This window comes from Nocardia amikacinitolerans (assembly GCF_900215415.1).
Lineage (GTDB): Bacteria > Actinomycetota > Actinomycetes > Mycobacteriales > Mycobacteriaceae > Nocardia > Nocardia amikacinitolerans.
On record NZ_OBEG01000001.1, the window covers coordinates 1541431 to 1599101 of the forward strand.

56 protein-coding genes (2 of these 56 only partly in view) are annotated in these 57671 nt (G+C 69.4%); 33 read left to right on the top strand and 23 right to left on the bottom strand.

Annotated features, from left to right (window positions below):
• On the bottom strand, positions 1-276 hold the 5' portion of the coding sequence (locus tag CRP45_RS07075) for a hypothetical protein (RefSeq protein ID WP_097244268.1). 72 nt of this gene lie to the left of the window's left edge; the window shows 276 of its 348 coding nt (coding positions 1-276); it begins with the start codon at positions 274-276; its stop codon lies off the left edge, out of view.
• A 324-nt stretch (positions 277-600) separates the two neighbouring features.
• Here CRP45_RS07075 and CRP45_RS07080 point away from each other — a divergent pair, with 324 nt between their 5' ends.
• The 6 genes from CRP45_RS07080 to CRP45_RS07105 all read left to right on the top strand — a co-directional run bounded on the left by CRP45_RS07080 (position 601) and on the right by CRP45_RS07105 (position 11019).
• Positions 601-1740, top strand: coding sequence for an NsdA family TPR-like regulatory protein (locus CRP45_RS07080; protein WP_097244637.1), 1140 nt, complete (start codon positions 601-603; stop codon positions 1738-1740).
• A gap of 358 nt (positions 1741-2098) precedes the next feature.
• Entirely contained in the window at positions 2099-3718 is a 1620-nt protein-coding gene (locus CRP45_RS07085) for a TIGR02677 family protein (protein WP_097244638.1), read from the top strand.
• Entirely contained in the window at positions 3718-5121 is a 1404-nt protein-coding gene (locus CRP45_RS07090) for a TIGR02678 family protein (RefSeq protein WP_097244639.1), read from the top strand. Before CRP45_RS07085 ends, CRP45_RS07090 begins: the two co-directional genes overlap by 1 nt.
• A 2-nt stretch (positions 5122-5123) precedes the next feature.
• Positions 5124-9332, top strand: coding sequence for a TIGR02680 family protein (locus tag CRP45_RS07095; protein ID WP_097244269.1), 4209 nt, complete (start codon positions 5124-5126; stop codon positions 9330-9332).
• Positions 9333-9343: 11 nt separating this feature from the next.
• Positions 9344-10696, top strand: a complete 1353-nt coding sequence (locus tag CRP45_RS07100) for an MFS transporter (protein WP_097244270.1) — start codon at positions 9344-9346, stop codon at positions 10694-10696.
• A 50-nt stretch (positions 10697-10746) separates the two neighbouring features.
• Positions 10747-11019: a DUF2283 domain-containing protein gene (locus CRP45_RS07105; RefSeq protein WP_218018348.1), complete on the top strand. Its 273-nt coding sequence runs from the start codon at positions 10747-10749 to the stop codon at positions 11017-11019.
• 79 nt (positions 11020-11098) lie between these two features.
• Here CRP45_RS07105 and CRP45_RS07110 read toward each other — a convergent pair whose 3' ends face one another.
• The 4 genes from CRP45_RS07110 to CRP45_RS07125 form a co-directional block, all read right to left on the bottom strand.
• Positions 11099-11608, bottom strand: a complete 510-nt coding sequence (locus CRP45_RS07110) for a M15 family metallopeptidase (RefSeq protein ID WP_245909956.1) — start codon at positions 11606-11608, stop codon at positions 11099-11101.
• Between the two features lie 677 nt (positions 11609-12285).
• Positions 12286-12474 carry a hypothetical protein gene (locus CRP45_RS07115; RefSeq protein WP_067781115.1) on the bottom strand — a complete coding sequence of 63 codons (189 nt, stop codon included), beginning with the start codon at positions 12472-12474 and terminating at the stop codon, positions 12286-12288.
• A 142-nt stretch (positions 12475-12616) separates the two neighbouring features.
• Positions 12617-13012, bottom strand: coding sequence for a hypothetical protein (locus CRP45_RS07120; RefSeq protein ID WP_067781112.1), 396 nt, complete (start codon positions 13010-13012; stop codon positions 12617-12619).
• Between the two features lie 163 nt (positions 13013-13175).
• Positions 13176-14852, bottom strand: coding sequence for a fumarate hydratase (locus CRP45_RS07125; RefSeq protein ID WP_067781295.1), 1677 nt, complete (start codon positions 14850-14852; stop codon positions 13176-13178).
• 328 nt (positions 14853-15180) lie between these two features.
• On the opposite strand from CRP45_RS07125, the gene CRP45_RS07130 reads away from it, so the two are divergent.
• Entirely contained in the window at positions 15181-15648 is a 468-nt protein-coding gene (locus CRP45_RS07130; protein WP_084482587.1) for a MarR family winged helix-turn-helix transcriptional regulator, read from the top strand.
• Between the two features lie 62 nt (positions 15649-15710).
• Here CRP45_RS07130 and mftD read toward each other — a convergent pair whose 3' ends face one another.
• Positions 15711-16919 carry a pre-mycofactocin synthase MftD gene (gene mftD, locus CRP45_RS07135; RefSeq protein WP_097244272.1) on the bottom strand — a complete coding sequence of 403 codons (1209 nt, stop codon included), beginning with the start codon at positions 16917-16919 and terminating at the stop codon, positions 15711-15713.
• Positions 16916-17623 carry a mycofactocin biosynthesis peptidyl-dipeptidase MftE gene (gene mftE, locus CRP45_RS07140; protein WP_097244273.1) on the bottom strand — a complete coding sequence of 236 codons (708 nt, stop codon included), beginning with the start codon at positions 17621-17623 and terminating at the stop codon, positions 16916-16918. The genes mftD and mftE overlap by 4 nt, the downstream gene beginning before the upstream one ends.
• An 85-nt stretch (positions 17624-17708) precedes the next feature.
• On the opposite strand from mftE, the gene mftR reads away from it, so the two are divergent.
• From mftR to CRP45_RS07170, 6 genes are all read left to right on the top strand, one after another.
• A complete protein-coding gene (gene mftR, locus CRP45_RS07145; protein ID WP_067781100.1) occupies positions 17709-18302 on the top strand; it encodes a mycofactocin system transcriptional regulator in 594 nt (197 codons plus the stop codon).
• A gap of 124 nt (positions 18303-18426) precedes the next feature.
• The gene (locus CRP45_RS07150) at positions 18427-19332 is read left to right on the top strand and encodes an STAS domain-containing protein (protein ID WP_067781098.1); all 906 of its coding nucleotides are present in this window, start codon (positions 18427-18429) and stop codon (positions 19330-19332) included.
• 13 nt (positions 19333-19345) lie between these two features.
• Positions 19346-19735 (top strand): STAS domain-containing protein, encoded by a 390-nt coding sequence (locus CRP45_RS07155; protein ID WP_067781095.1) that lies wholly within the window; start codon positions 19346-19348, stop codon positions 19733-19735.
• Positions 19725-20138 carry an anti-sigma regulatory factor gene (locus CRP45_RS07160; protein ID WP_067781092.1) on the top strand — a complete coding sequence of 138 codons (414 nt, stop codon included), beginning with the start codon at positions 19725-19727 and terminating at the stop codon, positions 20136-20138. The genes CRP45_RS07155 and CRP45_RS07160 overlap by 11 nt, the downstream gene beginning before the upstream one ends.
• Complete coding sequence (locus CRP45_RS07165) at positions 20131-20766, top strand: SpoIIE family protein phosphatase (RefSeq protein ID WP_067781089.1); 636 nt, start codon at positions 20131-20133, stop codon at positions 20764-20766. The genes CRP45_RS07160 and CRP45_RS07165 overlap by 8 nt, the downstream gene beginning before the upstream one ends.
• 49 nt (positions 20767-20815) lie before the next feature.
• On the top strand, positions 20816-23110 hold the full coding sequence (locus tag CRP45_RS07170; RefSeq protein WP_097244274.1) for a SpoIIE family protein phosphatase: 2295 nt from the start codon (positions 20816-20818) through the stop codon (positions 23108-23110).
• Positions 23111-23135: 25 nt separating this feature from the next.
• On the opposite strand, the gene CRP45_RS07175 is transcribed toward CRP45_RS07170, so the two are convergent.
• On the bottom strand, positions 23136-24461 hold the full coding sequence (locus CRP45_RS07175) for a PucR family transcriptional regulator (RefSeq protein ID WP_097244275.1): 1326 nt from the start codon (positions 24459-24461) through the stop codon (positions 23136-23138).
• 175 nt (positions 24462-24636) lie between these two features.
• On the opposite strand from CRP45_RS07175, the gene CRP45_RS07180 reads away from it, so the two are divergent.
• From CRP45_RS07180 to CRP45_RS07195, 4 genes are all read left to right on the top strand, one after another.
• Complete coding sequence (locus tag CRP45_RS07180; RefSeq protein WP_097244276.1) at positions 24637-26109, top strand: class I adenylate-forming enzyme family protein; 1473 nt, start codon at positions 24637-24639, stop codon at positions 26107-26109.
• Between the two features lie 102 nt (positions 26110-26211).
• Positions 26212-28032 carry a DUF3556 domain-containing protein gene (locus CRP45_RS07185; RefSeq protein WP_097244277.1) on the top strand — a complete coding sequence of 607 codons (1821 nt, stop codon included), beginning with the start codon at positions 26212-26214 and terminating at the stop codon, positions 28030-28032.
• Between the two features lie 26 nt (positions 28033-28058).
• Positions 28059-29471 (top strand): phytoene desaturase family protein, encoded by a 1413-nt coding sequence (locus CRP45_RS07190; RefSeq protein ID WP_097244278.1) that lies wholly within the window; start codon positions 28059-28061, stop codon positions 29469-29471.
• 153 nt (positions 29472-29624) lie between these two features.
• Positions 29625-30458 (top strand): RNA polymerase sigma factor SigF, encoded by an 834-nt coding sequence (locus tag CRP45_RS07195; RefSeq protein WP_097244279.1) that lies wholly within the window; start codon positions 29625-29627, stop codon positions 30456-30458.
• Positions 30459-30531: 73 nt separating this feature from the next.
• On the opposite strand, the gene CRP45_RS07200 is transcribed toward CRP45_RS07195, so the two are convergent.
• Positions 30532-31011 carry a GNAT family N-acetyltransferase gene (locus CRP45_RS07200; RefSeq protein ID WP_097244280.1) on the bottom strand — a complete coding sequence of 160 codons (480 nt, stop codon included), beginning with the start codon at positions 31009-31011 and terminating at the stop codon, positions 30532-30534.
• Positions 31012-31187: 176 nt separating this feature from the next.
• Here CRP45_RS07200 and CRP45_RS07205 point away from each other — a divergent pair, with 176 nt between their 5' ends.
• From CRP45_RS07205 to CRP45_RS07225, 5 genes are all read left to right on the top strand, one after another.
• Complete coding sequence (locus tag CRP45_RS07205; protein ID WP_097244281.1) at positions 31188-31574, top strand: hypothetical protein; 387 nt, start codon at positions 31188-31190, stop codon at positions 31572-31574.
• Positions 31575-31599: 25 nt separating this feature from the next.
• Positions 31600-32541 (top strand): LysR family transcriptional regulator, encoded by a 942-nt coding sequence (locus tag CRP45_RS07210; RefSeq protein WP_218841092.1) that lies wholly within the window; start codon positions 31600-31602, stop codon positions 32539-32541.
• 33 nt (positions 32542-32574) lie between these two features.
• Positions 32575-32871 carry a DUF6506 family protein gene (locus tag CRP45_RS07215; RefSeq protein WP_097244282.1) on the top strand — a complete coding sequence of 99 codons (297 nt, stop codon included), beginning with the start codon at positions 32575-32577 and terminating at the stop codon, positions 32869-32871.
• A 33-nt stretch (positions 32872-32904) separates the two neighbouring features.
• Positions 32905-33414 carry a metallophosphoesterase family protein gene (locus CRP45_RS07220; protein WP_097244283.1) on the top strand — a complete coding sequence of 170 codons (510 nt, stop codon included), beginning with the start codon at positions 32905-32907 and terminating at the stop codon, positions 33412-33414.
• Between the two features lie 192 nt (positions 33415-33606).
• Entirely contained in the window at positions 33607-34401 is a 795-nt protein-coding gene (locus tag CRP45_RS07225) for an aminoglycoside adenylyltransferase domain-containing protein (protein ID WP_097244284.1), read from the top strand.
• A 23-nt stretch (positions 34402-34424) separates the two neighbouring features.
• On the opposite strand, the gene CRP45_RS07230 is transcribed toward CRP45_RS07225, so the two are convergent.
• Both CRP45_RS07230 and CRP45_RS07235 read right to left on the bottom strand, forming a co-directional pair.
• Complete coding sequence (locus CRP45_RS07230) at positions 34425-35444, bottom strand: cytochrome d ubiquinol oxidase subunit II (RefSeq protein WP_097244285.1); 1020 nt, start codon at positions 35442-35444, stop codon at positions 34425-34427.
• A gap of 3 nt (positions 35445-35447) precedes the next feature.
• The gene (locus CRP45_RS07235) at positions 35448-36866 is read right to left on the bottom strand and encodes a cytochrome ubiquinol oxidase subunit I (protein ID WP_097244286.1); all 1419 of its coding nucleotides are present in this window, start codon (positions 36864-36866) and stop codon (positions 35448-35450) included.
• A gap of 327 nt (positions 36867-37193) precedes the next feature.
• Between CRP45_RS07235 and CRP45_RS07240 the strand changes: the two genes are divergently transcribed.
• Both CRP45_RS07240 and CRP45_RS07245 read left to right on the top strand, forming a co-directional pair.
• Entirely contained in the window at positions 37194-38423 is a 1230-nt protein-coding gene (locus CRP45_RS07240) for an NAD(P)/FAD-dependent oxidoreductase (protein ID WP_097244287.1), read from the top strand.
• Between the two features lie 30 nt (positions 38424-38453).
• On the top strand, positions 38454-39455 hold the full coding sequence (locus CRP45_RS07245) for a dipeptidase (RefSeq protein WP_097244288.1): 1002 nt from the start codon (positions 38454-38456) through the stop codon (positions 39453-39455).
• A gap of 18 nt (positions 39456-39473) precedes the next feature.
• On the opposite strand, the gene helR is transcribed toward CRP45_RS07245, so the two are convergent.
• The 3 genes from helR to CRP45_RS07260 all read right to left on the bottom strand — a co-directional run bounded on the left by helR (position 39474) and on the right by CRP45_RS07260 (position 43784).
• Complete coding sequence (gene helR / locus CRP45_RS07250; protein ID WP_179830779.1) at positions 39474-41669, bottom strand: RNA polymerase recycling motor ATPase HelR; 2196 nt, start codon at positions 41667-41669, stop codon at positions 39474-39476.
• Between the two features lie 38 nt (positions 41670-41707).
• A complete protein-coding gene (locus CRP45_RS07255; protein ID WP_179830780.1) occupies positions 41708-42940 on the bottom strand; it encodes a glycosyltransferase in 1233 nt (410 codons plus the stop codon).
• Between the two features lie 199 nt (positions 42941-43139).
• Entirely contained in the window at positions 43140-43784 is a 645-nt protein-coding gene (locus CRP45_RS07260; protein ID WP_097244290.1) for a dihydrofolate reductase family protein, read from the bottom strand.
• A 59-nt stretch (positions 43785-43843) separates the two neighbouring features.
• On the opposite strand from CRP45_RS07260, the gene CRP45_RS07265 reads away from it, so the two are divergent.
• A complete protein-coding gene (locus CRP45_RS07265) occupies positions 43844-44368 on the top strand; it encodes a winged helix-turn-helix transcriptional regulator (protein WP_245909957.1) in 525 nt (174 codons plus the stop codon).
• Positions 44369-44515: 147 nt separating this feature from the next.
• On the opposite strand, the gene CRP45_RS07270 is transcribed toward CRP45_RS07265, so the two are convergent.
• The 5 genes from CRP45_RS07270 to CRP45_RS33705 all read right to left on the bottom strand — a co-directional run bounded on the left by CRP45_RS07270 (position 44516) and on the right by CRP45_RS33705 (position 48303).
• Entirely contained in the window at positions 44516-45121 is a 606-nt protein-coding gene (locus CRP45_RS07270; protein ID WP_143861363.1) for a hypothetical protein, read from the bottom strand.
• A 285-nt stretch (positions 45122-45406) separates the two neighbouring features.
• Entirely contained in the window at positions 45407-46318 is a 912-nt protein-coding gene (locus CRP45_RS07275; RefSeq protein WP_097244292.1) for a WXG100-like domain-containing protein, read from the bottom strand.
• A 12-nt stretch (positions 46319-46330) separates the two neighbouring features.
• Positions 46331-46657 carry a type VII secretion target gene (locus CRP45_RS07280; RefSeq protein WP_097244293.1) on the bottom strand — a complete coding sequence of 109 codons (327 nt, stop codon included), beginning with the start codon at positions 46655-46657 and terminating at the stop codon, positions 46331-46333.
• Between the two features lie 169 nt (positions 46658-46826).
• Positions 46827-48122, bottom strand: a complete 1296-nt coding sequence (locus CRP45_RS07285) for an ABC1 kinase family protein (RefSeq protein WP_179830781.1) — start codon at positions 48120-48122, stop codon at positions 46827-46829.
• 19 nt (positions 48123-48141) lie between these two features.
• Positions 48142-48303 carry a hypothetical protein gene (locus CRP45_RS33705; RefSeq protein ID WP_179830782.1) on the bottom strand — a complete coding sequence of 54 codons (162 nt, stop codon included), beginning with the start codon at positions 48301-48303 and terminating at the stop codon, positions 48142-48144.
• Positions 48304-48762: 459 nt separating this feature from the next.
• Here CRP45_RS33705 and CRP45_RS07295 point away from each other — a divergent pair, with 459 nt between their 5' ends.
• A complete protein-coding gene (locus CRP45_RS07295) occupies positions 48763-49437 on the top strand; it encodes a hypothetical protein (RefSeq protein ID WP_097244296.1) in 675 nt (224 codons plus the stop codon).
• 25 nt (positions 49438-49462) lie between these two features.
• Here CRP45_RS07295 and CRP45_RS07300 read toward each other — a convergent pair whose 3' ends face one another.
• Together CRP45_RS07300 and CRP45_RS07305 are read right to left on the bottom strand one after the other, a co-directional pair.
• On the bottom strand, positions 49463-49786 hold the full coding sequence (locus tag CRP45_RS07300; protein WP_067781022.1) for a GYD domain-containing protein: 324 nt from the start codon (positions 49784-49786) through the stop codon (positions 49463-49465).
• Positions 49787-49927: 141 nt separating this feature from the next.
• On the bottom strand, positions 49928-50434 hold the full coding sequence (locus CRP45_RS07305) for a DUF2231 domain-containing protein (RefSeq protein ID WP_245909958.1): 507 nt from the start codon (positions 50432-50434) through the stop codon (positions 49928-49930).
• Positions 50435-50931: 497 nt separating this feature from the next.
• Here CRP45_RS07305 and CRP45_RS07310 point away from each other — a divergent pair, with 497 nt between their 5' ends.
• Positions 50932-51297 (top strand): cupin domain-containing protein, encoded by a 366-nt coding sequence (locus CRP45_RS07310; protein ID WP_097244298.1) that lies wholly within the window; start codon positions 50932-50934, stop codon positions 51295-51297.
• A 15-nt stretch (positions 51298-51312) separates the two neighbouring features.
• Here the strand turns inward: CRP45_RS07310 and CRP45_RS35075 are convergent, their stop codons facing one another.
• Entirely contained in the window at positions 51313-51963 is a 651-nt protein-coding gene (locus CRP45_RS35075; RefSeq protein ID WP_308209517.1) for a VldE C-terminal domain-containing protein, read from the bottom strand.
• A 361-nt stretch (positions 51964-52324) separates the two neighbouring features.
• Here CRP45_RS35075 and CRP45_RS07320 point away from each other — a divergent pair, with 361 nt between their 5' ends.
• A complete protein-coding gene (locus CRP45_RS07320) occupies positions 52325-52663 on the top strand; it encodes an STAS domain-containing protein (protein ID WP_067781278.1) in 339 nt (112 codons plus the stop codon).
• 103 nt (positions 52664-52766) lie between these two features.
• Here CRP45_RS07320 and CRP45_RS07325 read toward each other — a convergent pair whose 3' ends face one another.
• On the bottom strand, positions 52767-53804 hold the full coding sequence (locus CRP45_RS07325; RefSeq protein ID WP_067781275.1) for an LLM class F420-dependent oxidoreductase: 1038 nt from the start codon (positions 53802-53804) through the stop codon (positions 52767-52769).
• A 132-nt stretch (positions 53805-53936) separates the two neighbouring features.
• Here CRP45_RS07325 and CRP45_RS07330 point away from each other — a divergent pair, with 132 nt between their 5' ends.
• From CRP45_RS07330 to CRP45_RS07350, 5 genes are all read left to right on the top strand, one after another.
• On the top strand, positions 53937-54596 hold the full coding sequence (locus CRP45_RS07330; RefSeq protein WP_097244299.1) for a cyclodeaminase/cyclohydrolase family protein: 660 nt from the start codon (positions 53937-53939) through the stop codon (positions 54594-54596).
• A gap of 145 nt (positions 54597-54741) precedes the next feature.
• Positions 54742-55650, top strand: a complete 909-nt coding sequence (locus CRP45_RS07335) for an N-acetyltransferase (RefSeq protein ID WP_143861364.1) — start codon at positions 54742-54744, stop codon at positions 55648-55650.
• A 100-nt stretch (positions 55651-55750) separates the two neighbouring features.
• A complete protein-coding gene (locus CRP45_RS07340) occupies positions 55751-56167 on the top strand; it encodes a PPOX class F420-dependent oxidoreductase (RefSeq protein WP_097244645.1) in 417 nt (138 codons plus the stop codon).
• A 161-nt stretch (positions 56168-56328) separates the two neighbouring features.
• Positions 56329-57081, top strand: coding sequence for a L,D-transpeptidase (locus CRP45_RS07345; protein WP_067781009.1), 753 nt, complete (start codon positions 56329-56331; stop codon positions 57079-57081).
• Positions 57082-57233: 152 nt separating this feature from the next.
• Positions 57234-57671, top strand: partial view of a DUF8176 domain-containing protein gene (locus CRP45_RS07350; RefSeq protein WP_143861365.1) — the 5' portion only. It continues 339 nt past the right edge of the window; 438 of the gene's 777 nt are visible here — the first part of the coding sequence; its start codon is at positions 57234-57236; its stop codon lies off the right edge, out of view.

Genomic DNA, 57671 nt, shown 5'->3' on the forward strand with positions numbered 1-57671 from the left:
CGCGTCCTGGGCCAGCTTCGCGATCAGAATGTCGCGCGGAATCGTCTGGCCGGCAAAGTGATCGAGTGACGGCACCACCACGTGGTGCGCGTCGGCGCGCTTGAGTTCCTGCGTCAGCTCCGCGAACGCCGTGCCGTCACCCGCTGTCGATTCATGGAATGTTGCGGCGAAGCAAAGCCCTTCGGCTTGGGCGAGCGTGCTCATCGCCTGCTCGAGCTCTTCGCTGTGGCCGTCGGCCAGATCGTCACGCAAGTATCCATAGATCAACGCTTCCACCCGAACCTCCGTTGGATTGGGCCGCTGTTCTCTTGTTTGGATCTTCCCGTGCAGGGTACTGCCGGTGGGGCGGTCCCGGCCTTGCATCTGTACTTACAGACGCAAATCCGGCAATCCGACCGCTCCCTCCTCAGGATCGCTGACGCCAAACTGCGAATGCAGGTGTCAACCCAGTGACATCTAGATGCCCTATCCGGGCCACCGCGCGTTAACTGGTGCGATACTACAACCGTGGCCGCTGGAGACGATCGACCCGTCTGGGCTGTCCGGATGCGTTCCGAGCGCGATGCGAGGGGGTGGTCACAGGCCGACGCAGTCCGCGTGATGCGTGCGAAGTCTTCGCACAATCTGCCGACCGACAGCACGCTGCTACGCAATTGGCGGCGTTGGGAGTCGGGCGAGTCGCGACCCGACGACTTCTACGCGCCCATCATCGCCGCCGCCTTCGACACCGTCACGGCGGCGTTCTTTCCCAAGGCCAGACCGAACCGGGACGACGAACTGCTCTCGGCCACCGGGATGGACACGCTCGAGTTCATCGGCAGGCTGCGCATGTCCGACGTCTCCGCCGCGACGCTGGACGCCGTTCGGATCACCGCCGAGCGCCTGTGCTGCGAGTATTCCTACGCCGATCCGCACGAACTGCACGCCGAGGGCACGTCCTGGCTGCGCCGCATCACCTCGCTGCTGGACGGGCGGCTGACGCTGGCCCAGCACCGGGAGATCCTGGTGCTCGCCGGTTGGGTCGCGCTGCTGGTCGGCTGCGTGGACTACGACCTCGGCCGCCGCACCTCGGCGGAGGCGACCCGGCGCGCGGCGTGGTCGCTCGGCAACGAGGCCGGACATCGCGAGATCACCGGCTGGGCCGCGGAAATGGCGGCTTGGTTCGCGCTCACCCAAGGTAACTACCGGGGCGCTGTGGAAGCGGTGGACGGCGCGTTGGAGGACAGTCGAGAGTTCGGTGTCGGCGTGCAACTCGCCGCGCAACGCGCCAAAGCGTGGGCGCGGCTTGGCGATCGGGGCGAGGTGGAGCGGGCGCTCGGCATCGGCCGGGCGATCCTGGAGCGACTCGACCATCCGGCGAATCTGGACAACCACTTCGTGGTCGATCCGCAGAAGTTCGACTTCTACGCGATGGACTGCTGCCGCGTCGCCGGCGAGGATCGGCTCGCGGAATCCTTTGCCCGCGAGGTCATCCGGAACTCCACCCGCGCCGACGGCACCCTGCGCAATCCGATGCGCGTCGCCGAGGCGCACCTGACGCTGGCCGTCGTCGCCGTGCGCAACCGCGACCTGGAACTCGCCGTGGCCGAGGGCATGCGCGCCTTCTCGGGCAAACGCCGCTCGCTGCCCTCGCTGATGTGGATCGCGGGCGAGGTGGCGCGCGAGATCATCGAACGCTTCCCGGGCGACCCGCGCACCCGCTGCTACCTCGAGCAACTGCGCGCCCTGTCCACCGAGTGAGCGGTTCCCGGCGGACGGCGGGCGAACGGCGGCGCGGCGGACCCAGCCACGCCGAACGGGGGTCGGTCTTGCCGGCGGCGACCGGCCCGCTACTACCCTGTTCCCGGTGACCGACTCCGACGACGGCCCGCCCCACGGCGATCAGCCCGGCTCAGCCCCCCTGGGTGACCAGCCCGGCTCCGCCGTGCTCGGTGACCGGCCTGGCGCAGCCGCACCGGGTAGCCTGCCGGATTCCGCCGCGCTCGGTGCTGAGCCCGGCGCGGCCAAGCTCGGTAACCAGCCCGGCTCAGCCGAACTGGCTGACCAGCCTGGCTCAGCGGGCGACCAGCTGGGCTCCGCTGTGCTGTGGGACGAGCGGCTGCGGCTGTTCTCTTTCGCGACCGCGGAGAAGCGGGCCGAATATCTCTGGGTGCTGCGGGCGTTCGACAGCGCACGCGCGGCGTACGTGGTGCTGCTGCACGCCGACGACGTGGCGGACTGGATTCGCCGCAACGGCGGGCGGGCGCGGGTCGCGGAGAGCGGACCGTCGCCGGACGCGGACGAAAGCGGTTCGGGCGAACCGCAGCCCGGCCTTTTCCGGCGCGCCGACGCCGCGCCGCTGAGCGCCGCGGAGATCGGACCGCTACTCGACCAGTTGCACCAGTGGGGCGTGCTGGAGCGCAGCTACGACGGCACCAGGGCGGCGACGCTGGCCGAATACCGCAACCGGCATTACGTCTACCAGTTCTCCCAGGCCGGGTTCCAGGCCTATCGCGCGGTGGCGGGCGTGCTGGAGGCGCGACTGGACGAGGCGTCGCTGTCCCGGCTTGTGCTGCCCGAACTGCTCGCCGACCTGCACACCCTCGCCGAGGCGAACCGGGCGGGCGACGCCGAGCGCGTCTACCGCACGCTGCGCAGGCTGGACGCGGCGCTGTCCGACATGGCCGCGCGCGCCGCCCACTTCTACCTGTCGCTCGGCGATCTGGTGCGCACCACCGAGATCACCCCGGAATCGTTTCTCGCGCACAAGGACGCACTGCTCGCGCACATGCGCGAGTTCAGCATGGATCTGGCGCGTTTCGTGCCGCGGCTGTCTGCCGCCATCGGCGAGATCGAGGAGACCGGCGTCGACGAGCTCATCGTCCGCGCCGCGCGCTGCGACGAGCGGGTACTGCTGAGCGCCGCCGAACGCGAGGCGGACTGGCGCGCACGCTGGCACGGTCTGCGCACCTGGTTCGTCACCTCGGGCGGCGAAGGCGAGTCCACCGAGGCGGACCGGCTGCGCGAGGCAACCATGAGCGCGATCGCGGCCGTGCTGTCGCTGCTGCGGCGGGTCACCGAGACGCGCCGCGGCGGGGTGAGCCGGGAATCGGCGCTGCGTCACCTGGCGGGCTGGTTCACCGCGGCGCCGACCGCGGACAGCGCGCACGCGCTCTTCGACGCGGTGTTCGGGCTCGGCAGGCCGCGCCACTTGGCCATGGAGCATCCCGACGCCGACATCGTGCCCGCGACGCGGTCTTGGTGGGAGGCGCCGCCGCTGGAGATCTCGCGCACACTGGCCGAGACCGGACGGCCGCCCTCGGCGGGCGCGCCGGGCCGAATCCAGCGCAACGACGCGGGGATTCGCCGTTTGCGCGAGGCGCAGCTCGCCGCGCAGCGGGCCAGGGCGGAGGCGGCGCAGTCGTTGGCGGCCGCGGACGTCCACGAGCGGGTGCTCGACGAGCGCGAGACCGAGGTGCTGCTGCGGCTGCTCGACGCCGCCTCGACCGCCTGGGTGCCGGTCAGCGGCCGGGTCGCGGGAACCACCGGCTCGGACAGCGGCGTGACGCTCACGGTCTCCGAACACCCGGAACCGACCGTGGTGCGGACCTCGCGCGGTCTGCTGCACCTGAACAACCGCAAGCTCGACGTCCGCGCGACCAAGTCCCGCGGCGGGCATCCGGGGCGCGGCAAGGACACCGCCGTATCGGACGCCGAAACCACAGGGGGCGCGGCATGATTCACGCGCGCCGCATCGACGCGTTGGCACTGGACAACTATCAGCGCGCCGCCAGGGTGATCCTCGCCAACCACCTGGTGACCCGCACCTATCCCGATCGGATCGCGCTGCCGCTGATCCGCCGGTGGGCCACCGAACTGCGCGAGGACCTAGCCGAACTCTTCGGCTACCGGCTCGAGGTCACCGAGACCACCGCGCGCGTCTACCCGGTCATCGACCGGCTGGACGGCGGCAAACCCGCGCGCACGGTCAACGACCGCGTCTTCGACCGCCGCCGCTACGCCTACCTCGCGCTGGCGCTCGCGGCGCTCGGCCGCGCGGGCGATCAGATCACGCTCTCCGAACTGGCCGATCAGGTCGCGGCGTACACGGCGCGGATCGAGGGGCTCGAGCTCGCCCCGGATCGCGCGGCGGACCGCGACGCCTTCGTCGACGCGGTCGGCTGGCTTGCCGCGCGCGGCGCGCTGGCCCTCGCCGACGGTGACGCGGGCGGCTGGGCGGCCGATCCCGAGGCGGGCGAGGCGCTCTACGACATCGACCGGCCGGTGGTGTTCGCGCTGTTTCGTCCGCCGCGGGCGCTCCAGCATCTGCACAGCGTGCGCGGCCTGCTCGCCGAGGATCCCGCCGTCACCGCGGGTCAGCCCGCCGCGCAGTCCGGCGAGCTCGCCCGGCGGGTGCGCCGTGCGCTGGTAGAGCGACCGGTGGTGTACGCCGAGGATCTGGCTCCCGAGGAGCGTCCGGTGCTTGCGCAGGAGCGCACGGTCGCCGATGTCGAGTTGTTCACCGGTCTGCGCGCCGAACGCCGGGCCGAGGGCGTCGCGCTCATCGACACCTCCGGTCGGCTGTCCGATGTGCGCTTTCCAGGCACCGGCACGCTCGCCCAGGTGGCGCTGCTGCTGGTCGGCGAGATCGCGGACGTCGTCCTCGACATCGACCATCCGCTCCCCCGCCGCCCGCGCCGCGCCGAGCCGGGCGAGACGCTGGCCGACGAGCTGGACGACGCCATCCCCGAATCGACGCTGTTCGCCCCGATGGCCGATCTTCCGTTCGAAACCGAAGCGGGCGAAGCGGATTCGACGATGGACGAGGTCGAACCCGAGGCGACCTACCCGTTCGTCTCGGCCGACTGGGTGCGCGACACCGTGCGTGCGCTCACCGACCGCTACGGCGTCACCTTCGCCGCGCAATGGCAGGCCGACGTGCCAGGGCTCACCGCGCAGGTCACCGCGCTGCTTGCGCGGCTGCGCCTGATCCAGGTGGTCGAGGACGGACTGCTCGTGCTGCCCGCGCTGGCCCGCTACCGCGGCGCGGTGGTCACCGTGCGCACCAAGCGGGCCGCGGAACTGTTCGTCACCGCCGCCGACACGGTCGGGGCCGCAAGCACCGGTACGGAAGGGATCTGAACATGTCGGTCATCCACGGCGGAGTGCGTTTCATCCCGACCCGCGCCGGAATCGTCAACCTGTGGGACTACCGGGACCAGGAATTCTGCTTCGCCGACGGCAGGCTGGTGCTGCGCGGGCCCAACGGTTCGGGCAAGACCAAGGCGCTCGAGGTGCTGTTCCCCTTCGTGCTGGACGGCCGCATCGAGCCGCGCAGGCTCAACCCGTTCGCGGGCGAAGAGCGCACGATGAAATCGAATCTGCTGTATCGCAAGCAGGAATCGGCCTACTCCTATGTCTGGATGGAGTTCGCGCGCGGCAAATGGGACGACCCCGAGGTGGTCACCGTCGGCATCGGCATGCGCGCGACCCGTTCCTCGGACAAGGTCACGCGCTGGTATTTCGTCGCCGACGGCCGGGTGGGCGTGGACTTCTCGCTGATCGGGCCCGACGATCGCCCGTTCACCCGCAAGCAGCTGGCCGAACAGATCGGCACCGACTCCATCGTGGACCGGCCGGTCGAGTACCGGGCCGCCATCGACGCCCGCATGTTCGGGCTCGGCCAGCAGCGCTACGACCAGCTCATCAATCTCATTCTGACGCTGCGCCGTCCGCAGCTGGCCAAGAACCTGGACCCGCGCGGACTGTCCCAGGCGCTCACCGACGGCCTGCGCCCGCTGGACGAACAGCTGATCCTGGACGCGGCGCGCTCTTTCAGCGATATGGAGGAGGTCGGCCGCACGCTCGAGGGCCTGGTGCACGCCGACACCGCCACCCGCGCGTTCGTCGGCGTGTACCGGAAATACCTCGCGGTACAGGCGAAGACCGATGTCGACCAGGTGCGCGCCAGGCTGGAAGCGGTCACCCACGCCAGCACCGCCCTGTTCGCCGCGACCGCACTGCGCGAGCGCCGCGAGGCCGAGCGCACCGCAGCGGAGGCCCGCGCCGACGACGCCGACCGCGCCTACGAGCAGGCCCTCACCGACCGCGAGACCCTGCAACGCTCCAGCGCCTACGAGGGCAAACAGCAGCTCGACGACCTCGCCGACGCGGTGCGCAGGCTGGAGACCTCGGCGGCGGTGCACCGCGACAAGGCGCTCAAGGCGCGTCAGACCCTGGATCAGCGGGCCGAGGAGGCCGAGCGGGCGCGCGCCGCGGTCCAGCGGGCCGCCGCCGCGCTGTCCCGCGGCGAGGACGAGTTGCGCGCCGCCGCCGAGGAGGCGGGCATCGCATGGACCGCGCTGTCGGACGACGCCCGCGGCGATCAGCTCACCGCGACCGTGCGGGCGCGGGCCGAGGAGCGCGACGCCGACGTGCGCGCGGTGCGTAAAGCGTTGGTGCTCATGGATTCCGCCGCCGCCGAGCGGACGAGGGCGGAACGACTTGCCGAACGCGCCGTCCAGGCGCGCGAGGCGGCCGCCGCCGAGGTGGCGCACGCCGAGGCCGCGGTGACCTTGGCCCGCACCGAGGCCGCGGCGGCGCTGCGCGCTTGGTGGGACGCGCACCGCGACTGCTACCTCCCGCTCGGCGGCGGTCTGTTCGACGCCCTCGACGCCGCGCTGGCGAAGGCCGGATCCGACGACGCGGCGGGCGTGGCGGAGGTGCTTGCCGAACGCGCCGAACCGCTGCTCGACGAGTTGCGCGACCGTCGGGTGGCGGCCAAGGCGCGCGCCGCGGCGGCGGCCGAACAGATCGCCGAGCTCGCCGCCGAGCGCGACCGGGTCGGCGCGCAGCGCGACGACGCGCCGCGAAACCCCATGGCGCGCAGCGAGGACCGGGCGGGTCGTCCCGGCGCCCCGCTGTGGCGGCTGGTCCGCTTCGCCGACGACGTGTCGCCCGAGACCGCCGCCGGCATCGAGGCCGCGCTGCACGCCGCCGGTCTGCTGGACGCGTGGGTGTGCGCGGAGGACGAACAGCCCGAGGACTATTGCGATCAGTTCCTCGTCCCCCTGCCCGCGCAGCAGCGACCCACCGGGCCCACCCTGGCGGACGTGCTCGTGGTGGAGGACGACACCGACGGGCTGACCGTCCCTCGGCAGGTCGTCGCCGACGTGCTCGCCTCGATCGCCCTGCTCGACGACCTCGACGGCGCCGCGGGCGTGGCGATCAGCGGCGCGGGCGGGTTCCGGCAGGGCGTGCAGGTGGGCAGGCACCACAAGACCGACGCCGAGTTCATCGGCGCGACGGCGCGAGCCCGCCGCCGCGAGCTTCGGCTCGCCGAGTTGGCGAACGCGCTGGACGCGGCCGCCGAGGCGCAGCGCGTCGCGCGGGAGGAAGCGGACGCGGCGGACGCGGAACTGGCCCGAATCACGGCCGCCGCCAAGGCTCTTCCGCGCCCGGCCGCGGTCACGGCCGCGCTGCGCGCGGTGTCGGAGAACGCGGGCGTCATGCGTTCCCGCTCGGAGGCCGCCGCGCAGGCCGAGAAGGATCTGGACCAAGCGGTCACCGAGGTCGCGGCCATCGAGAAGAAGCTGCGGGCCGCCGCCGTGGCGCACCGCGCGCCGCGCGACCCGCGCGAACTGGACGCGCTCGCCGCCGCCATCCGGCATTTCGAGAACACCGGCACCGGGCTGCTCCGGCTGCGCGCCGACCACGAGCGCGAGCGCGAACGCGAACGCGAGAGCGCCGACCGGCACGACGAGGCGCGCGACCTCGCCGAGGCGTTCGCCGAGGAGGCCGAGGCCGCCCAGGCCGGCTACCAGGAGCAGCTGCGCAAACTGGAGACGCTGCGCGAGGCGCTCGGCGCCGGCGCGGCCGACATCGACCGCGAACTAGAGCAGGCCAGGCAGCGCATCGAGGCGACGAGGGCCGAACAGAAGGCCGCGCGCAAGGCCGCCAACGCGGCCATCGAGGCGGTCGGCGACGCGGAAGCCGCCTACCGCACCGCGCACGAATCGCTTGGCACCGCGCTCACCGAGGTGCTCGCCGATGTGAAAAGCCTTGCCCCGTACGCCCAGCCGGATCTGCTGTCGCTGCTCGGCGCCGCGCCCGAGTGCCGGTGGCCGAGCAGCGACGCGGCGTGGTCGACGCCAGAACAGCTGCTCTATCGCATCACCCAGGCGGGTCCGGAATCCGAACCGCGGGTGCTGCCCGACGAGGTGGCCGAGCTCTTCGAAAGCCTCGCCTCGGCAACCGCGTCGGTGCGCGCGGGCGAGGCGGCGCGCAAGTCCACCCGCAGCGCGGTGACTTCGGCGCTACAGGAGTTCGACGCCGCGCTGGCCGCCTCCGGCCGCGACTACCGCTTGCAGTGGGACGCGGCCGACGGGTTGACCGTGGTGCAAGTGCAGGACGAGCACGGCGTCGCCGCGCTAGCCGACTTCGCCGGACGCATCGACCAGGCCCGGCACGACCAGGAACTGCTGCTCACCGACGCCGAGCGCCGCATCCTGGAGGACGCGCTGCTCACCGGGCTCGCCCAGCAGATCCACGAACGCACCAGCGACGCACGCGAACTCATCGCCAAGATGGGCGCGGAGATGAAGCAGCGGCGGATGTCCTCGGGCAACACCATCGGCGTGCACTGGGTGCTCGCCGACAATCTCTCCGACGCCGCGCGGGCGATGTGCAAGCTCCTCGACCGCGACGCCACCACCCTGAGTTCCGACGATCTCGCCGCGATCCGCGCCCACTTCGCCGCCGAGATTCGCGCCGCGCGCGCCGCGCACCCGGAACGCTCCTACCCCGAGATCCTCGCCGCCACCCTCGATTACCGCACGTGGCGGGTGTTCTCGTTCACGCTGATCTCCGGCGACGGCAGCGAGGACAAGCTCACCGTCGCCAGGCACAGCGCGCTGTCCGGCGGCGAGCAGTCGGTGTCGCTGCACCTGCCGTTGTTCGCGGCGGCGCACGTCATGCTCGACTCCGCCGATCCGCAGGCGCCGCGCCTGCTGGCGCTGGACGAGGCGTTCGCGGGCGTCGACGACAACGGCCGCAGCGAATTGCTCGGCCTGAGCGTGCAATTCGACCTCGACCTGTTCATGACCGGCTACGACCTGTGGATCACCTACCCGCACGTACCGGGCTGCGCGCACTACGACCTGGCGCATTCCACCGCCGAGAACACGGTGAGCGCGACGCTGCTGGTGTGGGACAGCGGCGACCTGCTCGCCGAACACGACGGCAGCGACCTGACCACCGCGCTCGGCTCACCCAACCGCCGCCGGGTGCCCACCACCATCGAGGGCGGGCTGACCCTCGACGACATGCCGGGCGCGCCCGCGCCCGTCGGCTGAAACGGATCGCAGTGATTTCTGTTCCACCCCGCTCCACCGCCGCGTCCGCGCCGCGCCGGGTCGCCGCGGCGACCCTGGTCGGCACCACGCTCGAGTGGTACGACTTCATGCTGTACGGCACGGCGTCGGCGTTGATCTTCGGCAAGCAGTTCTTTCCTTCGCTGAGCCCGGCCGCGGGCACCCTCGCGGCATTCAGCACGTTCGCCGTCGGTTTCGGCGCGCGACCCATCGGCGGATTGCTGTTCGGGCACTTCGGCGATCGGTTCGGGCGGCGCACCACGCTGGTGGTTTCGCTGATCCTGATGGGCGTGAGTTCGACGCTGATCGGGCTGCTGCCCACCTACGCGAGCATCGGCTTCTGGGCGCCGGTGCTGCTGGTCGTCTTGCGGCTGGCGCAGGGCGTCGGTCTCGGCGGTGAGGGCGCGGGCGCGACCGTGCTGTCCATCGAGCACGCGCCGCCCGGGCGGCTCAACCGGTACGCGAGCTTCCCGCAGATGGGAACGCCCGCGGGGTTGATCCTGGCCAACGCGATGTTCCTCGGTACGAGTGCGCTGCTTCCGGATTCGGCGTTCCTGTCCTGGGGATGGCGGATTCCGTTCCTGCTCAGCGTGATTCTCGTGGTGGTCGGGCTGGTGGTGCGGCTGCGGATCACCGAGTCCGAGGAGTACGCGGGGCTGGTGCGGCGCGGAGAGGTGTCGGCGTTTCCGCTGCGCGACGCGCTGCGGGTCGGGTTGCCGCGGCTGACGCTGATCCTGTTGGCGGCGGTGGCGACCTCGGCCGTGGTGTACATCTTCATGGTCTTCACGCTCACCTACGGCACCAAGACGCTCGGGTTCAGCAGGGACTTTCTGCTGACGGGCGTCATCGTGGCGGCGGTCGTCTGGTGCGCCACCATGCCGCTGTGGGGCGCGCTCGGCGATCGGATCGGCACCGCGCGGGTCTTCCTCGCCGGCACCGCGGCGCTGCTGGCGTGGTGCGCGGTCTACTTCCCGCTGCTGAACACCGGCGATCGGGTCGTGGTGTTTCTCGCGCTGCTCGGGATGGGCGTTGTCCTGCCGATCAGCCACAGCGTGGGCGGCATCATCATCGCCGACCTGTTCCCCGCCGCAGTGCGGTACTCGGGAACATCGCTGATCGTTCAGATCTCCGTGATTCTCGGCGGCGGGCTCGCGCCCCTGATCGCGACGGCGCTCTGGACCGCGGGCGCCGGTTCCGGTGCGGTCGCCTGGTATGTCGTCGCGGTCTGCGCGATCAGCCTGACCAGCACGTTCGCCCTGTTCTGGGTGTTGCCGAGGCGCGCGAGCCGCAGGGCGGCACGACCGGCGTCGGCCGAAACCGAGGCCGAGCCCGCGCCGGTGCGCTGACCACCGGGATACGGCTCGCGTCTCGGCGGCCCGGCCGGATCGGAGTTACCGTGAAGTGCTCAGGACCGCACGGCGACGCGACGGAGGACCCGGACATGCACATGACCTACGACCCGGCCGCCGACGCCGCCTACTTCACCATCGCCGACGAGGTGGCACCCGGCGAAGCGACCCGCCAGATCGTCACCCCGGTCGAGGGCGGAACCGTGGTGCTGGACTTCAGCGCCTCCGGCACCCTCCTCGGCTTCGAGGTCCTCGGCGCCCAGCGCATCGTCCCCACCGAAGTCCTCGGCCGGGCACCCACACCACCGACCCACTCCTGAGGCGACCCGCTCGGACCTTCCGAGCGCGCGCGAGCAACGGCGCACTCCGACGGAGCGGGGCTCGCACGCGTCTCGACCCCTAGCGCTCGCTGGCGTCCGCGCGGGGCGGCGGGCAGGCGCCGCCGGGGACGGTGGCGACTTCGAAGTGCCACCATTCGTTCGCGTAGGTCTGGCAGATGCCCCAGCGGTTCCCGTTCTGTGCGAGCCACTGCGCGCCCTCTTGGGGGCCGACGTCGACGGCGCGGCCCGCGACGTGGGTCGACTCCTCGGGTGGTAGCACCCAGCGGCGCGCCTCCTCGGGGCTGCCGTAGGTGGCGATGCCGTCCTCCCACATGGCCTGCTGCTCGGCGTAGCTGCGGTGGCCCGAGTTGATCCACAGCGGAACGTCTTCGGCGTGCGCCGCGTTCTCGGCGAGGGTGTACGCCACCGCGAGCATCGGATCGAGTCCCTCGGTGCCCGCGGCCGAACCGACGACCTCCCATTGTCCGGTCGGCGCGGCCAGCGCCTGCGGTGCGACAGCGCCCCCGATCGCGGCCGCCGCCAGGACGCCGACCGCCATCCGCTTCCCGATACCCTCGCTCGTCAGCATGGGCGCCATAGTAACGGCGGCCCACTCCCCGGTCTCCCGGCCCGAACCGCTCGGGGGATCGACACCACACCCGGCGCCGATTGTGGCGCAGCACTTTCGACACCGGTCCCGTCCGGCGCACGACACCACACCGTTCCAACCGGTCTCCCTCTTGGCACACCGTGGGGTTCGGCAACCCCCAGTCGGCCACTGACACCCGCGCAGCGGCCGGTTCCCGCGAACCGACGGAGAGAAGTGGTTGCCCGACAAGGACATTCGGCCTCGCGTTTCTCTTCCGTCGAAACCACTTCTCCCCGCTCGGCAGTGCGGCGGCGGGTTGCACGGGGCGGCCGGGCCGATACTGGACGGTCCTTTCGAGCGCACCCGCGGAGCAGCGCCGATGCCACGTCGGCATCCCCACAGGAATCCAGCACTCGATGCCAACTTTCGGCTCACACCAGCGATTTCGTGTGTATTACCTGTGGAGAGAAGACCGGCTAGCAAACACTCAGCCCTACGAATCCACAGGCGTGTGGATAACCAGCCGTGATAGCTAACGGCTACATCCCGGCCCCAGATCGCCCCATCCGATCCCCAAACCGCTTGCCTGCCAACCCCACTATCCACAGGAAAGATCGCTGTCCACATAGTTATCCAGTGCTGTGGATCACAGTCGAACGGGCACTGCTACCAATCCCCTACTGCGCCCGGACGACACGCACCAACTCGCCGTCGACGTACTCCAGCCGGACACGGTCGCCCACACCGACCGGAACGTCGGCCTCCACCAGGACATCTCGCACCGCGACACGTTCACAGGTCTCGGTGATCACTTCGCCGAAGCCGCCGTCGGAATCCGGAATCCAGGTCTGCACGATCGCCCACATCGGACCGACCTTACGCGCCGGATGGGCAAGAGCGATTTGTCCGAATCACCCGCGCCTCGAGCCCTTTTGGCACCCCCGAGACAAAGAAGCGCCGAGGCCGGCGAACGGCCTCGGCGCGGCGACCAACCGGTCGGCTTTCGGGCTAGATCGGCTCGCCCCGCTGAATCGCTTCGGCGGCTTGACGATTGCGACCGATCCTCGCACCGATCTCCACCCCGTACTCCCGCGCGTACGCGAGCGCGGCGCGGATCTTCCGTGACTGCAGATCGGATTGCCCGCTCAGCACGGTGATCCGTTGCTCGACCGGCCCCTCCAGCTCGAGCAGCCGGGCGACAACCTCCCAGATCTCCGGTCCGGCGGCCAGTGCGGCGCGCCGGTCGTGGATCGGCCCACGGAACACGATCCCCGGGTGCTCCAACTGGTCGACCCCCTCCCGGATCAACCTGTTCAGCAGTGCGGTCGAACTGGTTCCCTCCTGCGCGGCGCGCGCGACAAGCCGTCGCCCGGCCGATTCCGAGACGCGAAACGACGTACTCATTGCCCTCCTCGACTCGAAATTCTTCGACCTACCCCGCTAAGGGTGCCTCGGGAGGGCGGCGATGCCACACCGGTGATCATGGTGACATCGCCATGTCCGCACGGTGCGCGACGCGGCACGCCGACCGCCGCGCACCGCCGGTGAGCAGGCGAAACCGCGCGTGTCAGACCCGTTCTTTGGACCGCGTGCGCACCCGCAGCGCGATGGGCTTCTGGGTCTCGGCGAAGAAGTCGTTGCCCTTGTCGTCGACGACGATGAACGCGGGGAAGTCCTCGACCTCGATCTTCCAGACGGCCTCCATACCCAGCTCGGGGTATTCCAGCACCTCGACCGACTTGATGCAGTCCAGCGCGAGCCGGGCCGCGGGACCGCCGATCGAACCGAGATAGAAGCCGCCGTGCTCCTTGCACGCCTTGGTCACCTGCGCCGAACGGTTGCCCTTGGCCAGCATGACGAACGAACCGCCCGCGGCCTGGAACTGGTCGACATACGAGTCCATCCGGCCCGCGGTGGTCGGGCCGAAGGAGCCGGAGGCGTAGCCGTCCGGGGTCTTGGCGGGTCCCGCGTAGTACACGGCCATGTCGCGCAGGTACTCGGGCATCGGCTCGCCCGCGTCCAACCGCTCCTTGATCTTCGCGTGCGCGATGTCGCGGGCGACGACCAGCGGGCCGGTCAGCGAAAGCCGGGTCTTCACAGGGTATTTCGACAGTTCCGCGCGAATCTCCGACATCGGCCGGTTCAGGTCGATCTTCACCACGTCGCCGCCGAGGATCTCGTCGGTCTGCTCGGGCAGGTACTGCGCGGGCTCGCGCTCGAGCTGCTCCAGGAACACGCCCTCCGGGGTGATCTTGGCCAACGCCTGGCGGTCGGCCGAGCAGGACACCGCGATCGCGACCGGGCAGCTTGCGCCGTGCCTCGGCAGGCGCACCACGCGCACGTCGTGGCAGAAGTACTTGCCGCCGAACTGGGCGCCGATCCCGAATTCCTGGGTGAGCTTGAAGACCTCTTCCTCGAGCTCCAGGTCGCGGAAGGCGTGCGCGGCCAGCGAGCCCTCGGTGGGCAGGTTGTCCAGGTAGTGCGCCGAGGCGTATTTGGCGGTCTTGAGCGCGAATTCGGCGCTGGTGCCGCCGATCACGACCGCGAGGTGGTAGGGCGGGCAGGCCGCGGTGCCCAGCGAGCGGATCTTCTCGTCGAGGAACTCCAGCATCCGCGTGGGGTTCAGGATGGCCTTGGTCTCCTGGTAGAGGAAGGACTTGTTCGCCGAACCGCCACCCTTGGCCATGAACAGGAACTTGTAGGACGGGTGCGCGGGATCGCCCTGGGTGGAGTACAACTCGATCTGCGCGGGCAGGTTCGAGCCGGTGTTCTTCTCGTCCCACATGGTGATGGGGGCCAGCTGCGAGTAGCGCAGGTTCAGTTTGGTGTAGGCGTCGTACACGCCGCGGCTGATCCATTCGGCGTCGTCCACGCCGGTCAGCACGCCCTCGGACTTCTTGCCCATCACGATCGCGGTGCCGGTGTCCTGACACATCGGCAGGATGCCGCCCGCGGAGATGTTGACGTTCTTGAGCAGGTCCAGCGCGACGAAGCGGTCGTTGCCCGAGGACTCCGGGTCGTCGATGATCTTGCGCAGCTGGCCGAGGTGCGCGGGGCGCAGGTAGTGGCTGATGTCGTGCATCGCCTCGGTGGTCAGCAGGCGCAGCACCTCGGGGTCGACCTGCAGGAACGTGCGTCCGTTGTGCTCGAAGGTGCTGACGCCCTCGGTGGTCAGCAGCCGGTACGGCGTGTCGTCGGCGCCGGTCGGCAGCAGATCTGAATAGCGGAACTCCGGGGCGGTCACGGATCGCACTCCTTCGGGTGAGGCTGGGGCTCGAGCGGACCAGCGGCCACAGGCGGCCTGAGCCGGGCTGGTCACAAGCACAGGGAGCCTATCCAGCGGCCAACGAGCGGCCGAGGGTTAGGCAAACCTAATTGTGCTGGCGGACACAGCGACCCACGCTCGTCTCCTCGGCGCCGGTACGCGAGCCCACGGGTCGCAAATTGGTAAGCAGCACAAAAGGTTGCACGTTCAACCCCGGGGGTGCTACCTGTCAGATCCGACAGTTTGTCGCGCTCGACACGACCACAGCGGGGCAATGTAGATGACACGTCAGAGTTTGGAGGCTGTCGTGACCGATCCGCAGTGGCTCGACGATGTGGAAATGCGAGCCTGGCTGGGATTCGTGCGCACGCGCGACCTCATCGCGGCCGCCGTGGGGCGCGACTCGTCGCGGGAGTCGAATCTCACCTACGTCGAGTACTCGGTGCTCGCCAACCTCGCGGGCTCCGACGACCACCGGCTCACCTTCGCCGATCTGGCCGAGGCGCTGGAGTGGTCGCAGAGCAGGCTCTCCCACCAGATCACCCGGATGGAGAAGCGCGGGCTGGTGGTGCGCGAGCCGATTCCCGACGACGCCCGCCGCACCGCCGCGCGACTCACCCCGCGCGGCGCCGACGTGCTCGGCACCGCCGCGCCCGCGCACGTGCGCAGCGTGCGCAGGCACATGATCAACGCGCTGGACCGCGAGCAGCTCAGCGCGCTGGCCGACATCTACGACACGCTGCTCGCCCACCACCGGCGGCAACCGCCGAGCTGAGCGGCCGCGGACCAGCACCTCGCCCGCGCTCGTCCCCGGCGCGCGTCCGGCGCACGGTTCGGTCACGCCGTGGCGGGCACCACCTTCGCCGTCGAACGCGCGGAAACACCGAGCGCCCGTTCGAAACCGTCGGGCACCACAAGATCGTCACGGTCCAAGTCGGTGACCGCCGTCTTGCGCAGGCCAAGCAGCGCCGAGTCGATGCCGCCGCGCAGGATGTCGAGCACGTTCTCCACGCCCGCCTGCCCGTTGGCGGCGAGACCCCACAGGTAGGCGCGGCCGATCATCACCGCGCGTGCGCCGAGCGCCACCGCCTTGACCACGTCGCTGCCGCGCCGGATGCCGCCATCCAGCACGACTTCGATCTGGCCGCCGACGGTGTCCGCGATGACCGGCAGCGCGCGGATGGCGGCCGGGGTGCCGTCGAGGTTGTTGCCGCCGTGGTTGGAGACCGAGATGGCGGCGACGCCCGCGTCGACCGCGCGCCGCGCGTCGTCGACCCGCATCACGCCCTTGAGCATCACCGGGCCGTCCCACTGCTCGACGATCCAGCGCACGTCGTCCCAGTCCGGCGCGGGCGTGCCCATCCACTCGCCGTAGGCGCCGAAGAAGCCGGGCGCCGGGCCGTCGCCCACCGCCATGTTGGGCGCGGTCAGGTCGGGAATGTGCCCGGAACGGACGTAGGTCGCCAGCCAGCGCGGCCGGGCAAGGGTCTGCGGCGCGAACTTCAGCATCGTGCGCAGATCCAGCTTCTCCGGGATCACCGGGCTGCCCCAGTCGCGGCCGTGCGAGAACGACCAGTCCAGCGTCAGGATGAGCCCGACCGCGCCCGCGGCCTTGGCCCGCGCCATGCGCTGCAGGATCTCGTCCTTGCCGCCGCACCAGTAGAGCTGGAAGAAGGTGGCCGGGTTCGCCGCGATCACTTCCTCGATCGGCTTGCTGGCGAACGAGCTGAGTCCCATGGCGATACCGCGCGCGGCGGCGGCACGCGCCACGGCCACCTCACCGTCGGGGTGCACGGCCTGCACGCCGGTCGGCGAGATCAGCACCGGCATCGACAGCTGCTGGCCGAGCACCGACGTCGACTGGTCGCGCTCGCCGATCGGACCGGCGCAGTGCGGCGCGAAACCGAGTTCGGTGAAGGCCTTCTGGTTCTCGTCGATGGTCTGGCCGCGCTCGGAACCGGCGATCAGCGCGCCGTACACCGATTTCGGCAGCCGCTTCTTCGCGCGACGCTGCGCCTCGGCGACGGTTTCGAACCAGGGATTCATGAGCAAAGTCCTTTCGGGGCGGCCACCGGCCACCAGTGCCGGGTTCTCTCGATCAGGTCGTCGGTCAGCTGGGCGAGCAGTGCGCGCCCCTCCTCGGCATGTGCGCCCGTTGGATCGCCGAGCACGCCGTTCGGACTCACCGCGCGCACTCCCCCGGCGCGCAGCAGCGGAAGCAACTCGGCGAGCGAGCGGGTGTCGCCCGTCTCCGCGCGGTCCGCGCGCACCACGTCGGGGCGCAGCGCAAGCTGCAGCGCGGTCTCGGCGCGGCCCGCGTGCAGACCGCCCCGATAGCTGGGCAGATGAACCCGGACGTCACGCGATTCGCGGCGCAGCAGCTCCTCGGCGCGGCGCAGCGGTTCCAGGTTGCCGCCGTGTCCGCTCACCACGAGGACGCGGTCGAAGGTGTCGGTGGCCGAGCGGCACAGCTCCACGATCAGCAGCTCCAGCGCGGCCTGCCCGATGGACAGGGTGCCCGCGAAGCCCGCGTGCTCGCCGCTGGATCCGTACGGAATCGCGGGCGCCACAAGCACATCCGCGCGCACCGCGGCCAACCGCGCGCAGAGCGCGGCGGCGATGTCGGTGTCGGTGGACAGCGGCAGGTGCGGCCCGTGCTGCTCGGTCGCGCCCACCGGCACGGCGAGGATCGCGCCGGCGGCGGCGCGTTCGCCCACCTCCGGCCATGTGAGATCCGCCATGGTGCCCATGTCGGCGAGATTAACGTCACACGCTGACAAAATCAATACTTTCAGTGACTGACAAAACTCGACCCGCAGCGGACATAATGACTGCGTGACGACGCGGACCACCCGGGGCCGACCCCGCGGCACCACCAAGCGCGAGCTCGAGGTCATCGCCATGCGCCTGTTCACCGAGCAGGGCTTCGACGACACCACCGTCGACCAGATCGCCGCCGCCGCCGGCATCAGCGGACGCACCTTCTTCCGCTACTTCCCCACCAAGGCCGAGGTGCTCTGGCACCAGTTCGACGACGAGGTCGCAGCGCTGCGCGCGGACTTCGCGACGGTGCCCGACGACGTGCCGATGATGACCGCCGTGCGCCGAGTCGTGGTGAACGCCAACCGATATCGCGCCGAGGACGTGCCCGAGTTGCGCAATCGGATGCACCTGGTGGCCACCGTGCCCGCGCTCGCCGCCACCGCGGGCGCGCACTACGACGCCTGGGAACGGGCGGTGAGCGCCTTCGCCGGGCGACGACTCGGCGAACCCGAGGACGCGCTGATCCCGATGGCCGTCGGCCGCACCACCCTCGCGGCGGCGCGCGCGGCGTTCGACGCCTGGTTGCGCCGGGCGGACGCCGATCTCACCGTGTACCTGGACGAGGCCCTGCTCGCACTGGAACGCGGATTCGTGACGCGCACGTGAATTGCGCACGAGCAACCCGTAGGTTTCGGCGGCGATCGAGATGGGGTATGACTAGGCTCGGACTCGGCCACGGCCGAGCGCACGACGATTACCGACCTACCCGTCGAAAGGGGCTGGAATTTCCATGTCCGAGGTGTCCATGAGCCTTTCGGCGGATTCGCTGGCCGCGGGACCGGTCGACAACCTGCTTCCGCAGCTGGTCGAGCACCTGCGCCAGAACCGCACCGCGCTGCGCGAGGAATGGGCGCGCCGCATCACCGACGCCCAGCTGTTGACCGCCATGACCCCGGAGGAGATATTCTCCGAGGCCACCTCCATCTACGACAACTACGTCGAGGTGCTCGAGACCGGTAGCGTCGAAGCGCTGCAGGCCTACGCGCGCGACCTGTCCGAGCGCATCATCCCGAGAGGAGTCGAGACCGACGAGGTCCTCGGCATCGTCCTCTTGCTGCGAGATGTGCTGGCGCGCTCGCTGTTCGAGAAATACCAGTCCAACTTCGACCTGCTCAACCACGCGCTCGACGCCTACGAACCGGCCGCCAACCGCATCGCGAGCACCGTGGCCATCTCGTTCGTGCAGGAGCGCGAGCGCGTCATCCGCCAGCAGCAGGAAGCCATCCGGGAGCTGTCCACCCCGGTGCTCCAGGTCCGCGAGCAGCTGCTGATCCTGCCGATCATCGGCGTGCTGGACAGCCAACGCGCCCGCCAGCTCACCGAACAGCTGCTACGCGCCATCCGGCACAACCGCGCCAAGGTCGTCGTCATCGACATCACGGGTGTGCCGACGATCGACTCCACCGTCGCCAACCACCTGGTGCAGACCGTCGACGCCTCCGGCCTGATGGGCGCCAGCGTGATCATCACCGGCCTGTCCTCGGAGATCGCGCTGACCCTGGTCACCATCGGCCTCGACCTGTCGAAGATGAACGCGGTCGGCGACCTCCAGGGCGGTATCGAGGAGGCCGAACGCTTGCTCGGCTACGAGGTGACCCGGGTGACCGATCGGGTTTCCGAACGCGACGGACGCTGATCGAGCTCCTCCGATGCCGGTACCGATTCTCAAGCAGGGCACCTATCTCATCGCGTCGGTTCAGTCCGCACTGACCGACGCCGACACCGAGCGCCTGCAGGACGACCTGATGAAACAGGTCAGCAGATACCGGGCGCACGGCATCATCGTCGACGTGACGGCGATCGACGTGATGGACTCCTTCGCCGCGAGATCGCTGCGCACCATCGCGCACATGACGCAGTTGCGCGGGGCGGAGACCGTCATCGTCGGACTGCAACCCGAGGTCGCGTTCGCCATGGTGCAGCTCGGACTCACCTTCGAGGACATGCACACCGCCCTCGACCTCGAAGAAGGGCTGGCATGGCTGGACCGAAAGTCTTCCGTACGCCGCCAGCGAGACGGTCGTGACAGTGGCCGCTGAGAACGTGGTGATCGCGGTCAAGCTGTCCAGCGACATCGTGACAGCACGACAAGCAGGACGGGAATTGGCAGCGAAGCTCGGCTTCTCCCTGACCGACTGCACCATGATCTCTACGGCCATCTCCGAAATCGCCCGCAACATCACCAGTTACGCGGGCACCGGCGAAATCCACCTCTCCGTCGACGATCGCGAGGGCCGCCAGGCTCTCGTGGTCCAGGCGCGCGACCAAGGGCCGGGCATCCGCGACATTCCTCGCGCGCTGGAGGACGGCTATTCGACCGGCCGCGGCCTCGGCCTCGGATTACCCGGCGCGCGACGGCTGATGGATCGGCTCACGATCGACTCCGCGCCCGGTCGCGGCACGTTGGTGGAAATGTGGAAGTGGGTACCCAACGGTGCATGAAGACGGGTTCATCGGCCGAATCGAGTGGGCGGTGGCCGGTCGCGCCTTACCCGGCCAGCACATCTCGGGTGATCGCTGTGTCGTCTTGGACGCGGGCGGCGGCACGGTGCTTTTCGCGGTGCTCGACGGACTCGGCCACGGCGCCGCCGCCGCGGACGCGGCCGACCGCGCCGCCCAGGTGCTCGCCGAGAATCGTTCCGAGCCACTGGACGTGCTGATGGTGCTGTGTCATCGGGCCATGGCCGACACCCGCGGCGCGGCGGTGTCGCTGGCGCTGTTCGACGACACCGACATCATCCGCTGGCTCGGCGTCGGCAATGTCGACTGCCGGGTCCTCTCCGCGAGCCCGGCCGGGCTTGCCGTGCGAGCCGCGGTCCTGCTGACCGGAGGGATCGTGGGCTATCGGTTACCGCAGAACCTGCAACCGCAGACCGTGCAGGTGCGCGCGGGCGACCTGCTGCTGATGACCACCGACGGCATCGTCACCGAATCCGCCGAGGGCATCGACCTTTCCAGGTCCACGGCGGAGATCACCTCCGAGATCCTGTCCCGGCACGCCAAGGACACCGACGACGCTTTGGTGCTGGCCGCCCGGCACCGAGGCGGGACGACGAACGGGGCGTCATGACCGATGCAGCGGGGTGCGCACGAGGCGGAGCCGTGATCGGCGGTCGCCGATGAGCACCGTGCTCGCCGAATTCCTGGACGCCTACGCCGACGCGCTGCGCCGCCACCTGGCCGCCCCGAGTCAGGACAGCCTGTCCGAGGGCTACGACCTCGGCAGGCGCGCGCTGGTCGAGAGCATCAGCCTGCTCGACCTCACCGAGAACCACTTCCGGCTGGCCACCGAGGCCGAACTGGCCGAACGCGAGACCGGCACCGCGGCCGAGCCGCGAATCGCCGAGACCGCACTCGAATTCCTATTGCAAACCCTCGCCGCGCTCGACATCGCCACCCGCGGCTACCTCGACGGCACTCGCCGCTACGAGCAACAGCGTTCGCGCGCCGACGATCTCGCGGGCCGCGACGCCTTCCGTACCGCGCTCGTCGAATCTCTCCAGGACGGATTCTTCGTCGCCGACGCGCGCGGCACCATCGTCGAGGTCAACTCCGCCTTCGGCGCGCTCACCGGCTACGGTCCCGCCGACGTGCCCTACCCGGTGCCACACCCGTGGTCGCTGCCCGCCGGACCGCGCTATCCCGATCTGGGCACCGAGGCACTGCGTTTCGTGCTGCCGATCCGGCACCGCGACGGGCGGCAACTGTGGCTGGCGGTGAGCACCAGCGCGCTGGTCAAGCCGGAGAACAACGAGCTGATCTACGTCGGCACCATCCGCGACGTCACCGCAGAGCACGACGCGCAGGCCCGCGACCAGGCCGCCTCCCGGCTGGCCACCGCGGTGGGCGCGGCGACCAGCGTTGTCGAGGTACTCGCGGTCGGCCTCGACGAACTGCGGCGCACGGTCGGCGCGGAGTCGGCGGTCGTCACCGTGTGGCCGAGCCGCAATGCCGAGCCCGAGGTCTACGTCTCGGGGTCCGTCGAGCAGCCGAGCGGTACGGGAGTCGAGACCGACCCCGCCGCGCTCGACCACTCCGCGCGCGCCCTGCTCGAACGCGCCAGGCGCAGGCCGCCGCGCAGCCTGTTCGCGATTCCGGAGGGTGCGGAGAGCTCCGAGGGGATCGTCGCCCCGCTCGGCGAAACCGGCGACGCCGCACTGTGGTTGCGCTTCGCCGCGCCGCGCGCGATCAGCGCCGCGGACTGGACGCTGTTCTCGCTGCTGATCGGGCACCTGAGCCTCGCGGTACAGCGGGCACGCAACTTCGATCAGGCCCGCGCCACCTCGCTCACCTTGCAGCGCGCCATGCTCGGTCCCATCGAACTGCCGCCGCGATTCTCGGTGCACTACGAACCGGCATTGCCTCCGCTGGAGATCGGCGGCGACTGGTACGACGTGGTGCCGCTGCGCGACGGCACCATCGGCGTCGTGGTCGGCGACTGCGTCGGCCGAGGCCTGTCGGCGGCCGTGGTGATGGGCCAATTGCGTTCGGCGGGAAGGGCTTTGCTGCTACGCGGGGCAGGACCGGCGCAGCTGCTCGCCGAACTCGACACGGTGGCTAGCCGGATTCCCGGCGCGATGTGCACCACGGTGTGCGCGGCCGTGCTCGATCCGGTGCGCGGATTGGTCCGCTACAGCAGCGCGGGCCACATGCCGCCGATCCTCGCCGACGTCGACAAGCCGGGCAGGATGCTGGAGGGCGGGCGCTCGGTGCCCCTGGCCACCTTCGACATGCCGCGCCGCCCCGAGGCCACCACCGCGCTGACGCCCGGCTCGACGCTGGTGCTGTTCACCGATGGACTGGTCGAGCAGCGCGGCGTCGACATCGACGACGGTTTCGCCAAGATCGCGGCCGTGCTCGCCGACACCGCGGGCAAGCTGCCGCGCGAGGTGGCCGACGCGGTGCTCTCCCGGTTGCGTCCGGCCGCGGGCTACGACGACGACGTCGCGATGGTGGTGTACCGCCAGCCGCCCGCACCGCTGCGTTTGGACGTGCCCGCCGACGCGGACGAACTCTCCGGCATGCGCCGCAGGCTCAAGGCCTGGTTCGCCGCCGCGGCCGTGCCGCACGATCTGGCCTCCGACCTGGTGGCCGCGGCGAACGAGGCGTGCAGCAACAGCATCGAGCACGCCTACCGCAACGGCGCGGCCGAGACCGAACGGGTCCGGTTGAGCGCGGAATGCGACACCGAGCGGGTGGTCATCGAGGTCACCGACACCGGAAGCTGGAAGCCGCGCTCCGCCGATCCCGGCCACCGCGGCCGCGGCATCGACATGATGCGCGCGCTCACCGAGGAATTGGAGATCGACCACGACGGACCCGGCACCCGCGTCCGCATGTCCATCACCCTGCCCGCGATCAAATCGCCCGTGGCGAACCCGCTGCGCGGCGCCAACCGCCGCATCGCGGGGTGACGCGCTCGGCGCTGCGCCGCGACGGTCATCGGGGCGTGCCCGAGTGACCGGAAGCCGGTGTGGTCAGACCGAATTGCGCGCACACCATGAGCGCGATCTCGACGTCGAGCCGGTTGGTGCCCAGCGAATGACCTAGCAGCTCTTCGGCTTTGCGGATCCGGTAGTGCACGGTGTTCTTGTGGACGTGCATGCGGGCGGCCGCGTCGGTGAGGCTTCCGCGCGCGTCCAGGTACACCTGGGCGGTCTCGCGCAGCCGGGCCGTCGATTCGTCGTCGCGCATCAGATCGCCGAGCACCCGCCGCGCCCACACCCGCACGTCCGGGAGACTGTCCTTCAGCAGACCTGCCAGGGCGACCCGCGGATACAAGGTGAGCTGACGCGCCTTGGCGGCGGCCACCGCCACGCCGCGCGCGCATTGCGCGTCGTGGAACGTCTGCCGGAACCCGGCCAGCCCGGCCCCACGATCGCCGACCGCCATCCGCAGCGACGGTTGCTTGCGCAGCTCGCTGTCGAGCACGGCCGGGTCGAGCGACGGCTTGCCCGTCGAGGAGATCCAAGCCCAGCAATTGTGTTCGTCGACGAGGATGGTCAGCGGCTGCTTGCCGGTCGCGGCGGCGAGCATGCCCACGCCGGTGCGCAGCAGGTCGTAGGAGGCCGAGGAGCCGGGCGGTGTCCAGATGACCGCCGCCAGGTGCCAGCCGCGCAGCGAGGTCCCCAGCATCTGCTCCGCCGAAGCCAGATCCAGGTCCTCCCCCTCGAGGACCGCTCTGACCTGCGCGGCGCGCGTCGCGTCCGTGCGGGCGTCCCAGCGGCGCCGCTCGTTCTCGTAGATGTCGATGACGCCCTCGATGACCCCGTCGATGTAGCGGTTGATCCGTTCCGCGATCCGGCTGGTGGTCGCCAGCGCCAGCTCGGCCGAGGGGTCGAGGGTGCGCAGCACGGTGATCGCCGTCTGGGCGAACATGTGCTCGCCTAGGCGGTACGCGCGCAGCAGCGCCTCCAACGACATCCCGTGCTGGGCGAAACGGCGGGCGTATTCGGCGGCGGCGGGCGGCACGGTGAGGTCGTCGAAGGAGATGCCGAGCGTCAGCAGGTCGAGGATCGCGGCGAGGTTCGCGGCCGTGCTGGCTTCCATCAGCCTGCGCACCTCGTCGTCGTGCCGGAACTCCTCGATCATGTCGGCGAACATCGCGGTCATGTCCGCGAGCAGCCGAGGAAGGTCGGCCTTGATGCGATCGGCCACCGCCCGGACCGCCACCTCGACGTCGTCGTTCCCGCCCGCGTGCGCGCCGCCACTCGGTTCGCGGTGCGCCTCGCCCCCGCTGGTCGTTCGGTCATCCGGTTCGCTCATTTGGTCCGGGACGATACGCCAGGTCAGCGGCCTCGGCGGGCGCTTACGCCAACCTTTTGTGCCACCGGCACAACACGCGCCGGAAACTCTGGGATGCGGGCCCGTAGCTCCGCCTCCGCCCGCTACCTACCGTGGAAATGTAATCCACGTCACGTACGCATTCGATGGTGAGGAAATGGTGCAGAAGGTAGCCGAAATACCCCAGGTGCGGGCGCTCTGGAATCCGACGGGACCGTGCCTCGCCGACGATCGCGAAGAACTCGACAACGAGAATTTCGCGCGCCGCGTCCGGGCCGCGGCGACCATTCTGCATGGGCGCGGAGTGCGGCGCGGCGATGTTGTCGCGGTGATGCTGTCGAATCGTCTGGAATTGGTGATCATCCTTTTCGCGGCCTGGCGCCTCGGCGCCGCGGTCACGCCGATCAAGCCGGATTCGACTTTCGACGAAGCGCGCTATCAGATTTCCGATTGCGCCGCGAAAGTCGTGATCACCGAAGACGGACGCGGCCTCGACACGCTGGACGTGGCCGAGGTGGCGGGACCCGCCGTCGCGATCGACGCGCCGGTGCCCGCGGTGCCGATCGAGGACGACGCCACCGCTCTGATCATCTACACCAGCGGCACCACGGGACAGCCGAAGGGCGTCGTGCTCGACCACGCCAACATCGCCGCGATGTGCGCCATGCTCATCGAGACGCTCGGCCTCGACGAGCACGATCACAGCCTGCTGATCCTGCCGCTGTTCCACGTCAACGGGATCGTGGTCAGCGTCCTGTCGCCGCTGCTGGCCGGCGGCAGGGCCACCATCGCCGGACGGTTCTCGGCGTCCACCTTCTTCGACGTGGTCGAGCGCGTTCGCCCGACGTACTTCTCCGCCGTGCCCGCTATTTACGCCATGCTGGTGGCCCAGGCCGCGGAGCGGACTCCGGACACCTCGTCGTTGCGGCTCGTCGTCTGCGGCGCGGCGCCGATGCCCGCCGAACTCATCGCCCGCTTCGAATCCCGTTTCGGCGTACCGATCGTCGAGGGTTACGGGCTTTCCGAGGGCACCTGCGCGTCGACGGTGAACCCGCCGCGCGGGCCGAGGAAGCCGGGCACGGTCGGGGTGCCGCTGCCCGGTCAGACGGTGGCGATCATGGACGTCGACGGCAATCTTCTCGGCGCGGGCGCGACCGGCGAAGTGGTGATCAAGGGCGCGAACGTGATGCGCGGGTATCTCGGCAGGCCCGAAGCGACCGCGCGGACCATCGTCGACGGCTGGCTGCACACCGGCGACGTCGGCTACTTCGACGGGGACGGCTACCTCGTCCTGGTCGATCGCATCAAGGACATGATCATCCGCGGCGGCGAGAACATCTACCCCAAGGAGATCGAGAACGTCCTGCACGCCCACCCGGATGTGCTGGAGGCGGCCGTGATCGGCGCGCCGCACGAGGTGCTCGGCGAGGTGCCGGTCGCGCACGTGGTCGCCATGCCTGGCGCGGAGCCGACCGCGGCGAGCTTGCTCGAACATTGCGGCGTTTCGCTGGCCCGCGTCAAACTCCCGGTCGCCATTCATCTCACGGAAGAGCTGCCCAGAAATCCGGTGGGCAAGATCGACAAGAGAAAACTGCGCGCGCTGACAGCGCCTGCCCGATCCGCGGAGTAATTCGGCTCCCCAATAGCGAACCGGCTGCCGTCCGAACCTATCGATGAGCGAACGGACGTCGATGCCGCGCACCCGAAAACGATCTCGAGAAAGGTTCGAACAATGGGATTCAAAACGGGCGATTTCCCACCCGTCGACGTGGACACATTCCTCGACCAGCCGCTACCCGAGCGCGTCCGAGCCCTGGCACTGCACTGGGTGAATTACGGCTTCGGCAGCCCGCGAATGATTCACACCATCTATATCGTGAAACTCCTCGTGCTCTACACCCTCGGCGGCGTCGCGCTGGCCACCTGGACCTCCGGCGTCGGCCCGTTCTGGGCGGTGGGCGAATGGTGGAACGAACCGATCGTCTACCAGAAGCTGGTGCTCTGGACCGTCCTGCTCGAGGCCATCGGCTTGGCCGGATCCTGGGGTCCGCTCGCGGGCAAGTTCAAACCGATGACCGGCGGCATCCTGTTCTGGGCCCGGCCGGGCACGATTCGGCTGCGGCCGTGGCGGCACGTGCCTTTCACGAACGGCGACACCCGCACGATCGTCGACGTCGTCCTCTACCTGGCGTTCCTCGGCACACTGCTGCTGGCGATCGTGCTTCCGGGCGTCCCGAGCGCGTCGCTGAGCGCGGCACTGCCCGACAACACCTCGGGTCTGGTGAATCCGGCACTGCTGATCGCGCCGATCGTGCTGTATGTGCTGTGCGGTCTGCGGGACAAGACGATCTTCCTCGCGGCGCGCGGTGAGCAGTACCTGCCCGCGCTGGTCTTCTTCGCGGCGCTGCCGTTCGTCGACATGATCATCGCGGCGAAGCTGCTGATCTGCGCCGTGTGGATCGGCGCTGGTGTGTCCAAGTTCGGCGACCACTTCTCGAATGTCGTTCCGCCGATGGTGTCCAACAGCCCCAGCATGCCGTTCCGGTGGCTCAAGCGCCTGCACTACCGCGACTTCCCGCGCGATCTGCGCCCGTCCAAGGTCGCCTCGTTCCTGGCGCACGTCGGCGGGACCACGGTCGAGATCATCACGCCGTTGGTGTTGCTGTTCTCCACCAACCACTGGCTGACGCTGGCGGGCGTGGTGATGATGGTGGTGTTCCACTTGTTCATCACCTCCACCTTCCCGCTGGCGGTGCCGCTGGAGTGGAACATCCTGTTCGCCTACCTGACGGTGTTCCTGTTCCTCGGGTTCCCCGCGGCGGACGGCTACGCCGTGACCGACATGTCCTCGCCGTGGCTGACCCTCGGCATCGCCGCCGCGCTGGTGTTCTTCCCGGTCCTCGGCAACCTGCGCCCGGATCTGGTGTCGTTCCTGCCGTCGATGCGGCAGTACGCGGGCAACTGGGCCTCGGCGCTGTGGGCTTTCGCGCCCGGCGCGGAGGAGAAGCTGAACACCATGCCGCACCGGCCCGCCAAGAACCAGGTCGACCAATTGCAGGCCATGGGCTACCCGAAGGCTATCGCCGAGATCACCATGCAGCAGACCATCGCGTGGCGGTCCATGCACAGCCAGGGTCGCGGCCTGTTCTCGTTGCTGTACAAGCACATTCCCGATCTCGACCGGTGGACGGTGCGCGAGGCCGAGTTCGGCTGCAATTCGCTGATCGGCTTCAACTTCGGCGACGGGCATCTGCACAACATCGATCTGATCGACGCGGTGCAGTCGCGCGTCGGGTTCGCGCCGGGTGAGTGGATCATCGTGTGGGTGGAGTCCCAGCCGATGCACCGCGGCACCCAGCGGTACCAAGTGATCGACGCGGCGCTCGGCGTCGTGGAGCGCGGAGAATGGCGGGTGCGCGACGCCGTGCGGGCGCAGCCGTGGCTGCCCGACGGCCCGATCGCGCACGAGGTGACCTGGCGGCGGGCGGGTTACGAGGTGCCTGCGCTCCCCGTCGAGCCCGCACCCGAACCCGCGCCGCAGCGCGTCGGCTGACCCTGACCACCGGAACGGAGAGCGATATGAGCACAGCGGTTGTGGTCGGCAGCGGCCCGAACGGTCTCGCGGCGGCGATCGTCCTTGCCAGGGCGGGACTTCAGGTCACCGTGCTGGAAGCCGCCGACGAGATCGGCGGCGGCACGCGGACACGGGAAGCGATCGTCCCCGGTCTGCTGCACGACCAGTGCTCGGCCATCCACCCGATGGTCGTCGGCTCTCCTTTCCTTCGGTCGGTCGACCTCGAACGCTACGGATTGACCTGGGCCTGGCCGGACATCGACTGTGTCCATCCGCTCGACGACGGCAGCGCGGGCGTGCTGCACCGCTCGGTCGCCGACACGGCCGCCGGTCTCGGCGCCGACGGCCGCGCGTGGCGGCTGCTGTTCGAACGCCCCGTCGCCCGCTACGACCGGATGAGCACCGACATCATGCGGCCGCTGCTGCGCGTGCCCCGCCATCCGTTCAGCTTGGCGCGCTTCGGAATTCCCGCGCTGGCCTCGGCCGACCTGCTCGCGGCGGCCTTGCGCACCCCGCAGGCACGCGGTCTGTTCGGTGGCGTCGCCGCGCATGCCTTCCACCCGCTGAACCGGCCGCTCAGCGCCAGCATCGGCCTCGGCATCCTGACCGCGGGCCACACGTACGGCTGGGCCGTCGCCGCGGGCGGTTCGCAGCGCATCACCGACGCGATGGCGGCGCTGCTCGGCGACCTCGGCGGCAAGATCGAGACCGGCACACCGGTGCGTTCCTTTACCGACCTGCCCGCGGCGGAAGTCGTGCTGTGGGACCTGGCGCCGACCGCCGTCGCGGAGATCCTCGGCGACCGGCTTCCCGCGCGAATCGGCAAAGCCTTCCGTCGTTTTCGCTACGGACCCGGCGCGTTCAAGGTCGACTTCGCGGTCCAGGACGGAATTCCGTGGACCGCGCGAGCCGCCCGCCGGGCCGGCACCGTGCACCTCGGCGGCACGTACGCGGAGGTCGCCGCGACCGAGCGCGACATCCACGCCGGACGCATGCCCGAGCGGCCGTTCGTGCTGGTGGGTCAGCAGTATCTGGCGGACCCGGGGCGCTCGGTCGGCGACGTCCACCCGATCTGGGCGTACGCGCACGTCCCGCACGGCTACACCGGCGACGCCACCGAGGCGATAATCGCCCAGATCGAACGCTTCGCCCCCGGTTTCCGTGACCGCGTCCTCGGCGTCGACGTGCGCACCACGACGGATTTCACCGCCTACAACCCGAACTACGTCGGCGGCAACATCATGACCGGCGCCAAGGACATCCCCCAGCTCGTCTTCGGCCCGCGAAAGACCTTGCAGCCCTACGACCTCGGCCTGCCCGGCCACTATCTCTGCTCCGCCGCCACCCCGCCCGGCCCCGGCGCGCACGGCATGTGCGGCGCCAACGCCGCCGACCGCGCCCTGCGCCGCCTCCGCTGATCGCGACGCCGGTGCGGCGGTCTCGGAAGCGGGTGGGGCGAATGCCTACCGCCCGTTCGTGAACCGGCTTCGGGAAGGTCGTCGACGGACGTTTGTGAGCGGCGGGCGCGGGTATCTGACCGACGTCGAATTCGGTTGGGAGCGAGGTATTCCATGAGCAACTCGGCATCGGAGAGCAGACCGGGCGCCAAGAAGTCCGGCGACAGCTATGACGACATCGAACCCTGGTTCGACAAGCTGGCCGCCCTCGACGCCGACGACCCGCAGCGCCGCGCGCTGCGGGAAGAGATCGTGCACCGGTGTCTGCCGCTGGCGGGCAATATCGCCCGCCGCTTCGCCAACCGCGGCCAGGATCTCGACGACCTCCAGCAGATCGCGATGCTCGGCCTGGTGCAAGCGGTGGACCGCTTCGACGTCTCCCAGGGCAAGCCGTTCCTCGCCTTCGCCGTGCCCACGATCATGGGCGAGGTGCGCCGCCACTTCCGGGACCACACCTGGGCCGTCCGGGTGCCGCGCGGCATCAAGGAACTGCACCAGCGCCTCGGGCCCGCCACCGACGCGCTGACCCACCGGCTCGGGCGCATGCCCACCGCGCGCGAGCTGGCCGCCGAACTCGGCGTCGAACTGACCGAGGTCACCCAGGCGCTCGTCGCACGCAACGCCTACACCGCCGACTCGCTCGACACTCCCGAACGCGGCGAGGAGGAAGGCGGGACGTCGTCCATCCGGGAAACCCTCGGCGCCGTAGAACCGTGCTATCGCCTGCTCGAGGACGCGATGGCGGTGCGGCCGCTGATCGCCGCGCTGCCCGAGCGCGAACGTCGAGTGCTGATCATGCGGTTCTACGAGAACCGGACCCAGGCCGAGATCGGACGTCTGATCGGCTGCTCGCAGATGCAGGTCTCCAGGATCCTCGCCACCACCCTCGACAGCCTGCGCGAGCAGGCGCTCGCCGAGCCCCCCGCCCGCGCGACCACCGCGGCCTGAGTCGGGGCGGGCCGCGCAGCGCAGTTCACGCACGCGGAAACTCCGCTGTACCAAGGGCTTCGGCCCGCGGCGCTCATCGGGGCAGCGGCAGCTCGAAGACCGCCCGCGCCTTGCCGGGGCCCTTGAAGTCGGAGACGACCGAGACGCCGTCGATGGTCCGGTCGCCGGGCACGTTGCGGAATCCGAGCGCTTCCCAGGTGCGGTGGGCCGCGTGATTGCCCGGCATCGAGGTCAGGTAGATCCGGTGGCAGCCCATCGCCTCCGCGGTGTCGCGCAGGTGGTCCATCAGGGCGCGCGTGACGCCCCTGCGGCGGAAATCGGGATGGACCATCAAGTCCTGCGCGTACACGTCGGCCGGTTCGTCCTGACTGCGGAACGCGACGAGCGCGCCCGCGATCCGGCCGTCGACGATCGCCACCGGGCAGGTCGATGAGAACAGGTTCGCGTAGAGCCAGTAGTCGGAGTAGGTGCGCGCGGTGATGTAGGGCATCCCCAGCTCCATCAGCGCGATCACCTCGGGAATCGCGCGCTGGCCCAACGGCTCGATGATCATCCGACCAGTCTGCCCCGCTCGACCCCGGCCGAAGTCACGAACGACTCGGCAGCGGGTCCCCGCCCCACGGATTTCCGGCCTTCTAGCTGCCGCGGTGTCACCCCATCGACACCCCGTGGACTGGGTCTCGATGGGGTGGGTAGTCCCTCAATCCCAGGATCAGTGAGAGGAGGGCCATGAAGATCATCGTCTTGTTGCTGCTGGCTCCGTTCCTGTGGCCTTTCTACCTCGTCGTCTGGTGTTTCCAGAACCCGGACAAGACCAAACAAGCTTTCGGCAGGGTGCGGGAATCGCTGCGTCGGCATCCCGGCGCGTGGACGTGGGCGGTCGCGACGCTCGGCCTGCTCATCGGCATCGGCAACCTCTTCGACGCCGAGCCCGGCGGCGCCGCCGCGGGCTTCGCGATCGTCGCGGGCTGCATGGGCGTGCTGTGGAAATTGCGCCGCAACACCGCCGCCGAGATCGCCGCCGCCCTCTCCGCCCGCGCCGACGCCCAGCACCTCGCGTACCTGCGCGGCGACGAATGGGGCACCTACGGAACCAGAAACCGACCGGCTCTCTGACCGAACCACGAGTTAGCGTGGCGGAGTGGAACTGCGACAGTTGCGGTATTTCCTCGCGGTCGCCGAGGAGCGGAACCTCACCCGCGCGGCGGAGGCGATCGGTATCCGACCGACATCGTTGAGTCAGCAGATCATCGCGCTCGAACGTGAGCTCGGCACGGCGTTGTTCGTGCGGAGCGCCGCCGGAATGACGCCGACTCGGGCGGGCGCGCGGCTCGCCGAACATGCTCGTGCCGTGCTGGATTCGGCACGCAGAGCACGAGAGTCCGTGCGGGAGGAACGGATTCCGCGGGTCGCCGTGACGCCCGGTGCGCCGCCGTGGTCGGCCTCGGCGTTGTGGCGCGGGATCGGCGAGCCGACCCTGGAGTTCCTCGACACGCAGACCGCCGAACAGCTCTCCGGCCTGCGAGAAGGTTCGCTCGACATGGGAGTTCTGCTCTTGCCCGCGGACCTGTCCGGGCTGGACCATGTCGTGATCGCCGAGGCGGAGTTGGGTGTAGTCGTTTCCGCCGATCATCGGCTTGCCCAGCGAAACGCGGTGCGGTGGGCCGATCTGGACGGCAGCGCGCTGTTGTGGTTCGCGCGATCGGCGGCGCCGGGCTATCACGACTCGATCCGCGACTCGTGGATTCGAGCGGGCTGGCGGCCAACGGCGATCCGAACGAGCGCGCCGCGACGGGCGCTGTTCGCGGCCGAACTCGCGCACGGCGGGGATATCGTCGCGGTGCGACCGGCCTGGAATGTGCGGCCGGGCGGCGGGTTGGTCTGGCTGCCTTTCGCCGCCGACACGCCGTCCATCCGCTACGCGCTGGCATGGAATCCGGCCGATTCAGCGGCCACGCGACGCCACCGGATGGTCGCCGACCTGGTGCGTGCGGAACGGCCGCACGCCCCTGCGGTGCTACCTCGTGGACAGCGCGACACGGCATCGGCTTCGCTGGAAGCCGATAGGGTCGCGCCTCGATAGGTCCGCGGCCGACGCTCGTCGAGAGGCACGCACATGGCGCTGACCGCATGGGGATTCATCTACACCGCGGCAGGAAGCGATCCCGGAAACGAGACCGTCGTGGACACCGGCGCTTGCCGCTCGGTGTTCGTCGGCGTCGGTCACCCGGAGCAGGCCATCGACGTGGCCCGCCGCCTGGTCGACGGCGGCGCCCAGCTCATCGAACTGTGCGGCGGATTCGGTCCGGTATGGACGGCCCGGGTGATCGAGGCAGTGCACGGTGCGGTCCCGGTGGGCGCGGTGGCTTACGGCGCCGAAGCCGTCGACCAAGTGCACGCGATCTTCTCGTGACGGAGTGTCGATGCCGGTGGTAGACCGGAGACCGTGCGGTTGCTGATCATCTCCGACACCCACATCCCGAAACGCGCGCGCGACCTGCCGGAAGCCGTCTGGCGGGCGGTGGGCGCCGCCGACGTGGTCGTGCACGCGGGTGACTGGGTCGAGGTGGCGCTGCTGGACCGGCTCGAAGCGCGGAGCAAACGACTCATCGGCGTCTACGGCAACAACGATGGTCCCGAGCTGCGCGCCCGCCTGCCGGAGATCGCCCGCGCCGACCTCGACGGCCTGCGGCTGGCGGTCGTGCACGAGACCGGCCCTGCCACCGGCCGCGAGCAACGCTGCGCCCGCGACTTCCCCGACACCGACGTCCTGGTGTTCGGCCACAGCCACATCCCCTGGGACACCGTCACCGCCACCGGCCTCCGCCTGCTCAACCCCGGCTCCCCCACCGACAAACGCCGCCAGCCCCATCACACCTACCTGACGGCCACCGTCACCTCGGGCCGACTCACCGAAGTCGAACTGCACACGATTCCGCCCGCGCGCCGCACTTAGCCAATCGGCGAGTTCCGGGGCTGGGAGCCGGGCCGACGCCGTCAAGGCTGCCGACCAGGACGGCGGCCGCACGACCAGCGACGCGCCTGTGACGAACCGCCGCCCAACGGATAGGCGACAGAGCGCGCATCGGTTTCGACTACGCCCTCGTGTCCGAGGGCCGGTATCCGGTCCACGGCCGATACTGATCGCATGACCTCCGCGCTCGTGGATCCGGAATCGCTGCCTGTCGAGGTGCGGCCGTACCTGGAAGCGCTCGTGCGGCGCACCCGAGCGGTCTGCGGATCGCACCTCGTCAGCGTGTTCGCGGTCGGGTCCCTCGCGCTCGCGGACTATCGGCACGGGCGCAGCGACGTCGATGTGACGGTCGTGGTCGGCCCGGCGCTTCCCCGACGGTCGGTACGCGAGATGGCGAAAGTGCTCGCTCATCCCACGCTGCCCTGTCCGGCCGTCGGGCTGGAGTTGGTGATGTACGACGCCGAGTTCGCCAAGCGGCCGTCCGTCGCGGCGGGGTACTTGCTGAACCTGAACACCGGTCCGCTGTTGCCGAGCCGTGCCGACTTCGATCCGAAGCTGTCCCCGGCGTTCTGGTACGTCATCGATCGCTCCATCGCTCACCAGTCCGGTCGGCTCCTCTACGGAAGTCCGGTACGCCAGGTCGTCGCGGCACCACATGACCGGGACCTCTACGCCGCGATCCTGGCCTCGGTCCGCGCGCACGCGAACGGCGCGGGTCACCTGAGCGACAACCAGGTCCTCAACGGCTGCCGTTCGGTCGCGTTCTGCCGCACCGGCCGCTGGCTGGCGAAACGGCAGGCGGCGCGGCTGATAGCGCGGACCGAGGAAGCGTTCCGCCCGCTCATCGAAGACGCGCTGCACAGTTTCCAGCGCCCGCGCTCCGCGGCGATTCCGCTGCCCGCCGCCGATGTGCACACCTTCCTGTCCTGGGTTGCCGACCGCGTCGAAACCGAGGCGATCGCCCGCTGAGACATCCTGGCGCGCAAGGCAATTCACCCGGTGTGGGCCGTCTCGTCGCGCGACCACGCGTCGGTCTGGGTGAGCCAGAACAAATAGGCGAGCGCGGGCAGCACCGTGACCGCGGCGAGCGCGACGACAACCAGCAGCGCGACGAGAGTCGACCGCGCCCCCGCCGCGTCGGCGATGAGCATCTCGTCGACCAGCATCCACGGAGTCTGCGCGACCGCCCACCCGATGACGATCGCCGCGACCGCTACCAGCGCCGAGACCCGCGCCCATCCGAACCGGCGGCGGTACACCAGAACCAGCGTGCTCACCCCGGCGGCGGCCGATACCACGATCAACGGCAACGCCCGGCCGAGCAAGCCGTCACCGAGAGTGGGCGCGTCACGGCGGATCGGTGCGATCGCCGCGATGGCCAGCGCACCGGTGACCACGCCGACGGCGAGAGTCCGTGGCCGCAGGTATTCGGCGAGTGCGGGATCGCCGGAACGCGCGGCGTCGGCGGTGAGGAAGACCCCGGCCAGGAAGGAACACGTGCCCACGGCCAGAACGCCCCCGATGAACGAGGTCGGGTTCACCCACGACCCCACCCGGTCACCGTATCCCTCGGCGGGCACCCGTCCCGAGGCGATCGCGCCGACGACCGTGCCGAAGAAGAACGGCGTGATCAGCGACGCTCCCGCGAACAACGCACCGAACAGCCGAGCCTGGGCGATCGTCGCCGAGTACTTGCGGAACGCGAAGTCGGCTCCGCGCAACACGATTCCGAGCAGAGCCAGACTCATCGGAACGAACAGCGTGGTCATGATGGCGGCGAACGCCGAAGGGTAGGCGGTCCACAGGAACACCAGGATGTAGATCAGCCATACGTGGTTGGCTTCCCACACCGGCCCGATGCTGTGATCGATCAGCACGCGCAACCGGCCGCCGCGCCGCGCTCCGCCCGCGGTGAGATCCCAGAATCCGGAGCCGAAGTCCGCGCCGCCGAACAGCCCGTACAGCACCACGCCGGTGAACATCGCCGTGGCGACCACGTCCGACAGGTCCATCGGTCATCCCCTTTCGCGGACGGCGCGCTGCGCTTCGTCGACGGGACCGGCGCCGGGGCCGTACGGGCTCGCGATGGACTCGGCCCCCGCGCGCCAGCGGCGGGTCATCGAGCGCAGGACGACGATCGCGCCCACGGTCATCCCGAGGTAGACCAGCAGCACGCCTGTGTAGCTCCACCACAGGCCGGTGCTCGTGCTCGCCGCGTCGGCGGTGCGCAGCACCCGCCACACCGTCCACGGCTGGCGGCCGACTTCGGTGGCGATCCAACCGCATTCCAGCGCGAGCACCGCCAAGGGCCCGGCAGCGACGGCCACGCGCAGGAACCAGCGGTTGGCCAGCGGATCGCGGCGCAGCCACCGCGCCAACCAGAACCCGATCACCAGCAGCGCGAGCAGGGTGCCGATGCCGACCATGGTCTGGAAGGCGAGGTGGGTGATGTTGACCGGCGGTCGATCCTCCGGTGGGACGGTGTCGAGTCCGGGGATCGGCGCGGTCAACGAGTTGCGGGCGATGATCGAGCCGAGCCGCGGGATCTCGAGCGCTCCCACGACCTTTCCGTCGATGAGCAGTCCGCCCATCCGCAGCGGCGCGGGACCTTCGGTGTGGGTGGCCAATTCGAACGCCGCCAGTTTCGCCGGTTGCGTGTCGTGCACCCGCATCCCGAGCAGATGCCCGATGAGCGGTTGCGCGATCGCGGCGACGGTGGCGAAGACGAACGGCACGGTGAAACCCAGCCGGTGGTGCTCGTCGCGGCGACCGCGCAACAGTCCGGCGGCGTAGACGCCCGACACCACGAAGCCGACCACCATGAACGCGCCGACCCACATATGCGCGAACTGCAAGAAGGCGGCGTCGTTGAACATCGCCCGCCACGGGTCGACATCGGTGACCTCGCCGTCGACCAGCCGGAACCCGGTCGGATTGTTCATCCACGCGTTGACGCTCACCACGCAGAAGGTGCCGACAACGCCGGCCACCGCCATCGGGACGAGCATCGCGAGATGGCGCCGCGGCGGCATCCGTCCCCACCCGTAGAGGTAGATGCCGAGGAAGATGGCCTCGATGAAGAACGAGAGCCCTTCGAAGGCGAACGGCAGGCCGAGCACGTCGCCGTAGCGTCCCATCAAACCGGGCCACAGCAGCCCCATCTCGAAACTGAGCACCGTCCCCGAGACCGCGCCGATGGCGAACAGGATCGCCGACACCGTCGCCCATCGCTTCGCCAGGCCGAGGGCGACCGGATCGGCACGGACGATGCCGCGGCGATGCACGACATAGATCATCGCGGGAAACGCGACGCCGAAGCAGGCCAGCACGATGTGCCAGCCGAGCGAGAACGCCATCTGCTGGCGCGCGGGCAGCAAACCGGGCGGCCCCTCGGTCGACGCCAGGTAGAGTTCGGCGAACGCGCTGGACACCATCACAGCCCCTTCCGACGTGCACGGTCTGTCGCGAGTTGTCGGGCGTCTGTTCGATCGGCCAAATCTACCGGTCAACGGCTGGCGAACGGTCGCGATCCGGGCAAACGAAACGGCGGGTCGCGGCGAAGTGCTCCGACGTCGAGGACACCGTCGCCTGGCCCGGCATAGACTGCGACTACCCACCTGTCGGCAATGTTCTGGCAATCCACCGAGGACGTTTCCGAGGGTTGGTCGTCGACATGCTTCCGCCGTTCGAAACGAAGGGCGCATAGTGCCGCGCTACGTTAGCTCCCACCTGGTCCCCGGCGGCGCGAAGCGGGTGCCGCTATGAGCACGCCGCGAACCGCACTCGTCGTCGGCGCGGGCATCGCCGGGCTCAATGTGGCCCACCAGCTCGCGCACCACGGCATCGACGTGACGGTGGTGGAAGCCGAGCGCGTCGGCGCGGGCGCCTCGCACGGCAACGCCGGATGGGTGAATCCCGCGCAAACCGGCCCCTTCCCGGAGCCCGGACTGATGCGCGACGGGCTCAGGCATTTGCGCTCGCCCGAGTCGCCCTCCCGGATCGCCGCACGCGACTATCCGGGGCTGCTGCCCTGGCTGCTGTCCTTGGCCCGTCACTCCACCGCCCGCCACTACAAGCGCGGCGTACTGGCTCTGGCCGAACTGGGCAAACGGTGCTTCCCGCTGCTGGACGAGCTCGCCGACGAAGGTGTCGAATTCCGGCGCGTCGACGCGGGGTTGCTGGCCGTGGCGCGCGAGGCCGATGCCGTGCGGGCGTTCCGCCGCGCCCGCGAACCGTTCCGGGCCGCCGGTTTCTCGGTGCCGCAGACCGTCTTGGACGCCGACTCGCTCCACGAGCGGGAGCCCGCCCTGTCGACGCTGGCCCGCTACGGCGTCGAACTGCGCGATCACGTTCAGATCGATCCTGGCGCATTCGTCGCCGCTCTCGCCGCGCATGTCCGCGGCATCGGGGTGCGCATCGAGGAAAGAGTCACCGCCACCCGCTTGGCTACCCGCACCGCGGTCGCGACCAGCGCGGGCCTGCACCACGCCGATGTGGTGATCGTCGCGACCGGAGCCAGTACCGCCCTGATCGGCAGGCGATTCCCCGTCATCGGCGGTCGCGGCTACAGCTTCGACGTCCCCGCCACCACCGCGCTGCGCCGATCGGTGCTGTTGCTGGACGACCACATCGCCTGCGCTCCGCTCGGCGACCGGCTGCGCATCGCCTCGGGCATGGACTTCGGGCCCTCGGCGAGATTGAGCGCACGGCGTCTCGACCCCATCGCCCGCTGCGCGTCGGTCATGCTGGACGGGATCGATTGGACCGACCGGCAACGTGAGTGGAGCGGGCAACGACCACTGACACCGGACGGGCTGCCCATCATCGACCGACTGCCCGGCCACGCCGAAACCTACCTCGTCACAGGGTTTTCCATGCTCGGAATGACACTGGCCGCGCCCGCCGCCGAAGCCCTCACGCGCTACGTCATCGACGGCGTCCGTCCGCCGGTTCTGACACCGTTTCGCGCCGACCGATTCCGGCGGCGCTGACCGTCCTTCTCGCCCGGAGGTACGCTACGCATGCCCGTCTCCACCGAAGCCAAGCAAGTGCACGACAGCGCCACCGTCATCGACCTGCACGCCGACACCCCGAAGCTGATATCCCGCGGCTACGACTTCGCCGTTCGGCACCGACCGCGCTGGCCGATCAGCCGCTACGTCGGACACGTCGACCTGCCCCGCATGCGCGAGGGCGGTCTGGCCGCGCAATGGTTCGGCATGTGGACGGCCCCCTACCCGCGCCGCGGCACCGCCGCCGACATCCACCGCCAACTCGACGCGCTCGACGAAACCGCGCGCGCCCATCCCGACCGGTTCCGGCTGGCGACCACCGGCGACGACATCCGCCGAGCGCGCGCCGAAGGAGTCAGCGTCGGGCTGCGCGGCATCGAGGGCGGCCAAGCGCTGGAAGGCGACCTCGGCAACCTCGTCGCCTTCGCACGGCGCGGCGTGCGCTACCTGGGTTTGCTGCACTTCAGTCGCAGCGAGATCGGGTGTCCCGCAATGGGTATCGGACGCAGCAAGGAAGAAGGGTTGACCGGCTTCGGGTGCGAGGTCGTCGATGCGTGCGCCGAGCTCGGCGTACTGGTCGACCTCGCCCACATCAACCGCCCCGGCTTCTTCGATGCCATCGCCCGCGCCCGCGGACCGGTCATCGTCTCGCACACCGGCGTGGCAGGCGTCCGGCCCATGTGGCGCAACATCGACGACGAACAGATCCGCGCCATCGCCGACACCGGCGGCGTCGTCGGGGTCATCTTCTCCCCCGCCTACCTCGGCGGCGAACTCGACGCCGTCGTCGATCACCTGCTGCACATCATCGATGTCGGCGGCCGCGAGACCGTCGCGCTCGGCTCGGACTGGGACGGATTCATCAGACCCGCGCGCGGACTGGAAAGCCCCGCCCAGCTACCGCTGCTCACCGACGCGCTGCTGCGCCGCGGCCTCAGCGCCGAGACCATCCACCTGCTGCTCGGCGGCAACGCGCTACGCGTGCTCGACGCCATCTCCCCCAGCCGCTGACGCCCGAAATCTGTTCGCCTACCGCTCGATTCCCGCCGCGACGGGTGGTGCGGTTCCGGTGAGGCCGGTCAGGGATCGCGGTAGCGGGCCTCGGTGGAGGACGCCGAGGCGTTGGGTGGCGCGGGTGAGGGCGACGTAGAGTTCGGCAGCGCCGCGGGGGCCGTCGGCGAGGATTCGTTCCGGTTCCACGACGAGGACGGCGTCGAATTCCAGTCCTTTCGTCTCCGAGGCGGGCACCGTTCCCGGCACGCCGGGCGGCCCGATCACGATGCTCGTGCCTTCGCGACCGGCTTCGTCGCGGACGAATTCCTCGATGGCACTGGGCAGTTCGTCCGCGGTGACCTGCCGACGCCAGGGCTGGACGCCGCAGGAGCGGACCGACTCCGGCGGCTCGACCCCTGGCGCGAACTCGGCGAGCACCGCGGCGGCGACGGCCATGATCTCCGCCGGGGTGCGGTAGTTCACCGACAGCGACCGGTAGACCCAACGGCCCGGGACGTACGGCTCCAGCATCGCGTCCCACGAGGTCGCTCCGGCGGCCGACCGGCGTTGGGCGAGATCGCCGACCACCGTGAAGGATCGGCCGGGGCAGCGCCGCATCAGCACCCGCCAGTCCATTTCGGACAGCTCTTGGGCCTCGTCGACCACGATGTGCCGGTACGTCCAATCCCGGTCCGCCGCAGCGCGTTCGGCGACTTCACGGGTGTCGCGTTCGAGGAATCGCTCCGCGAGATCCTCGGCGTAGAGCATGTCCTGGGCGAACAGGTGGTCCTCGTCGTCCATCGAGTCCTCGCGGCCGACCAGGAGGTCGAGCACGCCCGCGGCGTACGCGGCCTCGTCCTTGCGTTCCCGCTCGGCGTCACCGTCCGCCGGCTTGTCGCGACCGAGCAGGTCGACGAGTTCGTCGAGCAGCGGCACGTCCGATACCGTCCACGCGTCGCCGTCGGCCCGCCACAGCGTCTGGTCCGCGCCCGCCGCACGCAACCGCTCCGGGGACGAATACAGCTCTGCCAGTAGTGTTTCCGGCGTCAGAATCGGCCAGAGTTCGTCGAGCGCCGCGGTGAACTTCTCGTCCTCCGCGAGTTCCGCGAGCAGGTCCGCCCGCAGCTGCTCCCATGCCTCGCGGTCGTCGCGGGTCAACCAGCCCCGGCCGATCCTGGCGATCGCCCGCTCGGTGAGGACGTACGTGACGATCTCGCCGAACACCGCACGAGCCTCGTTGTGCGGCAGTCCACTCGCGCGCGCCTCCTCCCTTGCCCACTCCGCGGTCGGCGCGTCGATCCGCACCGTCACGTCCTTCAATTCGATCGACACCGGATGCTCCGGCAGCCGCTGGCGATCGGCGACCGCCGCCGCGAGCACGTCCAGGATCTTCAGCGAGCCCTTGAGCCGCGCGGCTTCCGGTGCGTCCTCGGCGGTGACGTGCAGACCCGGCAAGAGATCGCCGGTGGTCGTGAAGACCACGTTGGATTCGCCGAGCGACGGCAAGACGCGGCCGATGTGAGTCAGGAACGCCGGATTGGGCCCGACCACGAGCACACCGTGCCGCTCCATCCGCTCGCGCTGGGTGTAGAGCAGATAGGCGACGCGGTGCAGCGCCACGACCGTCTTGCCGGTGCCCGGCCCGCCCTCGATCACCAGCACGCCCGGGTGATCGAGCCGGATGATCCGATCCTGTTCGGCCTGGATCGTCGCCACGATGTCGCGCATCCCGTCGCCGCGCGGTGCGTCGACCGCCGCGAGCAGGGCCGCGTCGCCGCGCTCGCCACCGTGGGGGCGACCGAGCACCTCGTCGGTGAAGTCGACCAATCGCCTTCCGCGCGTGTGGAATTGGCGGCGACGGCGCATGTTCTCCGGATGCGCGGCGGTGGCGGTGTAGAACGCGCTCGACGCGGGCGCTCGCCAGTCGAGCAACAGCGGTTCGAACTCGTTCGCCTCGTCGAACAGCCCGATCCGGCCGATGTAGAGACGTTCGCCCGACACGGAGTCCAACCGGCCGAAACACAGCCCGTTGTCGGCCACGTCGAGCCGCCGCATCTCTCTACCCAGCGCGCGCACCTCGAAATCCCGTTCCATCGGTGACACACCGTTTCCCCGCAACGCCGCGCTGTAGCGACCCTTCACTCGTGCACGCTCGGCGTCGAGCCGCGCGTAGAGCCCGTCCAGATAGCTCCGCTCGGACCGCACTTCGTCTTCGTACCGCTGGGTTGACACTTGCCCCTCGCTTTCCCTGGCTCGACGATCCCTCGGATTCACGCGGAAGCCGGCCTCCTCTCTCGATCGAGCGCGTCGACCAGCAGTCGCGCGGCGACCGCAGCCCCGTCGGTGCGGACCTCGGCGGCCACCGAGGTCGCTCGCGCTCGGGTCTCGGGGCTCAGGGCCGTCGCGAGCGCGGCCGACAGGGACTCGGCGGTCGGCGCCGGACCGTCGTGCGCCGCGCCGATGCCGAGCTGCGCCACCCGCCCCGCCCAGTACGGCTGGTCCGCCGCCTGGGGCACCACGACCTGCGGCGCACCGGCACCGGCGGCCGTCGTCGTGGTACCCGCGCCGCCGTGGTGCACAACCGCGGCGACCCGGGCGAACAACGCCTGGTGGTTGACCTCGCCGACGGCGAAGCAGTCGTCGCGGTCATCGATCAGGGCCAGGTCCGCCCAGCCGCGGGCGACGACCGCGCGACGGCCGTGCGCGCGGACCGCCGCGAGGGTTACCTCGGCGACGTCCTTCGACGCGTGCATGGGCATGCTGCCGAACCCCACGTACACCGGCGGCGCACCCGCGTCCAGGAAGGCCAGCAGGTCGTCGGAGAGCGGGCGGTCGTCGGGCAGCACCCACGCGCCGGTCTGCACGACGTCGAGGTCGGTCGGCTGCCACGGGTCGAGGGTCGGGTCCGTCGCCAGCCACGGCCGCTCGCCGATGACGTAGTCGCGGACGTTGTCCACCGGCGGCAGACCGATCGAGGCCCGGTTGGTGTTGAGCGCCGCACCGAAGAGCTCGTCGATGGTCTGGGCGTCCAGATCCCACAGCACTCGGTTGTCGGTCACCTCTGGTGGGAGCGGCCGACCCCGATACGCCAGCGGTGGGCGGTGCGGCGATGGCAGCGTGAGCTGCTGGAAGGTCACGGACACGCTCCGGATGCCGAGCTTCTCGGCCACCGACAGCGCACCGGCCGCGGCGGGCAACATGCCGGTGGCCACCAGTGCGTCGCATCCCTCGGCCGCCGCGGTGACCGCCTCGAACTGGCTCGCGATCACCTCGGCCGCGCGCTCGGACAGGTTCGGCGACGCGAGCGCCTCGGTCGTCATCGCCCGCGCCGACCGGCCGACCGGCACCACCGGCACGCCGACACCGGCCAGCCGCCGCGCGAAGTCCTCGTCCGGCGGCGCGCACACCCGCACCCCCGCGCCGAGTTCCCGCAACCGCACCGCGAGTCCCACCAGCGGTTCGACATCCCCACGCGACCCGAACGTCGACAACACGACACGCACTTCGCAACACCCCATTTCCGCAGGTTCCGGCTTCGGCGGGCAATTGTGCGTGACGAACGGGGCCTTGCCGCAAGCCCCCCTGTGCGCTATATGTTGAAGGTGGAAAGGAGCGGGGGACGCTTTCCATTCATCGTCCGACGCGGTCGGGCAACCTCCTCGAGCGCTCCGAACGGGCGCTGATCTCTGTTTTCACCCAAGGTCATTTCCGCCAGAAGAAGTGATGCACGATCCCGCTCGGGCGCGGGACCCGCTCCAGATGGAACCGGTCGACGAGTTCGTCGGGACTCGTCCACAGTCGTTCGCCGCGACCGAGTTCGACCGGTGCGACGGCGAAGTGCATCCTGTCGATCAGGTCGGCGTCGAGGAACTCCCGGATCGTGGCGACCCCGCCGCCGATCCGCACGTCCTTGCCCTCGGCGGCCTCGAACGCCCGCGCCAGCGCGTCCTTCGGAGTCACATTCAGGAAGTGGAATGTGGTTTCCCCCAGCGTGATCGAGGGACGCTCGTAGTGGGTGAGGACGAAAACCGGTGTGCGGAAAGGAGGTTCGTCGCCCCACCAGCCCTGCCAGTCGTAGTTCTCCCACGGTCCACGGTGCGGACCGAACTTGTTGCGCCCCATGATCTCGGCGCCGATGTTGTGGCGGTAGTCGCGAGTGATGTAGTCGTCGAGGCCGTAGGTTCCGCCCGGCTCGGTCCTGGTCGGCCAGTGCGCGGTGGCGCCCGCCCAGGAGAAGAACGCACTCGGATCGGCGTGTCCGAACGGGCGCTCGAAGCTCTGCCCCTCACCGGAACCGTATCCGTCGGCGGACACCATGAAGTTCTGCACGCGGACCGACTGTGTCATCGGAACTCCTTTCTGGTTGCAATATGCAATCGGTTAGGAACCTAACCTAGACTGATCCCGTGTCGCAACCAGTTGCCCATGACAAGCTGCCGGTGTCCCCGGGCAAGTCCGGCTGTCCGATCAACATGACGGTCGAGCTGCTCGGCGACCGGTGGAGTTTGATCGTCTTGCGCGACATCATGTTCGGCGGCAACACCCACTTCCGGGAGCTGCTCAACTCATCCATCGAGGGCATCGCCTCGAACATCCTCGCCAACCGCCTCGCCAAACTCGTCGACGCGGGACTGCTCACCCGCCACGACGACCCGAGCCACCGCCAGAAGGTCGACTACCGCCTCACCGAGGCGGCGATCCAACTCGTCCCCGTCATGGCACAGCTCGGCGCGTGGGGCGCACGCTGGCTGGACACGACGCCGGAATTGACCGTGCGAGCCGAGCTGCTGGCCGCGGGCGGCCCTCCCCTCTGGGAACGCTTCATGGCCGAACTGCGCGCCACCCACCTCGACGGAGCGCCGACGCCCGCCGACGGGGTGCTCGCGGAACTGACCGCCGCCTACCTCGAAGCGGCCGCCGAATCTGGTTGACAGGCCTCGGAGACGTTGAGCCGCCGGTGTTTTCGGCGGCCTTCAGCGCGCGGTACAGCGCCGCGGCTCTGCCTCACCATCAGGCCCCCGGTTGGTCGGACGCGCATCCGCCTGGGAGTCGCCAGGTTGGCTGTCGTCGCGCGGATCTCAATCGATGAATGCCTGCGGCCGCTCCGGCGCGTATTCGCCGCGCCGAAAGCGCTCCAACCCCTGTTCGGTCCCCAGTTCGGAGCGAAGGCTCGGATTGCGCACGTAGAACACGAACAGGTGATAGACCCTGGTCGGGTCGGTCGCGAGGTCCTTGTGACCGATGTCGATGGTTCCGTAGCCGGTGTCCGCATCGCCGGTGACGAGCGTGGTCACGTTGGTTCCGCTGCCGAACTTGAATCCTTCGCGACGGCTGCGGCCGCCGACCGCCGAAATATCCTGCCAGGCGATCTCGGTCGGGCCATTTCCGTAGTCGATCGTGATGCGATGGGGCGTGAGCAGGATGCCGACATCGTCTATGGCCTTGCGAGGTTTGTATGTGCCGAAGCCGAGGAGGATCGCGAACAGAGCGGGCAGGGAAATCAGGAAGAAGTACGCGGCTCCCATCGACCATTCGTCGTCCAACGAGGCGATGAATTGCCACAGTCCGGCCCCGATCAAGGCCACGCCGATCGCGATCGATACCACGCTGCCGGTCGAGGAAGGGCGCGGCACCGGCAGTACGAGCGCGGAACCGGTGTCCGTGGCACGAATCTCAGCGGCCACCGGAGCCTTTCTGGGGAGTTCCGACCATGCCCACCCGGTGAAAATGGCGGCGACGGGACCCACAAGCACGCACCCGAGGAGTCCGGCCCACCGATCCGATTCCGCACCTGTCACGGCTGCCGAGATCGCGCCCAGAACGAGCGGCCACAAGACCAACGCACACGAGAACGGCAGCACCACATATCGGTACGCGCCGAACGCCTTTCGTTCCCAATCCGCCGGCAGCGGCAAGGTGGACGTACTCCGGTATCTACCCACGACGTCTCCTGTTTCGATCTCGCCCGCCTACGCGGTCGCCGACCTGACGGACGCCTCGGTCGCACCCTGCACGATCTGAATGAGTTTCGGCACCATTCCGATGATCGTCGACGCTTCCTTCGCAAGCTGGAGCAGGATGCTCGACAACTTCGTGCCCGCGCCCGCGATGCTCGTGCTGGCCCGGGCGACCGCCGCGAAAGACGCCGTCCCCCCGGTGCAGATGATGATCGCGGCCGCCTCGACCAGTACACCCGCCAGCCAGTTCAGCAGTTCGGTCACGACACCGCGAACACCCTCGACAAGGTCACCGAGCGCGGCATTCACTTTGCTCAATGAGGTGGCGAGGGAAGCCTGAGCCTCGATGTCCGCCATGAACGCGTCGGCCTTGGCCTTGTAGGCCGCACCGGCGGCACCAGCCCATTCACTGACATCTTTGTCGAGTTCGGTGTTCCATGTGGCGGCGGCTCGGGTCAGCACACCGGAGATGTTCTCCCAGGACTTGGAATATGCCTTGACCATGTCCGGATTACCGGTGACCCAGTCGAGCGCCTTGCGCAGCGGCTCGACATTCTCCAGCATCCAGCCCATCAGCAGGGCGCCCACGATATTGAACGGATCGAACTTCGCCAGCGGGACGCCTTTGGCCATGCGGCTCCGGTACTCCAGCACGTCCGCGGCGGCGACAGCTACCGAAGAAGCTTTGAGTGCCGCGCCATACAGGTTCTTGACGGGGTCTTCCCCGTTGAGCGCTTCCTTGACGAGTCCGGTTGCCTCCCAGGCGTCGCCAACAGGCGTACCTTTGAACAGACCTGCTTCAGCGCCGTCGCTGTGTATTCGAGGGAGCAGCGCCTTCTGGTCGAACCCATAAGCCTCGTCGTCGTCGACCTTCCCATCGATCAGGTCATTGCCCGCGGGCGGCGCGGCATCGTTGAACGGCACGAGTTCCCTCCCCTATCCGATCTGGTTCTGCTGACGCTCGATCTCGGCTTTGCGACCGGCATCGAGGCTTTCGAAAGTGTCCGCGCAGTGGCGCAGTGTTTTCGGTAGCGTCTCGGTCGTTTCGACGATCTTCCGCAGGCTGTCGGTGATCCGATCGTGCAGCGAGCTCACCATCAGATCCGCATACCACCCGACGAAAACCCCGTAGCCGTCATCCAGCTTGGCCACGTAGTCGGCGGCCTGCTTGGCCTTACTGACGTTCTCGAGCGTCGATTCGACCGCGCCGGCGTGCGCGCGTACCTTCGCCGGATCGACGACGACGTCGTCCCTGTTCCACATCTCTCGACATCTCCCCACTCCCCGGCAACTATCCGATCGCACTCTCTCAACGAAACAAGCACCACGCAAATCTCAGTGCGGTCTTTCGGTTTCGTCTTCTGAGTTGGACGCGGCGTCGACCCGTTCGGTTCCCTCGAATGTCGGCCGGTGCCGACGATTTCCGCCGCGCTCAGGAGGTCGCGCGCAGGGATTCCGCGAGCACGCCGGCGAAGAAGCGGCTCAATGCCTTGTCGGACACCGGGTTCCAGCCCGGCGCGACGTGCTTCATGTAGCGCTCCAGGTAGACGACCTGCTTGCCGGCCAGGACCAGGTTGCGCGGGATCGTCATGCCGTGTTCGTCGGCGAGCGCACGCAGTTCGGCGCCGACGTCACCGAGCCGCAGCGTGCCGACCGGTGCGTCGGCGTGCATGGCGGCCGCGCGGATTCGGTCGGCCAACTGGTCGACCGGTGCGGAGGGACTGAGCACACCAAGGCGCACCAGCGCGCGGGCCGCCGCGGTGAAATCGCCAAGGACCAGCAGCGCGGCGATGCAGTGTTTGAGCTGTAGCCGCGTCGGCTCGTCGAGTTCGCCGACGATGCCGAAATCGATCAGCACGACCCAGCCGTCCCGGTCGATCAGAATGTTGCCCGCGTGCAGATCCCCGTGGAAGAAGCCACCTTTGAGCGCGGTGTGGAACAGCGAGAGAGTCAGCCTGCTCATGATCGACTCGCCGTCGAACGCCTCGGAGTCCGCGGGCGCGGACTCGATGATCGTCGTCCCCTCGACCAATTCCATGGTGAGCACCGAGCGCGACGACAACTCCGGATGGACCTCGGGCACCCGAACCTGCCCGGTGAAACCGGCGGCCGACAGTTCCGCGGCCCACCGCCGCATCGCGTCCGCCTCCGCCGTGAGATCCAGTTCCCTGGGCAGCCGCGTGGTGAATTCCTCGATGACGCCGGACAGGTTCCACCGGCGTCCCTCGGCGGTCCAGCCGAGTACGACACCCGCGCAGCGCAGCAGCATCACGTCGGCGGCGACGGTGCGCTCGATGCCAGGCCGGACCACCTTCACCGCGACGCGATGACCGGAGCTGGTCACCGCGCGGTGCACCTGCGCGATGGAACCCGACGCCAGTGGCTCGTCGTCGAATTCGATGAACACCCGGCCCACCTCGACGCCAAGGCTCGCCTCGATCTGCCGCCGGATCAGCGCCGCGTCCACCGGCGCGACCCGTTCGAGCAGCGGAGCGAACTCCCGCGCGGCCGCCGCCCCGAAAACGCTCGGCGAGGACGCGACGAACTGCCCGAACTTCACGAAGATCGGCCCGAGCGCGACGAACGCGCCGGGCAACTCCGCGACCAGCGCCGACCGGCGACCGGTGCACCGCCGCACCAGATCGCGCGTCAGCACGGGCGCGAGCACCCGGACGATGACCAGAACGCGGGCGGCGCCACGCGCGACCGCCGTTATCCGAGTGAACACCACGAGCCCCTTTCCGAAACTATCGCTCCGCCAATGCTTCCGCGACCGTCGCTCGCCCGGCACCGATCGCGGGGACGAGCGCGCCGACCAGACAGATCCCCACCGCCGAGGCGGCCGTCAGCACGGCGACCGAAACATAGGATTCGCTCACCGACCGCAGCTCGAGCAGGGGCGCGTCCACAGCGGTCACCTTAGCCTTCCCACCTCGCGCCCGGGCTCAACCGAACGGCGGCCGCTCGTCGATTCGCGTCGACATCCGCCTGCCAACCGCCATGCCCGCGCTCACCAACCCCGGTCCGGGTACCGCGACCTATGCGTACTAGAGAAACCCGCCAGCGCGAACGTGATCGCCACGAGGTGGATCCCGACGGAGGCAATGTCGTCGAGCTCGGCGCCGACGGGTCCGGACCGACGTTCTCGCCCGACGGAACTCGACCGACCGAAGGCCACCTCCATCCCGCCAGACCGACTGGACGTCACCTTCATTCATCCGACCTGCGTGCACCGGTGAACCGACCGAGGGTGGCATTCGGTGGGGTGGGCCGATGAATGGTGGCCTTCGGTCGGTGTTGCTTGGCCAACCTGTGCGGGCTGGCAGGGTCGTGCGGCCGTGTCGGGGCTCGTCGCTAATCTCCCTGACATGGTCAGCCCCGATACGGCAGTACGTCGCCTACTGCTCGAGATAGGAAAACTGCTACAGCCGTATGGGTTTCACGGCGCCGAGCCCACCTGGACCCGAGTCGCGCCGGGCGGAGTCGCTTCCGTCGGCCGCACCCGGGTCTCCCGCACCTGGACCGACGGACAGCAGGTTCTCGGATTCGGCTTGACCATGAACGCCACGCCCACCGCCTGGTGGGAGTACTGCAACTGGCGCAACGCCCGACTTGGCCTACCGCCCGTCCCCGTGGAAGCGGCCACCGGTCCCGACCTGATCGGCACCGAATCCCTACCCGGCGAACTGACCGAGCCGTGGACCCTGCGCCTCGACCCGGCCCGAAGCGGCCGCCAGGCGCTGCGATCCGACATCGACACCGTCCGCGCCGAACTCCCCCGCCGGGTCCACGCCTACGCGCGCAGAGCATTACGCCTGCTGGAACCGGACAGCTACCTCGACGAACTGCTGGCCAGATCCGACCGGCAGACACCGGACTGGGCGGCGATCGTCGTTCTGCTCACCGACCACGGACCGGGACCGCGACTCGACGACGCCATACGCCAACTCCGCCAGTGCGTCTCGGACCATGGCGGCGCGGACTACGTGGAAGACGTCATCGCCTACGCGCGAACCCGCGTCGACCAGCGGCCGGTCGCCTAGCGGACGCGGGCGGCAGGTCCGGACCCTACGACGCTTCCGGCGGTTGATAAGTGACCTTTCGCGCGACGGCTTCGTCGACCTGTTCCGGCGTCAGCAACGTCACGGTGTGCGAGATCGCCGCACCGGAGGCCGCGGTGCGGATGGCGAGCGCCGCGGCCGAAACCTCGTCCGGGGCGTCACCGATCACGAACAGATCGTCCTCGCCGAAAGCGAAATAGCAGGCCTCCACATGGCCGCCCACGCTCTCGACCATTTCCGTGATGGCCGCCCGGCGGGCGGTGCCGCCCTGCGCGAGCAGGCCGCGTGCCCCATCCTCGGAGTAGCTGACCCGCCACAGGTACTTCGGCATTTCGTGTCGCCTCCTTCTCGCGGAACGATCTCGGGCAGACCCGACCCTACGGTCTCACCCCGCACCCGGCGGGCATGCGCGAACACCGTCGCAGCAATGATGCGGCAACGTGACAGTGGCGATATTGCGTTGCGCCCACCGTCAGCGTTCGAATCCGGCGGCTTGTGTGGCTTCGTCGGCCACCCGGACGCCGTAGTGGTAGGCGAGTCTTCCGCCGAGCCAGCCGGAAACCCCCAGAGCGGCCACGCTCACCACCGACAGCGCCAGCGGACCGGCGGGCACGGCTCCCGCCGGATCGGATCCTCGCCACAGGAAGCCGACCGCGAACGCGACCGTCACGGCGAGGTTCAGACCCATGTGCACCAAGCCCGTGCGGAACGCGGCGGTGCCGGTCGGAATCGCCAGCAGATCGAGCAAGCCTATCGTGGCGGCGGCCAGGGCGCCGAGCACGCCGATGGCGATCAGCCAGCGTGCTCCCTCGGCGAGGAAGTCGGGGTCGTCGACGACGTGGGAGCCGATGTCGAAGATCAGGCTCGCCACCCACGCCCCGATGGGGACCGTGACGAGAATCGGATGGAACGGATGCCCGTACGGCCCCGCGAGGACCGCGCTGACAGGTTGCTTGGCCTGTTGCGAATCACCGCGCACGACAACCTCCCACACCGTTGTAGTTCGACCGACCGCACATCGACACCGATCGCCGCGTGCCCGGGTACCACCCGGCTGCACACCGGTTCTTTTCGCCGGTGTGCAGCACTGGGCGGATGCGTCACCGGTTCGGCCCTCCATCAGGAACGAGAACGTCGGCCGAAGTCCAGCCCGACAGCGCACCCGCTATCGGCTTACCCACTCTCGGGAGAAAACGCATCGGATGCCGAACCCACCCAATCGCTCGTACGCGAAGCCACCGGTTTGCCGTGCCGCAGCGCCAAGCAGGCGTTGCGCGACGCCCACACGGTCGGTCGCGCACTCGGTGGCGTGCGGGCATTCGACAGAGTGGGCGCGTGAAGTTTGCCCTCGGTCATGAGTGCTACTCGGTAACTGCGATTTGCCGAGCGTTTCAGGGAGCGATCTACCGCAGCCGTCGCTCCGACCGATCGAGAGCCACAACCACGCAGTGCCGGAGCCGTCTAAGGAGAACAATCATGGCTGGTCTAGTGCGCCAGAGTTTCGAATCCCCCGAGGAGACCCGTCCTTTCGAGCAGAACAAAGGAAGGGTCGATCTCGTCAACATGGACCGAGGCCCGGTGGGCCGGGCGGTCTTCGAGCCAGGGTGGCGGTGGTCGGAGCACGTCAAGCCGATAGCCCAGACCGACAGTTGCCAGTCGGCTCACATCGGCTACTGCCTCTCGGGTCGCATGGTGGTGGCCATGGACAGCGGCGAGCAGCAGGAATACGGCCCAGGCGACTTCATGATCGTCCCGCCCGGCCACGACGCGTGGACCGTGGGCGACGAACCCTGCGTCATGCTCGACTGGCAAGGCTTCGCCGACTACGCGAAGCGGCCCTAGCGACGAGCCGGAACGTCAGCAGGTCACGTCCACCTGGGCGGCCCTGTCGAACGACACATGCACATGGTCGTAGTGATTGGCGGTCGGGCTTCCGCGGTTCTCCATGTACGACCACCCGTTGCCGTCGTTGTACCGCTGCCGCCAGATCACGTAGTTCACACCGAAACGCTGCCGGTTTGCCAGCACAAATTCGGCGATCGCGTCGCCGTGCGCGAAATCGGATGTCATCAAATCGAGCGCGAGGCCCGCACCATGGTCGCCGTCGTAACGGCCGACAGCGCCGCCGACTTCGGTGACGCCGAACGTCTTCTTGAGCAGGTGGCCCACCTGCGCCACATGCGGCCGCGTGCCGGAGAGTTCCGTCGAACACGGAATGGGGGGAGGCAGGTGCTGTACGGCCACCTTTTCCACCAAGAGTGGCGGCTCGATCGCCATAGCCGCAGGTGCGAGCAGAGCTGTCGGTGGCGCGGTGGTCGTGGCCGATTCGGATTCGACGGCGGACGAGGACGACGTTTCGACGGCGGCGGCAGGCTGAGCGACCGAGCTCAGCTGGATGGCCACTCCCAGCACAGCGGCGACAGTCGCCACACTGCCGCACACAGCCGGAGGAGTGAGTTTCCAAGCTGCGGTCTGTTTTCGATGTTGACCAGGCATGATGTCGATCACCGGCTAGCGTGTCGGGGACAAGATCACCGATAGATTACGAAACGGTCGCGGAAAAGTCACGTCGTGTCGATACCGACTGGACGTCGCGGGCACGTCCCCGTGGGCTCACGCGGAGCGAATCAAGCTGGCGCCGAGCCGTTTACGCGGCGAGTTCGCGCCGCCGGATCTGGCAGCACTCCGCAACCGATCAGCCGTAGCACCGCTGCTGTAGGGTCGACTCGTACGAAAGCGCCCTCGGTGCACCCACCGAGCGGCGCGAACCGTCGGAATCTGCCGGACGATGCGGCAGGATCGGGCGGTTCATGGCAGATTGTTTTGCGTGACCAACACTTCCGGAGACGCGTATCCCATGGCGGACACGATGACCACCTCCGTCGCAGTGCGTGACGGTGCGACCGTGCTCACGGTGGCCGGCGAGGTCGATCTTGCGACCGCGCCCGCACTGGAGACCGCGATCGAGGGCATCCTGGCGAGCAAACCGACGGCATTGATCATCGACCTCACCGCGGTCAGCTTCCTCGCCTCCGCGGGGATGGCGGCGCTGGTCGCGGCGCATCAGCGGGCCGGGGAGGCGACGACCATCGCGGTGGTCGCCGACGGACCTGCCACCAGCCGTCAGCTCAAGATGACCAGCCTGGATCAGGTCTTCGCGCTGCACTCGACGCTCGAAGCGGCGCTGGCCTCGCTGCGACCCAACTGAGCCAGCCGCGCCGCAGCCGAACCGCGACTCGACCGAGCGGCGACTCGACCAGACCCGAACACGACGACGTCCCGGCAGCACGCCGGGACGTCGTCGTTTCGTTTCAGACCAGCTCGCGCAGCTGCTCGATCAGCTTGACCCGCTCGGCGGGCGTTGCGGCCATCGGCACCACGTTCAGCGCGGTGACGCCGGCCTCGCGGAAGGCGGCGACGCGCTCCTTGACGAAACCGGCCGGGCCGACCAGCGAGATGTCGCGGACCAGCTCGTCGGGCACCACCTTGGCCGCCTCTTCCTTCCGGCCCGCCAGGTACAGCTCCTGGATGCGGTCCGCCTCGGCGCCGTAGCCGTACTTGGTGGCGAGGGTGTGGTAGAAGTTCTTGCCCTTGGCGCCCATGCCGCCGATGTAGAGCGCCAGGTGCGGCTTGACGAACTCCAGCAGCGGAGTCACGTTCTCGCCGATGGCCAGCGCCGGACCGGCGAACACCTCCAGCTCACCGAGGGCCGGATCGCGCTTGGCGAGACCCGCGTCCAGCGACGCGCCCCAGACGTCCTTGGCCCGCTCCGGCAGGAAGAAGATCGGCTGCCAGCCCTCGGCGATCTCGGCGGCCAGCTCGACGTTCTTCGGGCCGAGCGCCGCGAGCAGCACCGGAATGCGTTCGCGCACCGGGTGATTGATCAGCTTGAGCGGCTTGCCGAGACCGGTGCCCTCACCCTCGGGCAGCGGGATCCGGTAGTGCTTGCCCTGGTATTCGAGCCGCTCCCGCCGCCACACCTTGCGGCAGATCTCCACAAGCTCCCTGGTGCGCCCGATCGGCGCGTCGTAGGGCACGCCGTGGAAGCCCTCGATCACCTGCGGACCGGACGCGCCGAGGCCGAGCAGGAACCGGCCCTCGGAGACGAAGTCCAGGCCCGCGGCGGTCATCGCCGTGAGGCTCGGGGTGCGGGTGTAGATCTGCAGGATGCCGGAGGCCAACTGCACCCGCTCGGTCTTGGCGGCCAGGTACCCCAGCGCGCTGACCGCGTCGAAGGAGTACGCCTCGGGCACGAAGACCGTGTCGAGTCCGGCCCGTTCCAGGTCGGCCACTTCCGCCGCCGCTTCCTTGAAACCGCCCGAGTAGTTGATGCCCAATCCGATCCGCATGTGCTCAACATAACCGCGGGTATGCGCGGGCCGCGCACCGGCCGTCCGACGCGGCGGTCCGGCCAGGATGCGCGCGGTGGCAAGCGGTAGCGTGATCACTAGTTCACGCCGACGAAGAACGAAAGGCCACCCGTGTCGCAGCCGAGCACGTCGTCCCAGGAAACCGCGTCTTCCTTCGGTGAGGTCACCCTCGCGCGGTACCTGACCGATCTGGCCGCCAAGATCCCGGCGCCGGGTGGCGGCGCGGTGGCCGCGCTGCACGCCGCGCAGGGCGCCGCGCTCGTCGCCATGGTCGCCCGCTACACGACCCGCGCGAAGGACGCCGAACACAAGCCGATCGTGGACCGCGTCATCGAGGCCGCCGACGCCGCCCGTGAACGCGCGCTGGCCCTCGCCGACGCCGACGCGGCCGCGTTCACCGCCGTCGGCAACGCGTACAAGCTGCCGAGGGGCACCGACGAGGAGACCGCCGCACGCACCGAGGCGATCAACGCCGCGCTGGTCGAGGCCGCGCGGGTGCCCGCCGCGGTGGTGGACGAGGCCGACGAGGTGCTGTCCCTTGCCGCGGAGCTGCTGCCGATCGGCAACCCGAACGTCGTCACCGACATCGGCGCCGCCGCCGACGCCGCCCGCGCCGCAGCCACCAGCTCGCAGCTCAACATCGAGATCAACGTGGCCTCGCTGCCCGCCGCGCTCGGCGACAAGTTCGCGCCCGCGTTGCTGCGCATCGAGGGAATCATCGCGCGCGCCGACGCGCTGCACGCCGAGGTCGTGCACGCCCTCCGCAGCTGAATCGCCATCGGCGACACGCCGATAGGTAGACACGCCGACAACTTTCCGGTGTGGCGGCCCTGACCAGCGGCGTGTCGGCGGATGCGCGAATCTTCGTACCGAAGGGTCTCCCCGCTGACCATGGCCGGATCTACGGTTGATGGTCATGAGCGACGCTCCCCCGTCCTCCGCGACGCCCGGCGATCCGGCGCTACAGGTACGCGAGCGACGCGCGCAAGCTTGGAGCAACTTCCGTGCCGCGCGCATCGCGCTCGCGGATCTGCGCATCCGCACCAATGTGCGGGGCAGGCCCGCGTGGCTCGGCCGGTTGCCCGGCGGGCCGTACGAGCGCGCGGAACGGCGGCTCGACCGGCTCCGTCGCGACCTCGGCAAGCACGGCGTCGGCGCGGACGAGCACTCGTGGGGCGTGCTCTCGGGCGGGGAGACCACCACGCTGAGCGGCGTTGTCGGTATCGAGGCGACTATCGCCGCCGTCGCGCCGCGTTTCGCGATGATCGCACCGCAGTGGGTTCGGCAGTTGCGCTCCCTCGCGCGTGACTGCCCCTACGTGCGCGAGCAGGCCGCCGAGGGCGACCGCACCTGCGTCGACGAACTCACCTATCGGCTGACGGAGGCCGTGCGGCTCGCGCCGTCCGAGGCGGCGCGGCAGCGGCTCGTCGATCACCTGCCCGGCGAACTGCGCCCGATCCCTTCCGATGTCGTGCTGTTGCGCCGCAGCGGGTCGGGGCCGATCGAGATCGCGTTCGAAATCCACACCAGCACAATCGAACTCGAAGGCATCACGGTCACGCCCGCGCTGCGCGGCATGGGCCTCGGCACCGCGGGCCTCGTGCACCTGTGCCGCACGGCCGACGCGCACCGCCTGCACATCACCGGTCAACTGCTGCCCACCTTTCGCGACGACGAGGCCGCGATCGCCGCCTTGGCCCGCTGGTGCCGCGCGCACGGTTTCACGGTGCAGGAACGGCTGGGCGGGCGCATGTCCCGGCCGCCCGCCACGCCCAAGCCGGAATCCCGGCCGATCCGTCCACTGGGCGGCGCGCCGCCGACCTGATGGGCGCTGTCGGACGGACTCCGTAGTCTGCCCGCGCATGGCCGGAGTGAATGCGGGGTACCCGTGGCCGGTCCGTCAGCGAACGAACGAGGAGGTCGCGGTGACGTTCACCGAGGAAGAGATCACCTATCTGCGCGCCCAGCCGCTGGCGAGGCTGGCGACGGTGGATCCGGACGGACAACCCGACGTGGTGCCGGTCGCGATCGAGTTCGAGAATCCCGGCCTGTGGATCTGCGGCGCGGGCGAGCAGGTGCTGCGTACCCGCAAGGTCCGCAATGTGCTGGCCGGGAATCGCAAGGTGTCCCTGGTCGTCGACGACCTGGTGTCCATCGATCCGTTCGTCGCGCGCGGCATCCGGATCTATGGGACAGCGGGCGACCCGGTCGAGCGGATCGGCATGGTCGGTCCCGGCTTCTACCTGCCGGTCTCACCCACGGTGTCGTGGAGCTGGAATCTCGCGGGCGAGCCCGCGGGCCAGGAGTGGTACGCGACGAGGAAGACGGTGCACCGCGGCTGAGCGAGAAGGCCTTTCGCACCGCTCGGCGAGGCAGCTTGCAAACCGACCGGTTTCATGGTTATTCCCCCGGAATCATGCCTCACATGTTCGACAAGCCGGGTTGATCATGAAGGCGTAGAATGGTTTTCCGCATACCACACCATCTCCGAAGGGGTGGAGCCATGAGGAGCGTACTTCGCCACCTGTTCCTCGCGGTCGTGGTCGTCGCTCTGGCCGCGTTCGGCTCCGGTGCGGCGGCGGCGACACTGATCGGGCCGTCGTCCGCCGACCGGATCACGGCGATCACACCGGCCGCCGGACAGGAAGTCGGCATCGCGCACCCGGTCACCATCCAGTTCGCGGCGCCCGTCGCGGATCGCGCTCGGGCCGAGCGCTTGGTGAGCATCAGCTCGGCCGACCCGCTCCTCGGCACGTTCGCCTGGACGAACGATCGCGAGCTCACCTGGACGCCGACCGGATTCCTGCCCGCGCGCTCCGACATCACCGTGCGCTTCGGCAACACCCGCACCGAATTCCGCACCAACGAAGGCGTTTACGCCGAGGCCGACATGTCGGCGCACACGTTCACCGTGAGCATCGGCGGCCAAGTCGTACGGAGCATGCCCGCGTCCATGGGCAAGCCGGGATTCGAAACACCAACGGGCACTTACCCGGTGCTGGAGAAGTTCCGCTCGGTGGTCTTCGACTCCCGCACCATCGGCATCCCGCTGAGTTCGCCGGAGGGCTACCTGATCAATGGCGAATACGCCGAACGCCTCACGTGGGGCGGTGTTTTCGTGCACTCGGCGCCGTGGTCGGTGGACTCCCAGGGCTATGCCAACGTCAGCCACGGCTGCATCAACCTCGGACCGGACGACGCCGCTTGGTATTACGAGACGGTCGGCATCGGCGACCCGGTCGACATTCATTGGTGAGGCCGCGTTCGGCGGCCTTCTCCCCTCGCGACGCGCCCCGGACGTTTCGCGGAAGCCGGTTCCCTGGCAGTATCGTGCCGGGGAGCTGGTTTCGATGTGGGATGCACCCGACGGCGTGACCTGATGAAGGCGGGGAGATGGAACGACCGGACATGACGACACGACCCGGACAGGGCATGATGCCGCGGCCCGCCGCACCCGGGACGCCGCCGTGGCCCGGTGAACGGAACTATCAGGGCGAACCCGGCTATCGCGGCGAATGGGCGGACTGGGTACCGCGCAGACCGTACGACTCGGCGCCCGAGCCCGAGTGGGAACCGGAGGCCGAATTCGTCCCGGAGCCAGCGCATTTCCCCGAGGAAGACGTCTTCGCGCGGATGATCGACCGGTCCCCCAAACGCCCGCCCATCCGGCGCTGGGCCCCGGCACTCGTCGCTTCCGTTGCCGCGCTGGCCATGACGGCCGCGGCGTTCCTGTACTTCCGCGGCGATCCCGCACCGCAGCCCACCTCCGCCAACGGCCCCGTCCCGACGGCCGAGCCGGTGGCTCCGGCCACGCGGTGCCCCGCGGAACGCGTCGGCAACAAGATC

Excerpts from the sequence above, each read along its gene's own strand:
- CRP45_RS07200 (WP_097244280.1), bottom strand. The coding sequence starts at position 31,011 with ATGATCATCGAGCCGTTGGGCCAGCGCGCGATTCCCGAGGTGATCGCG.
- CRP45_RS07110 (WP_245909956.1), bottom strand. The coding sequence starts at position 11,608 with ATGCTGACGAGCGAGGGTATCGGGAAGCGGATGGCGGTCGGCGTCCTG.
- CRP45_RS07240 (WP_097244287.1), top strand. The coding sequence starts at position 37,194 with ATGAGCACGCCGCGAACCGCACTCGTCGTCGGCGCGGGCATCGCCGGG.
- CRP45_RS07195 (WP_097244279.1), top strand. The coding sequence starts at position 29,625 with ATGAGCAACTCGGCATCGGAGAGCAGACCGGGCGCCAAGAAGTCCGGC.
- CRP45_RS07245 (WP_097244288.1), top strand. The coding sequence starts at position 38,454 with ATGCCCGTCTCCACCGAAGCCAAGCAAGTGCACGACAGCGCCACCGTC.
- CRP45_RS07185 (WP_097244277.1), top strand. The coding sequence starts at position 26,212 with ATGGGATTCAAAACGGGCGATTTCCCACCCGTCGACGTGGACACATTC.
- CRP45_RS07280 (WP_097244293.1), bottom strand. The coding sequence starts at position 46,657 with ATGTGGAACAGGGACGACGTCGTCGTCGATCCGGCGAAGGTACGCGCG.
- CRP45_RS07295 (WP_097244296.1), top strand. The coding sequence starts at position 48,763 with ATGGTCAGCCCCGATACGGCAGTACGTCGCCTACTGCTCGAGATAGGA.
- CRP45_RS07205 (WP_097244281.1), top strand. The coding sequence starts at position 31,188 with ATGAAGATCATCGTCTTGTTGCTGCTGGCTCCGTTCCTGTGGCCTTTC.
- CRP45_RS07225 (WP_097244284.1), top strand. The coding sequence starts at position 33,607 with ATGACCTCCGCGCTCGTGGATCCGGAATCGCTGCCTGTCGAGGTGCGG.
- mftD (WP_097244272.1), bottom strand. The coding sequence starts at position 16,919 with ATGAATCCCTGGTTCGAAACCGTCGCCGAGGCGCAGCGTCGCGCGAAG.
- CRP45_RS07320 (WP_067781278.1), top strand. The coding sequence starts at position 52,325 with ATGACCACCTCCGTCGCAGTGCGTGACGGTGCGACCGTGCTCACGGTG.
- CRP45_RS07150 (WP_067781098.1), top strand. The coding sequence starts at position 18,427 with ATGTCCGAGGTGTCCATGAGCCTTTCGGCGGATTCGCTGGCCGCGGGA.
- CRP45_RS07335 (WP_143861364.1), top strand. The coding sequence starts at position 54,742 with ATGAGCGACGCTCCCCCGTCCTCCGCGACGCCCGGCGATCCGGCGCTA.
- CRP45_RS07120 (WP_067781112.1), bottom strand. The coding sequence starts at position 13,012 with ATGAGTACGTCGTTTCGCGTCTCGGAATCGGCCGGGCGACGGCTTGTC.
- CRP45_RS07310 (WP_097244298.1), top strand. The coding sequence starts at position 50,932 with ATGGCTGGTCTAGTGCGCCAGAGTTTCGAATCCCCCGAGGAGACCCGT.
- CRP45_RS07095 (WP_097244269.1), top strand. The coding sequence starts at position 5,124 with ATGTCGGTCATCCACGGCGGAGTGCGTTTCATCCCGACCCGCGCCGGA.
- CRP45_RS07155 (WP_067781095.1), top strand. The coding sequence starts at position 19,346 with ATGCCGGTACCGATTCTCAAGCAGGGCACCTATCTCATCGCGTCGGTT.
- mftE (WP_097244273.1), bottom strand. The coding sequence starts at position 17,623 with ATGGGCACCATGGCGGATCTCACATGGCCGGAGGTGGGCGAACGCGCC.
- CRP45_RS07115 (WP_067781115.1), bottom strand. The coding sequence starts at position 12,474 with ATGTGGGCGATCGTGCAGACCTGGATTCCGGATTCCGACGGCGGCTTC.
- CRP45_RS07235 (WP_097244286.1), bottom strand. The coding sequence starts at position 36,866 with ATGGTGTCCAGCGCGTTCGCCGAACTCTACCTGGCGTCGACCGAGGGG.
- CRP45_RS07170 (WP_097244274.1), top strand. The coding sequence starts at position 20,816 with ATGAGCACCGTGCTCGCCGAATTCCTGGACGCCTACGCCGACGCGCTG.
- CRP45_RS07080 (WP_097244637.1), top strand. The coding sequence starts at position 601 with ATGCGTGCGAAGTCTTCGCACAATCTGCCGACCGACAGCACGCTGCTA.
- CRP45_RS07230 (WP_097244285.1), bottom strand. The coding sequence starts at position 35,444 with ATGGACCTGTCGGACGTGGTCGCCACGGCGATGTTCACCGGCGTGGTG.
- CRP45_RS07180 (WP_097244276.1), top strand. The coding sequence starts at position 24,637 with ATGGTGCAGAAGGTAGCCGAAATACCCCAGGTGCGGGCGCTCTGGAAT.
- CRP45_RS07260 (WP_097244290.1), bottom strand. The coding sequence starts at position 43,784 with ATGACACAGTCGGTCCGCGTGCAGAACTTCATGGTGTCCGCCGACGGA.
- CRP45_RS07300 (WP_067781022.1), bottom strand. The coding sequence starts at position 49,786 with ATGCCGAAGTACCTGTGGCGGGTCAGCTACTCCGAGGATGGGGCACGC.
- CRP45_RS07175 (WP_097244275.1), bottom strand. The coding sequence starts at position 24,461 with ATGAGCGAACCGGATGACCGAACGACCAGCGGGGGCGAGGCGCACCGC.
- CRP45_RS07345 (WP_067781009.1), top strand. The coding sequence starts at position 56,329 with ATGAGGAGCGTACTTCGCCACCTGTTCCTCGCGGTCGTGGTCGTCGCT.
- CRP45_RS07325 (WP_067781275.1), bottom strand. The coding sequence starts at position 53,804 with ATGCGGATCGGATTGGGCATCAACTACTCGGGCGGTTTCAAGGAAGCG.
- CRP45_RS07190 (WP_097244278.1), top strand. The coding sequence starts at position 28,059 with ATGAGCACAGCGGTTGTGGTCGGCAGCGGCCCGAACGGTCTCGCGGCG.
- CRP45_RS07215 (WP_097244282.1), top strand. The coding sequence starts at position 32,575 with ATGGCGCTGACCGCATGGGGATTCATCTACACCGCGGCAGGAAGCGAT.